The sequence below is a fragment of the Micromonospora sp. L5 genome, from assembly GCF_000177655.2.
GTDB classification, from domain to species: Bacteria; Actinomycetota; Actinomycetes; order Mycobacteriales; family Micromonosporaceae; genus Micromonospora; species Micromonospora aurantiaca.
In genome coordinates this window covers 167,157-223,515 of record NC_014815.1, presented here as the reverse complement: position 1 = coordinate 223,515, position 56,359 = coordinate 167,157, and the positions used below count along the sequence as shown (strand labels likewise).

Genomic DNA, 56,359 nt, shown 5'->3' with positions numbered 1-56,359 from the left:
TATTTGGGTCACAGCGCTACGGCTGCCGGGAGGAACCATGCCGTCCGAGTCACCCCGCGAGGACAATGCCCAGGAACTGCTCGCCTCGATGACCACCCTCCGCCGGCAGGCGCGGGCGGCCCGTCAGGCGTACTGGCTTCCGCTCCTGCTCTTCGGGGTGCTCATCGCGGCGGCCGCGCCGCTGTACGTGGAGTCGGCGGAGCCACCCGCGCTGCGCGCCGGGTCCGACGGTCCTGTCCTGACCGGTCTCGGCGGCGGCTTCCTGGAGAAGTCGACCGCTCTGGGCTGGTACTGGCTGGCCGCGCTCGTCGGCGGCTACCTGGCCGGCCTGGCCTGGTACCGCTGGCACGGCCGGCGAGCGGGCGTTCAGACCCCGACCCGTGCGTACGTCATCGCCGGCATCGCGGGCACACTCGTCGGCCTCGCCCTTCCGGTCGTCCTGGAGTTCCTGCTGTTCAACACCAGCGCACCCGTGTCGGGCGGCACCAGTTGGCTGACCGGTCCGCTGCTCGGCCTCGCCAACCGGGGCATGCTGCCGCACCTCGTGATCGCCGTGGGCCTGGCGGTCCTCGCCCACCTCGAACGCAGCCGTAGCCTGTGGGTCGTGGTCGGGCTCTACACCGTCGTGCTCGTCGCCGTGAACGCCTGGTTCCAGGTCTCCGACCTGCAACCGGGTGATCTGACCCGGTTCAGCTTCATGCTTGCGGCAATGCTCCCGGCACCGGTCCTGCTGATCGGCGGGGGTCTGACGCTCGCCGCCGCGAAGAAGCAGCACAATGGGTACGCGTGAGCACCGTGGACGACCCTCGCGCGGGCGGGCCATTCCCGACGAACGGTCTCGACGACACGGTCCACCAGCGGCACCGGCTCGGCATCCTGACCATCGCCGCCGAAGGCGAGCGGGTGGAGGTGGCCTATCTCCGGGAGGCCCTCGAACTCACCGCGGGCAACCTGTCCCGGCACCTCACCGTGCTGGAGGAGGCACGCCTGATCCAGGTGGAGAAGGGTTACCACGGCCGTCGTCCGCGGACGTGGATCCGGATCACCAGGGAGGGACGTCAGGCCCTGCAGTCCGAGATCGCCGCCCTCCAGGAACTCCTCCGCCGCCACCAGCAGGCCGCACAGCCCTCCACCTCGGCCGGTCCGGACGACTTCCCACCCGCGTGACGCCCTCCCCGGTCACCCGATCCCGGACGGACGGGCGGCGGGGCCGGCGGCGGGCGGTCAGGTCTTTGGGGGGCGGCGGTTCTGGGTGGGGCTGCCCTGGATCGCCTCCCAGACGCTCCGGCCGGCCTGCCGGAGTGCCTGTCCGGCCTGTCCCGCCAACTGAGCCGCCTCGGCGGCGGCGCTCGCCGGCTGGCCGGCCCCGCCCGGGCGCTCCGAACCGCGCTTCTTCTCGGTGGGACGTTCCGCCGACGGGCCCGCACCGGCGCCCTGCCCCGATCCGGCGGCACGCTCGGACTCCGTCCGCGCCGGGCGCCGGGGCGGCTCGGGTGCCTCGATCGGGCCGGACACCGCCGGAGCGGTGCGCTCGACCACCTCGCCGGCCGCGGCCACCGTACGACCGGTCTGGTCCACCACCGGCGCGGCGAGCCGGTGCACGTCGTCCAGGGTGACACCGGCCGAGCGGGCCAGCGCGTCGATCAGCTGCGGGTTCCGGTCGATCGTGGTCAGCGCCCGGTCCAGGATCTGCACCAGCTTCTCCAGCCGTACCTTGAGCAGCGCCTCGGCGCTCACCCCGGTGATGTCCAGCTCGACGCCCTCCAGGTGCACCCGGACTCCGGCGTCGAGCTGGAGCAGGTTGGCCAGCCGGGCGCGCAGCGACAGGTCGGCGTCGAGCCCGTCCACCGCGAGCCGGATCTCGTCGACTGTCAGCTCAGGCACGTCGAGCAGGACGTCCGGCTCCGACTCGGGACCGGCCGGCGAGCCGGTCAGTTCGTCACCGGGGTCCGGCACTGGTTCGGTGGCTCGGCTGTCGGTCATGCTCCCCGCTCTCCCATCGGTCCGATCGGCCGCGGTTACCCGCTTTCCGGTACGGCATCCGTCGCCCACCCCCACCTCGCGGACGCCCGCCCTGACCTCCCGGAAGCCCCGCCGGGGCACCTCCCGGAAGCGCCGTCGCGCCTTGCGCAGAGCGCCTGTCCCACCACTCAGCGCTGTCGGGAACCGGTGTTCCCGGTGTCCGGAAGCGGGCGGAACGGAAGCTGCACACCGAGACATGAGCCGGTATGGTCCGGACCTATGGGACAGGAGATGGCCGATCCGGATGAGGTCCGGCAGGAATCCGACCGCTTCTCCCTCCGCAGCAGCCTGCTCGTCCCGGCGTCCGCCGAGCGGGCGTACGCCGTCTTCACCGGCGCGCTCGCCGACTGGTGGGTGCGCGAATACACCTGGTCCGGCCCGGAGGCGCTCGCCGCGATCGGCATCGAGCCGCGGGCCGGCGGCATGCTCTACGAGATCGGCCCGTACGGCTTCCGCAACGACTGGGGCCGCGTGCTGACCTGGGATCCGCCCCGGCGCCTGGTGTTCACCTGGCAGATCGGCCCGGACCGGGTGCCGGTGCCGGATCCGGCGCGGGCCAGCGAGGTGGAGGTCCTGTTCCACGCCGGCGGTCCGGAGCGGACCCGGGTGGACGTCGAGCACCGCTACTTCGACAGGCACGGCACGGCGGCCGAGGGCTACCGCGAGGCGCTCACCGCGGGCTGGCACGAACTGCTCTGCCGCTACCTGGCGACCGTCGCCCGCACCAGCGCCTGACCCGCACCGACCGGACAGCAGCCCGTCAGCCGGCGATACCGGGCGCCGCGCCGGTCCCGGCCACGCCGGTGCCACCGAGGTCGGCCCGGCGGCCGGCGTCCGCGCCGGAACCGAAGCCACCGCCCGCCAGCCGCCGTCGCGGGGCCGTGCGCAACCGGGGGTACGCCTCGGCGACCCGGCGCTGGACCCGATCGGAGCGGTCGGCGAGCACCAGAGCCGTGGAGGTTCCACCCGACTCCGCCACCGCCTTGCTCTCGGCCGCGCGCAGTCGTTCCGCGACGACGTACGCGAACCCGGCCAGCCAGGTACGCCGGAACGCAGCCGGGTGCTCCCCGGCCGGTACGGCAGCACCGGCGAGCCCGTGCGCGGCCTGCACCAGCAGCGAGGTGAACAGCAGCTCGACCCGTTCCAGGTCGCTGGCGAAGCCGAACAGGTGCATGACGAAGCCGTTGCCCTGCCGGCGGCGTACGCATCGGCACCGCAGCGGTTCGGCGACCGCCGCGAGCAGGCCGGCCTTGTCCCGGGCGTACGGCGCGATCACGTCGACGGTCCGGTCACCGACCGGGTCGGCGGCCGGGTCACGGGCGGCGAGCAGCGCCCGGTCGACGCCGTAGCGGGCGATCAGCTCGGTGGCCTTGGCCATGAAGGCGGCCGACTCGGCGGGCGTGCAGGCCGGGTCCTCGGCCTGGGCGAGCAGCTTGCGCACCTTGCTGAGCATCGCCTCGGACATGCACCCAGAGCTACCACAGCCGGGGCGCCGGGCCGCGCGCCGGGCTCAGTCCGACCGGCTGCGCAGCGTGGCGATGGTCGACCCGGCGAGCGTGAGCAGGCAGTCGGGCAGCAGCCCGTCGGCGGCCGCCGCCCCGAACAGCGCCTCGCCGGTGTCCGCGTCGTCGTTGGCGCACGCGCTGACGAAGCGGGCCACCCAGCGGGTGTCGTAGTCGGCCTGGTCGATGCCGGGGAAGTCGAGGGCGGCGCCGCCGCCCGGGGTGTCGTCGCCGAGCATGGTGGCGGCGAGGCACCACGCCACTCCGTACGCCCCGGCGAGGCCGGAGCGGTCCACCACCGCGTCGAACGTGCCCACCACGCCGGCGCCGTCACCGGCGAGGGCGGAACGGAGCACGGCGGTCGCGTCGTCGAGCGTCTGCTGTGCTTCGTCGTTCACCCGCGGAACAGTATCGCCGGGGGTCAAGCCGTGACCCGGAAACGGCCCGTCGACCACGCAGAGTGATACCCGCAGTCGGGGTGCCGACGGAGCCGACTCCACAGTCCCGCATGCCGCGCGAGCACGCTAAGGTGCGCAGCGGACCTTCGCCGGAGGAAGGACGACCATGCTGAGAACACGCACGTCGCGCGCGGCCCTGTCCATGGCCTGCGCGGCGCTTCTGCTCGCCACGAGCGCCTGCGGGAGCGACGAGCCGGAGGAAACGCCTGCCACCCAGGTACGCCTCTACGGCACCGACGGCAACATGCTCAATTCGTACGCCGCGGAACTCAAGGACCGCGCGGACCTGGTGAACGGGATGAAGGGCACCACGCCCCTCACTCCGCTTGCCGAGAGCTTCAAGGAGCGACTACTCGCCGTAGACCCGAAGCTGGGTGACTTCCTCTACTCCGCCGAGTCGTACGACGCGGTGGTGATCAGCGCGCTGGCCGCCCAGCTCGCCGGCACCACCGCTCCGGCCGAGATCGCCAAGCAGATCGTCGGGGTGACCACCGGCGGTGAACGCTGCGACGACGTGACGGCCTGCCTCCAGCTCGCCCGCGCGGGCCGGGACATCGAGTACCGGGGCGTGTCGCTGACCCGCGCCGGGTTCACCGACACCGGCGAGCCGGCCACCGCGAGCTACGGCACCATGCACTTCGACAACCAGAAGATCGACGACAGCAAGACCGAGTTCGTCGGCGCCGGTGAGGAGTCGGGGGCGAGCACGAAGGCCCCGCCGCGCGGGCGCAAGCCGCGCGACGGCAAGGCGAAGGACGCCCCGCTGGTCCTCGGCGGGCTGCTGCCGAAGACCGGTGACCTGGCGCTGGCGAACCCGCCGCTGGCGGCCGGCGCGGCGCTCGCGATCCGTGAGGTCAACGCCGCAGGTGGTGTGCTCGGCGAGCCGGTGAAGTGGATCGAGGGCGACGACGGCACCAACCCGGAGGTCGCCAAGGCCACCGTCGCCTCGCACGTCAGCAAGGGCGTCCAGGTCATCATCGGCGCGGGCGGCTCCGGCATCTCCCGGGCCGTACTGCCGGACGTGGTGGCCGCCGGCCGGATCCTGTTCTCCCCGTCGAACACCGACGCGGGGCTGAGCGCTGTGGACGACAAGGGCCTCTACTTCCGTACCGCGCCGCCGGACAGCCTCCAGGGCCGCGCGCTGGCCGACGTGATGCTCCGGGACGGGCCGCGCAAGATCGCGATCCTGGCCCGTAAGGACTCGTACGGCGAGGGCCTCCAGGAGAACGTCCGCTCGGAGCTGGAGAAGGCCGGGATCGGCGCGGACCGGATCAAGCTGCTGACCTACGAGCCGCCGGCCGACCCGAAGACGCCTGTCGACTTCAGCGGCACCGCCAAGGAGATCAAGGCGTTCGGCCCGGAGGCGCTGCTGCTCATCGGCTTCGCCGAGTCAGCGCCGGCGATCACCGCGCTGGACGACGCGGGAGTCGACATCAAGCACTGACGCGTACCGACGCGAAGGGCCGCACCGGGGACACCGGTGCGGCCCTCGTCGTCTCTCCCGGGCTCAGCGGGGCCGGCGCCGGTCCAGGAACTCCGTCATCCGCCGGTGCTTCTCCTCGTCCTCGAAGAGCACCGCCTGGCTCAGCAGGTCCAGCTGCGGGTGCGCGGCCGCCGGGGCGTCCACCGCCATCTTGGTCAGCCGCAGCGCCAGCGCGGAGCCCTTCGCCATCTCGTCGAGCAGGCCGTGCGCGGTGGGCAGCAGCTCCGCCGGGTCGGCCACCACCCGGTTCACCAGCCCGATCCGCAGCGCCTCCTCGGCGTCCACCCGCCTGCCGGTGAACAGCAGTTCCTTGGCCCGGGCCTCACCGATCAACGCCGGCAGCCGGTAGGTCGCGCCCGCGCCGGCCAGGATGCCCAGCCGCACCTCGGGCTGGCCGAACACCGCTCGGTCCGTGCACACCCGGAGATCGCAGGCGTACGCCAGCTCGGCGCCGCCGCCCAGCGCCGGCCCGTCGACTGCGGCCACGGTGGGCATCGGCAGCGCCCGGATGCGGGCGAAGACGCCCTGGTTGATGGCGGCCAGCGCGTCCAGCCGGCCGCGCTCGCGGAGCTGGGCGATGTCGGCGCCCCCGGCGAAGATGCCCGCCGTCCCGCCGGTGAGCAGCAGCAGCCGGGGACGCGCCTCCAGGTCGGCGCAGACCGCGTGCAGCTCACCCACCAGGTCGGCGTCGATGGCGTTGCGCTTCTCCGGCCGGTCCAGCGTGACCACGAGCCGGTCCGGCAGCTCCTCGATCCGCAGCCCGCTCATTGCTTCACGCCGTCCTTCCACGTGTAGAAGCCCTGCCCCGACTTCTTGCCCAGCTTCCCGGCGGCCACCATCTCGACGAGCAGCGGCGGCGGCGCGAAGCGGTCCCCGTACGCGGCCTGGAGCGTGCGCGCGATGTCGAGCCGCACGTCCAGGCCGACCAGGTCGGTCAGCTCCAGCGGGCCGATCGGGTGCCGGTAGCCGAGCACCATCGCCTTGTCGATGTCGGCCGGGCTCGCCACCTCGTCGGCCACCATCCGGATCGCCTCCAGGCCGAGCGTGACGCCCAGCCGGGAGGTGGCGAAGCCGGGCATGTCGCGTACGACGACGGGGTCCTTGCCCAGCCGGGCGGCGAGCGCGACGGCCGCCTCGGTCGTCTCCGGCGCGGTGGCCGGGCCGACCACGACCTCGAGCAGCGCCATCGCCCACACCGGGTTGAAGAAGTGCAACCCGACGAAGTCGGCGGGGCGGTCCAGCCCGGCGGCCAGTTCGGCGATCGGGATGCTGGAGGTGTTGCTGCCCAGCAGCGCCGGCCGGCGGCTCTCCGCCTCGCGCAGGACGGCACGCTTGAGGTCGAGCCGCTCGGGCACCGCCTCCACGATCACGTCGGCGCCCTCGGCCACCTCGGCGAGCCCGGCCCGGAGCGTGACGCGCTCACGGTTGGCGGTGGCGGCCTCCTCTGTCAGCTTGCCGCGCTGCACGCCCCGGTCCCACAGTTCGCCGAGCCGGCGCAGGGCCTCGGCGCCCCGGGCGGGGTCGACCTCGACCAGCTCGACCGCGTACCCGGCGCCGGCCGCCACGTACGCGATGCCGAGGCCCATGGTGCCGGCCCCGACGACCACAAAACGACCACTCATCGACGTCCCCTCGCCGCGGCGGGGGCGCGCGGGGTCTCCGCCGCCGGGCCCGTCCGCTCGCTCGTTCCTGCATGCGACCCTATGCATGGCCGGGCCGCCGGGATGCGTGGGGGCGGAGCGGACGGGGTAAGGACGGCCCTCAACGCCGAAGGAAGGAACGAGATGAGCCAGGCACCGGAGAGCGCGGAGAGCACCGAGACGGTCGAGACCCGCGGCGACGAGCGGGTGGACCTGCTCCGTGCGGACACCAACAACGACGGCAAGACCGACGTGTGGGTGGTGGACACCGACGGCGACGGCAAGGCCGACCTGTTCCAGTTCGACACCGACGGTGACGGCAAGGTGGACATCACCATGGTGGACATCGACGAGGACGGCACGCCGGACGAGGTGGTCGACGGCGACGGCGGGCTGCCCCCGGAGCAGACCACCCCCACCGTCCAGGTCTGAGCACGTAAGGAAGGGCCCCTTCTTAACGCCTAGGCGCTTGAAAGGGGCCCTTCCTAACGCCGCAGCTCCAAGGTGGCGAGGTAGTAGGGGTGGTCGGTGTCGTCCACGTCGGTCAGTCGCCACTGTGAGCCGTGGACCAGCTCGGCGAACTCCTCGGGCGAGCAGACCAGGTAGTCGAACCAGTCGGTGCCGAGCAGCCGGTAGCGCAGCCGCAGCCGTAGTTGCCCGCCGATCCGGCCCCGCCGGCGGTTGCGCTCGTGGTAGGCGGTGTGCACCGGGTCGGTGGTCCCGTACGGGTCGGTGCCGTGGGCGATCACCCGGGCGCCGGGACGGGCCAGCGCGGCGAGCGCCGCCAGCATCGCCGGGGCGCGTTCCCGCCCCTCGAACAGTCCCAGGTTGTTGCCGAGCAGCAGGAACGTGTCGTACCGGCGGCCGTCGGCGGCGTGCTCGTCGACTGTGCCGTGCACCAGGTCGCGTACGCCCCGGTGCCGGCTGACCCGCAGCGCCCCGAGCGAGGTGTCCAGTCCGGTGACCGGTACGCCCCGGTCCTGGAGGTGCAGCGCGATCCGGCCGGCGCCGACGCCGACGTCGAGCACGTGCCCGCGTACCCGGTCCACGGCCCGGTGGTCGTGCGGCTGCCACCGCTGCGGCGGGTCCAGGTAGTGCTCGGCGGGCGCGCCGTTGACCAGCCCGTCGTCGCGCTCGATGATCTCGATGACCGGGCGGGGCAGGCGACCGCCGGCCATCGGGCGCGGTCCGATCCCGGTGGCGACCGCGTACGCGTCGCGGATCATCTCGCCGAACACGTCGCCGATCTCGGGTTCCCCGGTCATGCCCGCAACGCTATCCGGGGGTCGGCGGCGCCGTCGCCGCCGTATCCTTGGCGGCGTGACCGACCTGGACCGCCTGGCGGCGGAGAAGTACGTCCTGCTCACCACGTTCCGCAAGGACGGCCGGGCGGTGCCGACTCCGGTGTGGGCGGTACGCGACGGCGACGGGCTGGCGGTGTGGACGGTGGCCGACTCCGGCAAGGTGAAGCGCATCCGGCGCGACGGCCGGGTGACGGTGGCCCCGTGCGACGTGCGCGGCCGGCCGCACGGCGAGGCGGTGCCGGGTCACGCGACGATCGCCGACCCGGAGAGCACGAACCGGGTCCGAGGGCTGCTCAAGCGGAAGTACCGGCTGATCGGGCGGCTGAGCCTGCTGGGCAGCCGGCTGCGCCGGGGTGAGCGCGGCACTGTGGGGCTGCGGATCGTGCTGGACGGTCCGGGGCGCGACTGAGCCCGGACACGATAAAGGGCGGCGCCGCGACGGCACCGCCCTTGATCGGAACGCCGGAGAACGCCGGTTCGTCAGTCTCCCTGGCGCTGCTGGGGGATCTGCCCCTGCAGCAGGGCCCGAACCTCCGACTCGCGGTAGCGGCGATGGCCGCCCAGGGTCCGGATGGCACTGAGCTTGCCAGCCTTGGCCCACCGGGTCACCGTCTTCGGGTCGACACGGAACATCGACGCCACCTCGGCCGGTGTGAGTAGCGGCTCAGGTTCGTGCGTTCGCGATGCCATCGGGGTCACTCCTCCACATGTATAGACATCGGCCGGGGTCCCGCCGGCCGACGCGTCTCCCATGGTCCGGCTAGTCCCCGATGTCCGACATGGGCCGAACGGCTGAAGGTCCCTAGACGGACGGATGAAGCATGCCCGATTTTTACGACTTTTATGCCGCAGAAACTACCTTATTCGGACTCATGATCACGGTTCGTGACGCATCAACTACGAGACACTCTCGTGTCCAAGGCCACTTAGCAGGGCAAACCGGGCGTCAGTTGCACCGTTCGAGCAGCTGCACCGCGCGCCAGCGGGCGACCAGCTTGTCGTACGCAGCGGACGCCTCCTCGGCCTCGCCCCGGCCCAGTCCGGACAGTCCGGTGGCCACCAGCTCGGTCGAGTCGTCGGCTTCGAGCGTCTCGTCCGGCAGCAGTTGCACCAGGCCGCCGTAGTCCAGCTCGACCACCGAGCGCGGGTGGAACTCCTCCAGCCACCGGGCCGCCTCCTCGACCGCCTCGGTGATGGGCGCCTCGCCGATCGACTTGCGCAGCACCGACAGCGCCCGGGACGCCCGGCGGCGCGCCTTGGAGATCTCGGTGCGGTAGCGCAGCGCCCGCCGCTCCGGCTCGGTGACCAGGTGCCGCTCGCCGGCCTCGAACAGCACGAACCAGCGCAGGGGCACGCCCCAGGTGGCGATCTGCTCGTGCACCCGGGGCACCCCGTGCTCCAGCACCCGGGCGCCGCTGCGCCAGTCCTCCACCACGGCCTTGGCCTGCCCGGCGAGCACCGGCGGCACGAACGCGTCGGCCAGCACCGAAGGCACGCCGTCGCGGGCGCTCAGCGCCGCCTCGGCGACCCGGATACGCAGGTTCCAGGGGCAGACCAGCAGCGCGTCGTCGGACTCCAGGACGTACGCCTCGTCGGGCAGGTCGGGCAGCCGGGTCCAGCCGGCGCCGAGCGCCTCGATCACCGCCGTCCGCTGCCGTACCGGCCCCTCCAGCGGGGCGATCGCGCGGCCCTCGCTGACGTACCGGCGCCAGTACGACTGCCGGTCCCGGTCGAAGGCGGTCAGCGGCTCGTACACGCGCAGGTATGAAGCGAAGAGCGACGGCACGGCGCGATCCTCCCACGAGACGGGACCGCCCGTCGCCGCCCTCGGGCCCGTGGCGTGACATGCGCGACAGTACGGTTCGGGCCGATATTAGGCTCAACGACACCGGCAGCATCCCGCCGGCGTGCCACCCGGGTTCCGCGCCCCACAAGGGCGCACACCGACACAGGAGTCAGCCATGGGCGTATTCGCCAGTACCGACGACCCCGTCTCCACGGGGCATGAGCAGGTCGTGTTCTGCCAGGACAAGCAGTCCGGCCTGAAGGCGATCATCGGGATCTACTCGACCGCGCTGGGCCCCGCGCTCGGCGGCACCCGGTTCTACCCGTACGCCAGCGAGGCCGAGGCCCTCGCCGACGTGCTCGACCTCTCCCGCGGCATGGCCTACAAGAACGCCCTGGCGAACCTCGACCTCGGTGGCGGCAAGGCGGTCATCTGGGGTGACCCCGAGCAGATCAAGAGCGAGGCGCTGCTGCGGGCGTACGGCCGCTTCGTCGAGTCGCTGAACGGCCGCTACTACACCGCCTGCGACGTGGGCACCTACGTGGCGGACATGGACGTGATCGCCCGGGAGACCCGCTACGTGACCGGCCGCAGCGTGGAGCACGGCGGCGCGGGCGACTCCTCGATCCTCACCGCCTGGGGCGTGTTCCAGGGCATGCGGGCCGCCGCCGAGCACGTCTGGGGCAGCCCGACGCTGGCCGGCCGCCGGGTCGGCGTGGCCGGGCTGGGCAAGGTCGGCAAGTACCTGACCGCCCACCTGCTCGACGACGGCGCCGAGGTCGTGGCGACCGACGTCAGCCCGCGCGCCCGGGAGTGGGCGCGCACCACCCACCCGCAGGTCACCCTGGTCGACGACACCGAGGCGCTGGTCACCTCCGACATCGACGTGTACGCCCCGTGCGCGCTCGGCGGCGCGCTGAACGACGACACCGTGCCGGTGCTGCGGGCGAAGGTGGTCACCGGGGCGGCGAACAACCAGCTCGCCCACCCGGGCATCGAGAAGGTGCTCGCGGACCGGGGCATCCTCTACACGCCGGACTACGTGGTGAACGCCGGTGGCGTGATCCAGGTGGCAGACGAGATCGAGGGCTTCAACTTCGACCGGGCCAAGCTGCGGGCGACCCGGATCTTCGACACCACCCGGCAGATCCTCCAGCTCGCCGACGACGAGGGCGTGCCGCCGGCGGTCGCCGCGGACCGGCTCGCCGAGCGGCGGATGGCCGAGGTCGGCCGGCTGCGCACGATCCATCTGCGGTGAAGCTCACCTCCGGGGGCGGGGCTGCGCTCCACCCCCGGAGGCGGTGCGCGTTAAGTTGATTCTCGGGCTCGTTAGTACCGGTATGTCCGGTGTCACGGCCAGCCCCGGGGCTTACCCCTTACCCGGTACACTTTGTGACGGCTGGACCACTGCGACGCGCAGGTCCGGTCGACGGTGACCCGAGGTGCCGAACGATGGCATCCCCATGTACCGTAAGAGCCACGAGAGATGCCTGACGTCATCGGGGCCCGCCTTCGGGCTGCCCCGCATTCTGTGCGAGGGGGTCGAGCCATGGGGCGCGGCCGTGCTAAGGCCAAGCAGACGAAGGTGGCCCGGGAGTTGAAGTACCACTCCCCGAACACCGACCTAACCGCCTTGCAGCGCGAACTGGCGGGTAGTGGAAAGTCTGAGCACAACTTCGACGACGACTACAAAGAGTATGTCGACGACGATGACGAGGACCACGCGGACGACGACCCGGACACCTGGGCTCGTCCGACCCGCTGACCTCCGGTCACATCTGAGCACGCGGTAACCCCCGCGTGCTCACGCATGTGCTCTGCTGAGCCGGCGTACGACCGACGATCAGGGACCTGCCGGCGCTCCGAGGCGCCCGCTCCGACGCGCCGGCAGGTCCTTGATCGCGGAACCGTTCCCTCAGCGTGGCCGGTTGTTCCAGTTGTAGAACGTCGGGATGTTCTCGAAGTGGTTCCACGCGCACACCGCGTCGGCGCCGTCGCCGCCCGACACCTCCGCCCGCAGCAGCCGCGCCGCCTCCGCCTCCCGAAGCAGAGCGGTAAGCCCCGCAGCGGCGTCCCGCACCCGGTCGGCGACCGCCTCCCGGTCGGTGTCACTGATGGTCTCGGGCATGCTCCAACACTCCCTCCAGTAGGCGGATCTTGCTGTTACGGCAGTGCTCGGTCTCCGTACCGTCGAAACGCCCCAGCTCGAAGTAGCGGTTGGCGGCGTGCCCGCCGCCACAGAACCCGAAGTACGCGCAGGACGCCCGGCACGCCTCCACGCCGGTGAGGAACTCGCCCACCCACGGCGTACCGGCCGCGCCCGCGAGGATGTCGCCCAGCGGCGTGGTCAGCACGTTCCCGCTGGCGAAGTCGCCGTACCGGGGGTCGGTGAAGCCGGCCAGCTCCGGCGAGAGCACCACCACCGAGCCGTCGTGCCCGACCGTCGGGATCGGGTCGAGGCTCCGGGGCAGCAGGTCGTCGGCGGTGCCGGCCAGGACCGCGCCCGCGTACCGCAGCGACCACTCCACCTCACGCAGGTGGATCCGGGGATCCCGGCGCCAGGCCGCCACCAGTTCCGCCCAGAACCCGGTGACCGCGCCCGCGTCGCGCGCGTTCGTCCGGGTGTTGACGCCCTCGGTCTCCTCGATGTTGACGCCGAGCACGTCGCAGCCCAGGTCGAGGAAGTAGTCGTACAGCTCGGTCGCCAGGCCCGGTTCCGGCCGCGAGACCACCGCGAGCGCCGAGAACGGCAGGCCGTGGCGGCGCAGCGCCGCCACACCCGCCACGATCCGGTCGTACGCGGGCCGCCCGCCCCGGGTGACCCGCTCGCCGTTGCGCGCCCGCGGCCCGTCCACGCTGATGCTGACCCGCACCCGGTGCTCGGCGAAGAACGCGCACCAGGCGTCGTCGATCAGGGTGGCGTTCGTCTGCACGTGGTGCTCGACGTCGGGCCCGAACGGCGCCAGCAGCGCGGCCAGGTGCTCCCGGCCCGCAGCGAGCGGCTCCCCACCGTGCCAGACCACGGAGAATCGACCGCCCGCCGCCCACGGGTTCACCGACGCCGCCACCGCCTCGGCGACGGCCACCGGCATCCGCCTGTCGACCGCCCGGAAGGGGAGGTAGCAGTAGGCGCAGTCGAGGTTGCACAGCGTCGTCGGCTGCATCACCACGTACGACGGGACGGCAGAGATGCCCCGCATCCCTCCGGGCGTGCGCGCAGCCATCAGCACCTCCCCCGCCTGCCTGAAAACCGAACCTCCAGGCTAGGCCGCGGCGACCGCTCGGGTGAACCCCCGATAAAGTGCCCGGCCGATCGGCGCAGGGTGATCAGCCTCGGGTGTGCTGTCCGACCATCTGCACGTTGCCGGACCCCTCGATGATCTCGCCGGCCTGCCAGGCGTCCACACCCCGGCCGGTCAGGGTGGCCAGCGCGCGGTCGGCGTCCTCGGCGGAGACGATCGCGAACATGCCGACGCCCATGTTGAAGGTCGCCTCCATCTCCGGGTCCTCGATCCGGCCCTTGGACTGGATCAGGTCGAAGATCGGCTGCGGCTTCCAGGTGGAGCGGTTCACCACGGCGTCGACGTGCTCGGGCAGCACCCGGACCAGATTGCCGGGGATGCCGCCGCCGGTGACGTGGGCCAGCGCCCGCACCTCGGCCTCGGCGATCAGCTTGAGGCAGTCCTGTGCGTAGATCTTGGTCGGGGTGAGCAGCTCCTCGCCGAGCGTCCGCTGACGGCCGAAGTCGTCGATCACCACGTCCAGCCGCATCCGGCCGGCGCCGAGCAGCACGTGCCGGACCAGGGAGTAGCCGTTGGAGTGCAGGCCGGACGAGCGCATGGCGATCACCACGTCGCCCACCTCGACGCGCTCGGGGCTGAGGATCTCGCTCTCCTCCACCACGCCGACGCCGGTGGCCGAGATGTCGTACTCGTCGGGGCGCAGCACGCCCGGGTGCTCGGCGGTCTCGCCACCCAGCAGCGCGCAGCCGGCGTACCGGCAGCCGTCCGCGATGCCCGCGCCGATCTCGGCGACCTTGTCCGGCACGACCTCGCCGGTGGCGATGTAGTCGAGCAGGAACAGCGGCTCGGCGCCGCAGGCCACCAGGTCGTCGACGACCATGGCGACCAGGTCGATGCCGACCGTGTCGTGGATGTCGAGCTGCTGGGCGATCACCAGCTTGGTGCCCACGCCGTCGGTCGAGGAGGCCAGGATCGGGTTCTTGTACTTCTTCGTGTCCAGCCGGAACAGGCCGGCGAAGCCGCCCAGGTCACCCATGACCTCGGGGCGCCGGGTCTCCTTGACCTTCGACTTGAGCAGCTCGACCGCGCGGTCGCCCGCCTCGATCGACACCCCGGCGTCGGCGTACGAGACCGAGCGTTTGCGCTGCGTCCGGCCGGAACCCGCCGACCAGGGCTGGCGGTCGCCGCCGGCGCCCGTCGGGCTGGATCCTGCGCCGCTGCGCTCGGACACGTGCGTCACGGTTCTCCCCTTTGTGGTTCCCGCGGGCCCGGAGCGGCCGGACCCGCGTCGGTGGTGCTACGGGTGGTGGGTCGGTGTGGCGACGAGCGGACCGGTCGGCCCGGCCGCCTCGGCGGCGACCCGGCGTCCCACTCCTTCGAGCACGTGCTTGCCGATCAGGTTCCCGGCCGGCAGTTCGATCGGGTACTCCCCATCGAAGCACGCCCGGCAGAGCCGGCTCTTCGGCTGCTCGGTCGCGGCGATGAGACCGGGCAGCGATACGTAACCGAGCGAGTCGGCGCCGATGGACCGCCGGATGCCGTCGTTGTCGAGCCCGTTCGCGAGCAGCTCGGCGCGGGTGGCGAAGTCGATGCCGTAGAAGCAGGGCCAGCTCACCGGCGGCGAGGAGATCCGGACGTGGACCTCCAGCGCGCCCGCCTCGCGCAGCAGCCGGACGATCGCCCGCTGGGTGGTGCCCCGCACGATCGAGTCGTCCACCACCACCAGGCGCTTGCCGCGTACGTTCTGCCGCAGCGGGTTCAGCTTCAGCCGGACGCCGAGCGCGCGCAGCGTCTGCGAGGGCTGGATGAACGTGCGACCGACGTACGGGTTCTTCATCAGGCCCTGGCCGTACGTGATGCCTGATTCCTCGGCGTAGCCGATCGCGGCCGGCGTGCCGGACTCCGGCACCGGGATCACCAGGTCGGCCTCGACCGGATGCTCCTTGGCGAGCTGGCGGCCGATCTGCACCCGCGCGGCGTGCACGTTGCGGCCGGCGATGGTGGCGTCCGGCCGGGCGATGTACACGTACTCGAAGAGACAGCCCTTGGGCTCGGGCGAGGCGAACCGGCTGGAACGCAGCCCGTTCTCGTCGATGGCGATCAGCTCGCCCGGCTCGACCTCGCGCACCACGCTCGCGCCGACGATGTCCAGCGCGGCGGTCTCGCTCGCCACCACCCAGCCGCGTTCGAGCCGGCCGAGCACCAGCGGGCGTACGCCGTGCGCGTCGCGCGCCGCGTAGAGCGTCGACTCGTCCATGAAGACGAAGCTGAACGCGCCGCGCAGCTGCGGCAGCACCTCCAGCGCGGCCGCCTCGACCGACAGGTCGGGCCGGCTCGCCAGCAGCATGGTGACCAGCGAGGTGTCGTTCGTCGAGCCGTCCGAGTCGAGCCCTCGCACGGCGGCCTCGCGCTGCAACTCGGCGGTGTTGACCAGGTTGCCGTTGTGCGCCAGCGCGATCGTGGTGCCGGCGGTCGTGGCACGGATGGTCGGCTGGGCGTTCTCCCAGGTCGAGCCGCCGGTGGTGGAGTAGCGCGCGTGCCCGATCGCGACGTGCCCGCGCAGGCTCGCCAGCGTCGGCTCGTCGAACACCTGGGCGACCAGGCCGAGATCCTTGTAGACCACGACACCGGAGCCGTCACTCACCGCGATGCCCGCGGCCTCCTGACCGCGGTGCTGGAGGGCGTAGAGCCCGAAGTAGGTGAGGTTGGCGACCTCTTCACCCGGCGCCCAGACGCCGAAGACGCCGCACGCGTCCTGTGGGCCGGGTCGCTGGGGGTCAAGGTCGTGGCTCAGCCGGCCATCGCCTCGGGGCACCTGCCGCTCCCTCGCAGTGGGGTCTGGACTGGCCTGGCGGAGTCAGGGGGGCAGCTCCGCACGCATGGGCCGGGACCGTCGTCGGCTCTCAGTGTACGCGACCAGCAGTCGACACCGACAGTCACAAAGCGTCCGCTCAGCGTGAGCAGAGTTTGCCCTGCTCGACGCCTAAATCGGGAGGTACGGGGAGAGGTCAGCCCGGTTCCCGGAAACCCGGATGCGACCCTCAGTGACCGTTTCCGCCCATCCCTGGCGCCCGGTGGCGACCGCCAGCCAAGTCGGCGGGTCCATCTCCACCACGTTCGGCGGCGTACCACGGGTGTGTCGTGGACCACTCACGCACTGGACCGCACCGTAGGGTGGGACGCGCACCTCCACCGATCGGCCGGGGGCGCGATCCGCGAGGGCAGCCAAGAGCGTCCGGACCGCCTCCCGGAGCACCGGCCGTTCGGGCGTACGCCCCTCGTCCAGCGCCACCAGTGCGGCGCGTACCGCTTCGGAATAAGCGTGCGGAGAGGACACGACGGGACGATACGACCCGGCAGAAGGCCGCCCGACGGCGGCCCTGGGTAGAGATGATCCGGTCAGACAAGGCATAGTTGCCGACGGCGTTATTCGTACCGTGAGTGATCAACCTCGGCCGAGCGGCCGACGGGGGGATCAGACCCGGAAGGCGGTGGACGTGTCAACACACCGACGTGCCTGGAAGCAGCGGGCCGGTGTGGTCGTAGCGCTGGTCTTCGGCGCCCTGCTCACCGTCCCCGCAGCTCCCGCCCTCGCCGCCAATGTCAGCGTCTCCCCGGGATCGGTCACGGTCAACGCTGGCAGCGACGCCACCGTCACCGTTACCGTCAACCCCGAGGGCGGCGACACCAACGGTGACATCAGCCTGAGCGGCCTGCCGTCCGGCGTCAGTTGCACTAGTGGTTGCGGCGGCATCGAGTTCAACCCGCCGGGCACTGCCAAGGTCCAGATCCTTACCCTGCGCGCGAACGACAACGCCGGTGACGCCAACTCCTCAGTGACGGTCCGGATCCAGGGTGTCGGGCGACCGGACACCGCGAACTTCAACCTCACGGTCAAGGGCAAGGCGGCCCCTCCGTCGCCGCAGCAGCCGCAGACCGTCAAGACGGTCTCGGGCAAGGTGGTCAACGCCGACGGCGATCCGATCGAGGGCGCCCTCGTCATGCTCCGCGACAGCGCGGGCAAGGAACGCCGCACCAACACCAGCGGTAACGGCAACTTCAGCTTCAGCGGCTCCGAGTCCAACCCGATCGCACCCGGCCGGATCGACCTCGGCGCCTCCACCGACGGCGCCTCGCCGGTCGCCCGGTCGATCAACGCGAACGCCGGCCAGTCGGTGACCGGCGTCCGGCTCAGCATCCAGGTGAAGGCGTCGGCGAGCCCGAGCGCCACCCCGTCGGCGAGTGAGTCCGCCCCGCCGTCCGAGGAGCCGCTCGACGAGGAGGCGACCGACACCCCGTCGGCCGAGGCGCCCGCCGCGCAGCAGCCGGCCGCGAACGAGGACTCCGGCGGCTTCGGCTCCTGGCTGCTCATCCTGCTCGGCGGCCTGTTCGTCGCCGTCGGCGTGGGCACCATCGTGCTGCTCTACATGCGCCGCAAGAACGAGGGCGACGACGGTGACGGCGACGGTCCGGGTGGGCCGGCCGGTCCGGGTGGTCCCGGCGCGGCCGGTGCGATCCCGGCGGCCCGGGGCGCGTACCACGGCACCGACGACCAGACCCGCGTGGTGAACGGCATGGGCGCCCCGGCCGCGACGATGGTCGGCGGCCCCTCGATCAGCGACGCCCCCACCATGCTCCAGCGGCCGGTCGTGGACGACGTCCCGCCGGACCCGTACGGCGCGCCGCCCGGCCCGGCGTACGGCGCGGGCGGCGGCCAGGGCGGCTACGGCTACGGCGACGACGCAGCGGGCCAGGGCGGTTACGGCGGCGCGGGCGGCTACGGCAACGCGCCCTCCTCGGGCGGCGGCTACGGCAACGGACCCTCCTCCGGTGCCGGCTACGGCAACCCGGACTACGCCGCAGGTGCCGCGGCTGGGGCGGCCGGCTACGCGGCCCAGGGCGGCGGCTACGGCAACGAGCGCTTCGACGAGCCCACCGGCCGCTACACCGGTGACAGCACGCAGTACGCACCGGCGGCCGACCCGTACCCCACCAGCACCTACCAGCCGGAGCAGGACCGCGGCTACGACCAGTCCGGCTCGGCCCCGTACGGCCGTGGCCCGGAGCAGGGCGACGCTTACGGCGCGGCCGGTGGCTACGGCGCCGCGTCGGGCGGCTACGACAACGGCGCGACCGGCGGCTACGACAGCACCCGCCAGCAGGGCGGATACGGCGAGCCCACCGGCGCCTACGGCAACGCCGCGGGCGGTGGCTACGGCGACAACCCGACCGGCGGATACGGCGACGCCCCGGCCTACGGCGGCGGTCGCGCGGCGGGCGGCGGCTACGGCGACGCACCGGCCGGCGGGTACGACAACGCCCCCGCCGGCGGCTACGGCGACGCCCCGGCCGGCGGCTACGACAGCACCCGCCAGCAGGGCGGATACGGCGACGCGCCCGCGGGCGGCTACGACAACCCCGCCGGCGGCTACGACAGCCGGTCCCAGGCCGGCTACGACAAGGGCGCCGGGGGTTACGACAGCGGCGCGACAGGTGGCTACGACAGCACTCGTCAGCAGGGCGGATACGGCGACGCGCCGGCCGGCGGCTACGGCAACGCCGGTGGCGGCTACGACGGCGGTCACCAGGCGGGCGGCTACGGCCAGCAGGGCGGCGGATACGGCGAGGGCTACGGTCAGAACCCGCAGGGCGGTTACGGCCAGCAGGGCGGTTACGGCCAGGAGCCGCCGCAGCAGCGCGGGGGCGGCTACGACAACGGCTACTCCAACGACCCGGCGCAGGCGGGTCGCGCCCGCCCGGACGGGCAGGCGGACCGGAGCGGACGACGCCTCGACTGGCTGGACGACTGACAGACACCAGACGTGAGAACTGTGGCCGCCCGCGAACAGCGGGCGGCCACAGTCGTCAGCGGGCCCCGCAGGACGGGAGCGGAAGCGGTGCTCAGGCGGGGGCGAAGTAGCCCTGGCGGAGCACCGGCACCACGTCGGAGACGCCCACCTCGGTCGCGACCGTGACGTCCTCGGCGAAGCCGCCCTCGGCGAGTTCCCGCCCGGAGACGCATCCCCGGACCGCTGCCGGCACGTCCGGCGTGCTCGCCAGCGCGGCGAGCGCCATCGCGGCCTCCACCGAGAGCCCGCCGGGCACATCGGCGAGCGCGTCGAGCACGCAGGCCGCACCGAGCTGGTCCTCCACGCACGGCCGGAGCGACCCGTCGGGCCAGCGCTCCCCGGCCGCCACCACGCCCACGGGTGCGTCCTTCGAGCCGTACCCCTCGGCGCGCAGCCAGCGTCCGACGGCGGGTGCGTTACGCAGGCACGCCGCGACCACCGGCACTCCGGTGGCGCTCGCAGCGGCGCTGATCGCCGAACCGTTGGGTGACGGCAGCACCAGGTCGGCGACGAGCGGCGCGGCCCGCAGCGCCGCCGGGGACAGCGACCACGGGTGTTCGGTCGTCGTCTTCCGGCGGCCCACAGCGGCCACGGCCCCCACCCGGCGGGCGTAGTCGGCGGCCTGCTCGCCCCACGGGAACGGGTGCACCCGCATGCCGCGGCTCACCGCCACCTCCACGGCGGTGGTGAACGACAGCACGTCCACCACCACCAGGGCGGCACAGACCCGGCCGAGTTCCGCCGCCCCGGTCAGTCCCCAGTCGAACCGGACACCGGCGCCGGGTTGGGCGAAGACGGCCAAGGCCAGCGCCTCAGCGCTGACCCGGCGCCGGCTCACCGGGAGCCGGACCGTCGGACCCGTCGGCGGGCGCCGACTCGTCCTGGGCCGGGGTTCCGTCGACTGCCGGCGTCGCCGTACCCTCGGCCGGCTCGGCCTCGTCGGACGCCGCAGCGGACGCCTCGGGCTCCGCCTCGGCGGCGGGTGCGGACGCCTCGGCGTCGGCCGCCGGGGTGTCCCGGCCGGCCTTGGCGATCGGCTCGGCGTCGACAGCGGCCGGGTCCACGCCGACCGGCTGCTCCGCGGTGGCCGGAAGCACAGTGGTCGTGCCGGTACGGGTCGCCTCCACCTCCACGCGGGCCGCCTCGGCGGCACCGAACAGGCGCGGGAGCGTACCGGTGTGCGCCTCGCGCAGCTCGTCCAGGCCGATCCGGAACTGGCCGTGCACCTCAAGCCCGCCGGAGGCCGGGTCGGTGACGCCGATGAACTCCCACGGCACGCCGCGCTCGGCGCAGAGGGCGGTGAACGCCTTCTCGTGGCCGCGCGGCACCGACACCAGCACGCGGCCGGCGGACTCGCTGAACAGGAACACGAACGGCATCGAGCCACCGGCGAAGTGCTCCGGCACCACGACCCGGGCGCCCACGCCGCGGCGCAGAGCCGACTCGACCAGGCTCTGCGCCAGGCCGCCGTCGGACAGGTCGTGCGCGGAGCTGAGGTGCCCGACCCGGGCCGCCTCGGCCAGCAGTTCGGCGAGCTGCCGCTCGCGGGCCAGGTCGACCTGCGGCGGGATGCCGCCCAGGTGCTCGTGCGTCACCCAGGCCCACTCCGAGCCGGACAGCTCGACGTGCGTCTCGCCCAGCAGGAACAGCTGGTCGTGGTCGCCGGCCGGGCGCGGCACGAAGCCCATCGGCACCCGGTTTGCGACGTCGTCGAGCACGCCGAGCACGCCGACCACCGGGGTCGGGTGGATGGCGGCGGCGCCGGTCTGGTTGTAGAAGCTGACATTGCCGCCGGTCACCGGGATGCCCAGCTCCAGGCAGCCGTCCGCCAGGCCGCGCACGGCCTCGGCGAACTGCCACATCACGCCCGGGTCCTCCGGCGAGCCGAAGTTCAGGCAGTTGGTCACCGCGATCGGCTTCGCGCCGGTCACCGCCACGTTCCGGTACGCCTCGGCCAGCGCCAGCTTCGTCCCGTGGTACGGGTCGAGGCGCGCGTACCGGCCGTTGCCGTCGACGGAGAGCGCGACACCCAGGCCGCTGCGCTCGTCGATCCGGATCACGCCGGAGTCCTCCGGCTGGGCGAGCACGGTGTTGCCGAGCACGTACCTGTCGTACTGCTCGGTCACCCAGGTCTTGTCGGCCAGGTTCGGCGACGCGATCATGCGCAGCACGGTCTCCCGGAGCGCCTCCGGGGTGCTCGGCCGGGGCAGCGTCTCGGCGCGGTCGGCCTGGAGCAGGATCAGGTCGGCCGGCTCGCGCATCGGCCGGGCGTACACCGGGCCGTCGTCGACGAGCGAGCCCGGCGGCACGTCCACCACGAGCTGGTCGCGCCAGGTGACGACCAGGCGGCCCGGCTGGCCGTCCGCCGACGGCGCGGTGACCTCGCCGATGGCGGTGGCCCAGACGCCCCACTTCTCGGCGGTCTTCAGCACGGCGTCGAGCTTGTCCGGCGAGACGACGAGCAGCATCCGCTCCTGGGACTCGCTGGCCAGGATCTCGTGCGGTTCCATCGACGGCTCGCGCAGCGGCACGCGCTCCAGCCAGACCCGCATGCCGGTGCCGGCGGAGGCGGCGGTCTCGGTGAGGGCGCAGGTCAGGCCGGCGCCGCCGAGGTCCTGGATGCCGACGACCAGTTCGGCGTCGTACAGCTCCAGGCACGCCTCGATGAGCAGCTTCTCCATGAAGGGGTCGCCCACCTGCACGGACGGGCGGCGCTGCTCGCTGCCCTCGTCGAAGGTGGCGCTGGCGAGCACGGACACTCCGCCGATGCCGTCGCGGCCGGTCTTGGCGCCCATCAGCACCACGATGTTGCCGGGGCCGGTGGCGTCCTTCTTCTGCAGCCGGTCGACCGGCAGCACGCCCAGGCAGAGCGCGTTGACCAGCGGGTTGCCCTGGTAGCAGGGGTCGAAGACGACCTCGCCGCCGATGTTGGGCAGGCCCAGGCAGTTGCCGTAGCCGCCGACGCCGGCGACCACGCCGGGCAGTACCCGGGCGGTGTCCGGGTGGTCGGCCGCGCCGAAGCGCAGCGGGTCCATCACGGCGACCGGGCGGGCGCCCATGGCGAGGATGTCGCGGACGATGCCGCCGACGCCGGTCGCCGCGCCCTGGTACGGCTCGACGAAGCTCGGGTGGTTGTGCGACTCGACCTTGAAGGTCACCGCCAGCTCGTCGGAGACCCGGACCACGCCGGCGTTCTCCCCGATGCCGGCGAGCAGCCGGTCACTCGGCGGCGCCTTCTCGCCGAACTGGCGCAGGTGCACCTTGCTCGACTTGTAGGAGCAGTGCTCACTCCACATGATCGAGTACATGGCCAGCTCGGCCTGGGTGGGCCGGCGGCCGAGGATGTGCCGGATCCGGTCGTACTCGTCGTCGCGGAGGCCCAGCTCGGCGTACGGCTGAAGCTCCTCCGGCGAGTCGGCGGCCCGGGGAACGGTGTCCACGCCCAGCGCCCAGTCGTCGGTCGGGCCGGCCTGCGGCACCACGCCCTGCGGCTCGCGCAGGGCCGGGTCCGGATGGGTGGTCATGACGTCTCCTTGCTGCGCTCGCCGCCGGTGCGGCGGGTGGGCCGACCGATGTTCCCGGCCACCATCACGCCGGCGCTCCCACCAGATGCTTGAGCACCGAGGTGAAGAAGCCGAGGCCGTCCAGGGAGGGGCCGGTGAGCGCCTCCACCGCGTGCTCGGGGTGCGGCATGATGCCGACGACGTTGCCGGCCTCGTTGGTGATCGCGGCGATGTCGCGCTGCGATCCGTTGGGGTTGCCGCCGACGTAGCGGGCGACGACGCGGCCCTCGCCCTCCAGCCGATCGAGCGTCGCGGGGTCGGCGACGTAGCAGCCCTCGCCGTTCTTGACCGGGACGAGCACCTCCTGGCCCGGCTGGAACGCGTTCGTCCAGGCGGTGCCGGTGCTCTCGATCCGCAGGACCTGGTCCCGGTTGCGGAAATGCAGGTGCTGGTTGCGGGTGAGCGCCCCGGGCAGCAGATGGGCCTCGCAGAGGATCTGGAAGCCGTTGCAGATGCCGAGCACCGGCAGTCCACCGCGCGCGGCCTGGACGATCGTCTCCATCACCGGTGCGAACCGGGCGATGGCGCCGCAGCGCAGGTAGTCGCCGTAGGAGAAGCCGCCGGGCAGGACGACAGCGTCCACCCCGTGCAGGTCCGGGTCGCCGTGCCAGAGCCGGACCGCCTCGGCGCCGGCGATCCGTACGGCCCGGGCCGCGTCCCCGTCGTCGAGCGAGCCGGGGAAGGTGACCACACCGACCCGGGCGGTCACGACTGCGCGCCCGCGGTCTCGTCGGCGGTGACCACGCGGACGGTGAAGTCCTCGATGACCGGGTTGGCCAGCAGCTTGTCGGCGATCTCCCGGGCCCGGTCCAGGTCCGGTTCGCCGGTGAACTCGATCTCGATCCGCCTGCCGATCCGAACCGAGGCGACGTCACTGACGCCGAGGCGGGGCAGCGCGTTTGCGACGGCCTGGCCCTGCGGATCGAGGATCTCGGGCTTGAGCATGACGTCGACTACGACGCGAGGCACTGGGCACTCCTGACTGTGTACGCAGTTGGGTGCCGGCCCAACAATCGGGCGAGCGGAGCCAGCCTACCTGGCAGATACCGCCCGGCCCGCACCGGCCGGGGGCAGTTCCGGCACTGATCGGCCCCACCGGCGGCACCGGACGGGCACCGTTGCCCGTTCGTTGCGGCGCCGATGCGAATTCGTTGCGCTCCGTGCTTGTGTACGCCCCCTGGCACCACCTCCTACCAGGCATTCTGCCGCGAAACACCCCACCTTCGACCGGTATCCGACAGCGCGCCCGCGCGGCACGCGGCGCGCGTCACGCCATCGGCGCGATTCGATCCACACCTTGTGACAGAGGGTGTCACGGCCGTAGCATGCATCGTCAGATGTCGATGAGTTAGATCGACGTCCCTCGCCGGCCCACCCCATCCGGCGGGTGTCACCCCCTGCCCGGCAACCCCGGGCGTCCGCGCAGAAGGAGCCCCGACATGCGCCTCCGTCCCCTGCTCGCCGTGCTGACCACCGCGCTGGCCGGCGTCCTGGCCACCGCCTCCGGCGCCACCGCCGCGCCGGCCGGCCCCCAGCCGATCATCGGCGGCGGCACCGTCTCGTCGGCGCCGTGGGCCGCCGCCGTCTTCAGCAACGGCTCGTTCACCTGCTCCGGCAGCGTCATCGCGCCCCAGTGGGTGCTCACCGCCCGGCACTGCGTCAGCGGCACCATGTCCGTCCGGGTCGGCAGCGTCTACTACGCCTCGGGCGGCGTCACCCGCACCGTGAGCGCCTCCTACACCCGCTACGACCTGGCCCTGCTGCGCCTGTCCAGCACGGTCAGCACCTCCGCCGTCTCGCTGGCCAGCAGCAACCCGCCGGTCGGCTCGACCAATACCATCTACGGCTGGGGCATGACCTGCTACAGCGGCTGCGGCGCGTCGCCCCAGCTCAAGACCGCCAGCGTCCGGGTGACCAGCACCAGCGTCACCGACGCGTACGGCGGCCAGGCGATCCGGAGCACCCGGGTCAACGGCAACGCGTGGCGGGGCGACTCGGGCGGCCCGCAGTTCTACAACGGCCGGCAGGTCGGCGTCGCCTCCACCGCCGACGGCCAGAGCATCCAGAACTACGGCAGTGTTGCGTACAACCGGGCCTGGATCACCTCGACGGCCGGTGTCTGACGGTTGATGCCGATGCGGCGCGGATCGGTCGGGTGCGGCCCGGCCGTCCGCGCCGCGCCGTTTTTCAGCATCCGATCAGCTGAACACGGCTCGCGAACCACCCGGCCGGGGACTGACAGCATCGGAAGCGTGCTGGTCGTGACGACGGATCAACTGCCCGGCTACGAGATCCGCCAGATCCTCGGCGAAGTGGTCTCCTCGATGGCGAGGACCCGCAACCCGTACCGCGAGGGGGTCAAGAACCTGCGCGGTGGCGCCTACGACCCGATGGCGCCGGACAACCTGACCCGGTGGCGTACCGACTCGGTGGCCCGCCTCGGCGAGGAGGCACGCCGCCTGGGCGCGAACGCGGTGATCGGCATGCGCTTCGACAGCCGCGACTGCGGCGAGATGTGGATGGAGATCTGCGCGTACGGCACGGCGGTGATCGTCGCGCCGAAGATGCCGGACGTCATGCCGCCGGACCAGCCGGCGATCGCGGCCGAGACCGCTCACGAGCCGGAGATCGCCTCCGCGCCCGGCGGCATCGCCGAGCCTGCGAGCGCCCCCAACCTGAGTTCCGCGGCCGAAACCCCCACCGGTCCCTGACCGGCGCTGTCTGCCGCTTCTGCCGCCTCTGCCGCGTCGATCATGAAGTTGACGGCAGGAATGATCTCCCTGAGTGCCGCCAACTTCATGATCGACCAGAAGGACAGGGCGGTCAGAGGATGGGGGGCGGGGAGTAGGCCGCCGCCTCGGGGTGGGACTCCACGACCTTGGTGATTCTTGCCGTTACGCGGGACACCTGGTCGGTGGCGGCGCCTACGAAGGCGTTGCGGTCGGCCACCAGCGTGTCGACCTCGGCCCGGGTCAGGCCCAGCCGGCCGTCCGCGGCCAGGCGGTCGAACAGGTCGTTCTCGGCCGCGCCCTTCTCCCGCATCGCCAGCGCCACGGCGACCGCGTGCTCCTTGATCACCTCGTGCGCGACCTCCCGGCCCACACCCCGGCGTACCGCTGCCACCAGGATCTTCGTGGTGGCGAGGAACGGCAGGAAGCGCTCCAGCTCCCGGTTGATCACCGCCGGGTACGGGCCGAACTCGTCCAGCACGGTGAGGAACGTCTGGAACAGCCCGTCGGCGGCGAAGAACGCGTCGGGCAGCGCGACCCGGCGCACCACCGAGCAGGAGACGTCACCCTCGTTCCACTGGTCGCCGGCCAGCTCACCGACCATCGACAGGTAACCCCGGATGATCACCGCGAAGCCGTTCACCCGCTCCGACGAGCGCGTGTTCATCTTGTGCGGCATCGCGCTGGAGCCGACCTGGCCCGGCTTGAAGCCCTCGGTGACCAGCTCCTGGCCCACCATCAGCCGGATCGTGGTCGCCAGCGACGACGGCGCGGCGGCCACCTGGGCCAGCGCCGCGACGACCGCCATGTCGATCGAACGCGGGTAGACCTGGCCGACGCTGTCCAGCACCCGGCTGAAGCCCAGGTGCTCGGCGACCCGGCGCTCCAGCTCCGCCACCTTGGCGGCGTCGCCGTCGAACAGGTCGAGCTGGTCGGCGGCGGTGCCCACCGGACCCTTGATCCCGCGCAGCGGGAACCAGGCGATCAGATCCTCCAGCCGCTCGTACGCGATCAGCAGCTCCTCCGCCGCGGACGCGAAGCGCTTACCCAGCGTGGTGGCCTGCGCGGCGACGTTGTGCGAGCGGCCGGTCATCACCAGCGCCGAGTACTCGCCCGCGTGCCGGCCCAGCCGGGCCAGCGTGGCGACCACCCGGTCCCGGATCAGCTCCAGCGAGGCGCGGATCTGGAGCTGCTCGACGTTCTCGGTGAGGTCACGGGAGGTCATCCCCTTGTGCACGTGCTCGTGCCCGGCGAGCGCGCTGAACTCCTCGATCCGGGCCTTCACGTCGTGCCGGGTGACCCGCTCCCGGGCCGCGATCGAGGCCAGATCGACCTGGTCGACCACCCGCTCGTACGCCTCGACCACCCCGTCCGGCACCGGCACGCCGAGATCACGCTGGGCCTTGAGCACCGCCAGCCAGAGCCGGCGCTCCATCCGGACCTTCTCCTCCGGCGACCAGAGGGCGACCAGTTCGGGCGAGGCGTACCGGTTGGCGAGCACGTTCGGGATCGTCGTCACGTACCTCAGTCTTTCACGACGCCCGGGCCGGCCCCGGCGACGCCGGTACCCGGTCCGGTCCGGCCCGTGGGCGGGCCGGACCGAGAACGTCGTCAGCCCAGCCGATGCCGCCGGCTCCAGCGCGACGGTGGCCATCTCGTCGGTGGTGGGCGTCCCCCGGACGTCGGCGTCCAGGGGGCGGAGTGCAGGACCGATCGGTTGCCCGACGACCGCGTCCGATACGTCCCCAAGGGCTACGCGGACCCGACAAGTCGCGGATCATGTTCCCCGGTCCCACTCAGGGCCTTCACTCCTCGACCGAGGGTTCACATGCACAGACCCCTTCTCGCCGGGCTCACCACCACCGTGCTGACCGGCGGTTCCCTGCTGGTCCTCGCCGCGCCTTCCCAGGCGGCCGACACGACCACCATCTACGTCCGTCAGACGGCGGCGGCCTGCTCAGACACCGGCCCCGGCACTCTGGGCGCGCCGTTCTGCTCCATCAATCCGGCGGTGGCACGGGTCGAACCGGGCCAGACCGTCGACATCGGCCAGGGCACCTACCCGGAGCGGGTCACCGTCGGCCGCTCCGGCACCCCCGAGCAGCCGATCACCATCGTCGCCGACGGTTCCGCCACGATCAACGGCCCCACCGCCGGTGTCGTCGTGCACGGCCAGCACGACATCGTGCTCCAGAACATCCGGGTGGCCAAGACGGCCGACGGCCCCGCCCTCGACCTCGCCAACGCCTCCGGGCTGACGGTGCAGGGCGGTAGCTTCCTTCCGGCGGACACGGCCACCGCACCGATCGTCCGGCTCACCGCCGTGAGCCGGACCACGCTGGCCCAGATCATCGTCAAGGGCGTGATGCCGGCCAGCGGCATCAGTATGGACACGGCGACCACCGGTGTGGTCGTCCGCTCCGCCACCGTGGGCGGAACCTACAAGGTCGCCGAGCCGAACGTCGGCATCCGGATCGACGGTCCGGGAAACACGATCCTGAACAGCACCGTCGGCGCGTTCACCGGCGCCGGGGTCGCCATCGGCCCGGCGGCGGCGGACACCGTCGTGGCCAACACCCAGGTCCAGAGCGGGGCAGGGCTGGGGATCCACGTCCGCGGGGCCGCCCGGACAGCGATCACCAACAATTACGTACGCGACCACTGCAGCGACGGCATCCGGGTGGACGGCGACGCCACCGGTGTCTCGGTGCAGAACAACATCATGAACTCGAACGGGATCACCACGCGAAGCTACTGCGACCCGGCAGACCCGCCCGGCGTGGAGATCGGCCTCTTCGACGCCGCCGCCGGCAGCACCGTGGTGGACTACAACAACACCTACCACTACAGTTCGCCGTCCGACACGGCCTACTCGTGGAACGGCACCCGGATGGGCGTGCAGGCGTTCCGGCTCGCGTCCGGGCAGGCCGCGCACGACCTGGACACGTCCTACACCACCGAGGCGGAGGACTCGGCGAACTCCGCGGCCCCGGGCTTCCAGGCCACCGACCGCGCCGGCAACGCCCGTGCCGACAACCCGAACCGGCCCAACACCGGCGCCGGCCCGGTGCCGTGGGCAGATCGCGGGGTGACCGAATACCTGGGTGCCCCGCGCGCCTGGGTCGAGACGAAACTGGATCTCGGCACCCGCACCGTCACCGCCGACGCGTCCCTCTCGCTCCCCGGGTACCGGCCGATCTCCAGGTACGTCTTCGACTTCGGTGACGGCACGGTGGTCACCTCGGACAAGCCGGTCGCCTCGCACGCCTACACAACCACCGGCGACTACACCGTCTCGGTGACGGTCTCCGGGTCCGACAACCGGACCGGCACCGCCACGCAGGGCATCAGCGTTCTGCGCCGTACCGGCACAGTCGGTCTGCTCGCCCTCGTCAACCTGCGCTACGCGTCCGCCACGGCAGGGCGGGTCCTGACCGCCGACAAGGCCACGTTGGCCGGCGACGGGCAGTTCGACCTGGCCGATGCGGGCAACGGGCGCGTCGCCGTGCTGTCCCGCTCGGTCGGACGGTATCTGGTCAACAGCGGCGCCATCCTGCCGAACAGCCCGGCGGTCACGGACGAGCAGACCTTCGACCTGGTCACCAACGCTGACGGCACGATCAGCCTGCGCTGGAGCGGCCGGGCGTACGTGGGCGTCGACGGGAACGCTCAGCTCGTCGCCACCGCCACCGCGATCGGCACCCGGGAAAAGTTCTACCGGGTCAACCTGGCCGACGCGAACCGCACCCTGAAGGCCGGCGTGAACGGCCGGTTCGTCAGCGCGGAGAGCGCCGGCACGAAGCCGCTGATCGCCAACCGCACCAGCGCCGGCCCTTGGGAACGGTTCGACCTGCTCGACCTCGGCAGCGGCAAAGTGGCGCTCCTGGCCCAGGCCAACGGCAAGGTCGTCTGCGCGGACGGCACCGGCACCAAGCCACTGATCGCCAACCGCACCAGCGCCGGCGCCTGGGAGACGTTCGTCCTGGTCCGCAACGCGGACGGCACGGTCAGCCTCAAAGCGACGATCAACAACCGCTACGTCAGCGCCGAGAGTGCGGGCGCCAAGCCGCTGATCGCCAACCGCACCACTGTCGGCCCGTGGGAGAAGTTCACAGTCGGGGGCTGACGCTCGCACCGACGACGCCCGCCCGGCGCACAACCGGGCGGGCGTCGTCGTCAGCGCTCCAGGATCGCTGTCACGCCCTGCCCGCCGGCCGCGCAGATGGAGATCAGGCCGCGCCCGCTCCCCTTCTCATCCAGCAGCTTGGCCAGCGTGGCGACGATCCGGCCACCGGTGGCGGCGAACGGGTGTCCGGCCGCCAGCGACGAGCCGTTGACGTTGAGCTTGTCCCGATCGATCGAGCCGAGCGGGGCGTCCAGGCCGAGGCGCTCCTTGCAGAACTCCGGCGACTCCCAGGCCGCCAGCGTCGCCAGTACCTGCGAGGCGAACGCCTCGTGGATCTCGTAGAAGTCGAAGTCCTGGAGGCTCAGCCCGGCCCGGGCCAGCATCCGGGGCACCGCGTACGCGGGGGCCATCAGCAGGCCCTCGTCGCCGTGCACGAAGTCGACGGCGGCGGCCTCCGACCAGGAGAACCAGGCGAGCACCGGCAGGTTGTGCGCCTTGGCCCACTCCTCGGAGGCGAGCAGCACAGTCGACGCGCCGTCGGTGAGCGGCGAGGAGTTGCCGGCGGTCATGGTGGCCCGCTCGGCGTCCGCGCCGGAGGCGCCGAAGACCGGCTTGAGCGAGCCGAGCTTCTCCAGGCTGGTGTCCGGGCGCAGGTTCTGGTCGCGGGTCAGCCCCAGGTAGGGGGTCATCAGGTCGTCGAAGAACCCCTTGTCGTACGCGGCCGCGAGCCGCTGGTGCGAGCGCAGCGCGAGTTCGTCCTGCGCGGTCCGGTCGACGTTCCAGCGCAGCGCGGTCCGGGCCGCGTGCTCACCCATTGACAGCCCGGTACGCGGCTCGGCGTTGCGCGGGATCTCCGGCTTGAACGGCTGGTGCGGGCGCAGCTTCGCCGCGATCTTGAGCCGTTCGCCGAGCGTACGGGCCGAGTTGAGCTGGATCAGGGTGCGCCGCATGTCCTCGTTGACGGCGAGCGGCGCGTCCGAGGTGGTGTCGACGCCGCCGGCGATGCCGACCTCGATCTGCCCGAGGGCGATCTTGTTGGCGACCAGGATGGCCGCTTCCAGCCCGGTGCCGCAGGCCTGCTGGATGTCGTACGCGGGGGTGTGCGGGTCGAGCCGGGAGCCGAGCACCACCTCACGGGTGAGGTTGAAGTCGCGGGAGTGCTTGAGCACCGCGCCGGCCACCATCTCGCCGACCCGCTCGCCGGCCAGCCCGAACCGGGCGATCAGCCCGTCGAGCGCCGCACCGAGCATGTCCGCGTTCGACGCGTGCGCGTAGCGCGAGTTGGACCGGGCGAAGGGGATGCGGTTGCCCCCGATGACCGCGACCCGCCGGACACTCTGCACGATCGGCCTCCCTCGAAACTGTTGCCCGAACCCTACTCGCCAGTAGGCTACGCCTATGACCGACAGGTACGCGAGCTTCGTCCAGACGGGGGCCGGTCGCGCGCTGGTCAAGCGCCTCGGGCTGCCCGACCCGCCCCGACTGCGCCGGCACACGCCGGGCGACCCGCTCGTTCCCGGGCCGGTCCTGCTCGGCTCCTCGGCCGGCGGCCGGATCGCCGAGCCGGCCGGCAAGATCCTGACCGCCGCCGGGGTCGAGCTGGCCGACCCGGTCGCCGCCCACGACGCCGACCGCCGCTTCGCGGCCCTGGTGTACGACGCCAGCGGCATCACCGACTCCGCCGGGCTGCGCCAGCTCTACGACTTCTTCCACCCGCAGGCCCGCTCGCTGCTGCCCAGCGGCCGGGTGATCGTGCTGGGCACCCCGCCGGCCGAGTGCGGCTCCCCCCGGGAGGCTACCGCCCAGCGTGCGCTGGAGGGCCTGACCCGCAGCATCGGCAAGGAGTTCGGCCGGGGCGTGACCGCCCAGCTCGTCTACGTGACACGCGAGGGTGACGCCGGCACCCCGGTGAGCCTGGAGTCCACGCTCCGGTTCCTGCTCTCCGGCCGGTCCGCGTACGTCTCGGGCCAGGTCGTCCGCGTCGGCACCGGCACCGCCGTCGCGCCGGCCGACTGGGACCGGCCGCTTTCCGGGCAGGTGGTGCTGGTGACCGGCGCGGCCCGGGGCATCGGCGCGGCGCTGGCGAAGGTGCTGGCCCGCGACGGCGCCCAGGTGGTGGCGCTCGACATCCCGGCGGCCGGGGACGAGCTGGCCGCTGTCGCGAACGACATCGGCGGCAGCGCGGTGCAGCTCGACCTGACCGCGCCTGATGCGCCGACGCGGCTGGCGGAGCATCTGGCGTCCCGGCACGGCCGGGTCGACGTGGTGGTGCACAACGCGGGCATCACCCGGGACAAGACGCTGGGCCGGATGGACGCCGACCGGTGGGACTCGGTGATCGACGTGAACCTGTCCAGCCAGGAGCGGATCAACGACGTACTGCTGGAACGCGACCTGATGCCGGCCGGCGGCCGGATCGTGTCGGTCTCGTCGATCGCCGGGATCGCCGGCAACCGGGGGCAGACCAACTACGCGACGAGCAAGGCCGGCGTGATCGGCCTGGTCGACTCGCTGTCGCCGGTGCTGCGCGGGCGCGGGATCAGCCTGAACGCCGTGGCGCCGGGCTTCATCGAGACCCGGCTGACCGCGCGCATCCCGCTGACGATCCGCGAGGCGGGACGGCGGATGAACAGCATGGCCCAGGGCGGCCTGCCGGTGGACGTGGCCGAGACGATCGGCTGGCTCTCCTGGCCGGCGACCGGCGCGGTGAGCGGCAACGTGGTCCGGGTCTGCGGCCAGAGCCTGCTGGGGGCGTGATGGCGAAGGACCACGAGGACGACCTGAGCCTGCACGACCTGATCGAGGGCCCCACCCGGGACCTGACCGCAGCCCGAGCCGCCGCCCAGGCCCAGTCCCACCCCCAGTCCCACCCCACCCAGGCCCGCCCCTCCTCCGACGATCATGAAGTTGACGGCACTTCTGGAGATCCACAAGGCAGCCAACTTCATGATCGACGGGGTGAAGGGGAGGGGGAAGAGGCGGGGCCGGAAGGGCGGCGGCGCGTGGCACTGTCGCGGCTGCCTGCCAGTGGGGCGCTCTATCGGCGGGCGCTGCTGGGAGTGGTGCCGGGGGTCGGGGGGCGTCGCGGGGCGGACGTACCGGGGCTCGAACTGGGCGTCTCGGGGGTCGCTGTGGATCAGCGGCACCTGGCGGACTACGACCGGGTGTGCGGGTTCCGGCTGACCGACCGGCTGCCGGCGACGTACCTGCACGTGCTCGGATTCCCGCTGTCGCTGCGGCTGATGACGGGTCCGGGCTTCCCGATCCCGCTCACCGGCGTGGTGCACGTGGCCAACCGGATCACCGTGCACCGCCCGGTCGAGGTCGGCGAGAGCGTCGACTTCCACACGTACGCGGAGAACCTGCGCCCGCACGAGCGGGGCCGCCAGCTCGACGTGGTGCTGGTCGGCTCGATCGGCGGCGAGGAGGTGTGGCGCGGCGTGTCCACGTACCTCGGGAAGGAGCGCGCCGCAGGCGGCGGCCCGCGGCGCGACCGGGGTGACCGCCCGGCGCCGCCGGCCGCCTCGGCGCGGTGGCGGGTGACGCCCCGGGTGGGTACGGACTACGCGCGCGTCTCCGGCGACCACAACCCGATCCACACCTCGAAGCTGGGCGCGCGGCTGTTCGGCTTCCCGCGCCCGATCGCGCACGGCATGTGGAGCAAGGCCCGCTGCCTGGCCGCGCTGGAACCCCGGCTGCCCGAGGCGTACACGGTGGACGTGTCGTTCAAGCTGCCGGTGCCGTTGCCGTCCACTGTCGCGTTCAGTGCCTCGGCGACCGGCGAGGGCTGGGACTTCGCGCTGCACAGCGCCCGGGACGGAAGGCCGCATCTGGTCGGTTCGGTGCGCTGAGCGAAAGAGGGGACTTGCCGTCCCCTCTTTTCGGCGCTAAGTTGTTCTCAGATTGAGTTGTTCTCAACCTGAGAGAGTGAGTGGCCGTGAACGAGCAGGAGTTCCTCGCCGGGTACGACCCCCGGGACTACCCGGCGGTCGCGGTCACCGTCGACGTGGTCGCCCTGACCATCCGCGAGGGCGCGCTGCACCTGCTGCTGATCCGCCGCGGCGCGCCGCCCTACGAGGGGCACTGGGCGCTGCCCGGCGGCTTCGTCCAGCCGGACGAGGACCTCGCCGCAGGCGCCCGGCGCGAGCTGGCCGAGGAGACCGGCCTGGGCGGTGAGCGGCTGCGCCGGGTGCACCTGGAACAGCTCGGCAGCTACGGCGCCCCGGACCGCGACCCCCGCATGCGCGTGGTCTCGGTCGCGCACCTGGCGTTCGCCCCCGACCTGCCCGACCCGGTCGCCGACACCGACGCCGACGAGGCGATCTGGCTGCCGGTCACCGCGCTGACCAGCCGGCAGCTCGCCTTCGACCACGGCCGGATCATCGACGACGGTCTGGAGCGCGCCCGCTCCAAGCTGGAGTACACGCCGCTCGCCACCCGGTTCCTCGCCCCCGAGTTCACAGTCACCGAGCTGCGGGAGGTCTACGAGACGGTCTGGGGCCACCCGCTGCACGCCGGCAACTTCCACCGCAAGGTGCTCTCGGTGCCCGGCTTCGTGGAGAGCACCGGCGCCAGCACCGAACGCGGCGGCGCGCGCGGCGGCCCCCGGGCCAAGCTCTACCGCGCCGGAGACGCCCGGCTGCTGCACCCGGCGCTGCTGCGCCCCGCCCGGGAGGAGACGGTTCGGTGAGGACCGAGGAGGCGATCCGGCTGGTCACGGCCGCGCGCACCGACGCCGACCTGTTCGGCACGCAGGAGCCGGCCCGCCGCTACCGCGAGCTGGTCGGCGCGCTGCACCCCGACCGGCTGGGCGCGGCCGACCCGGGGGTACGCGCCGCCGCCGCCGACGCGCTCGTCACAGTCACCACCCGGTGGCGCACTCCCGCCCCCACGTACACAGGCGACGTCGCCACCCTGCACGAACGGAAGGAAGGGCCCCCTGTTAACGCCTCCGGTAGAGGAGGGGCCCCTTCTTATCACCTGGCCAAGGTGTGCCGGCACCCCGGCGACAACGACCTGATGGCCCGCGAGGCACGCGCGTTGCGGCGGATCGCCGAGCGCGGCGACGCCAAGCACCTCGCGTACGTGCCCCGGCTCGTCGACTCCTACCCGGCGCGCGACCCGTCGACCGGCGTGCAACGGCAGGTCAACGAGCTAATGACCGTACCCGGACTGCGAAGCCTGGACGACGTGCGCCGCGCGTACCCGGACGGGCTGGACCCGCGCGACGCGGCCTGGATGTGGCGGCGGCTGCTCGTGGCGCTCGGCCTGGCCCACCGGGCCGGCGTCGTGCACGGCGCGGTGCTGCCCCGGCACGTGCTGATCGAGCCGGACGCACACGGCCTGGTGCTCGTCGACTGGTGCTTCTCGGCCGAGCCGGGCGGGCTCGTGCCGGCGCTCGTGCCCGGCCACGAGGACTGGTATCCGCCGGAGGTCGCCGCGAAGCGGCAGTGCGGGCCGGGCACCGACATCGCGCTCGCCGCCCGCTGCATGACCTGGCTGATGGGCGACCGCGCGCCGCGCGAGCTGCGCGCCTTCGCCGACGGCTGCCAGGGCACCGCGCTCGCCACCCGGCCGGACGACGCCTGGCGGCTGCTGCGCGAACTGGACGAGGTGCTGCACCGGCTGTACGGGCCGCGCACCTTCCGACCCTTCACCCTCAACCCGTAGGGAGGCTGCCATGGGCAGTGGAATCTGGTCCACCGACGTGTACGACGCCGCCGACCGTTACCGGCGCCGCACCGGCAAGAGCGCGTTCTCCTACAGCGACAGCGGCGCCCGCAAGGTGCACCCCGCGCTCGACCCGCGCGACGCGCTGCGGGAGAGCCGCGACTCCGCCGAGCACCCCCAGTCGACGCCGATCGCCGTGCTGTTCGACGTCACCGGCTCGATGGGCCACGTGCCCCGGGTGCTGCAGAGCAAGCTGCCGCAGCTGCTCGGCCTGCTGCTGCGCCAGGGGTACGCGAAGGACCCACAGGTCATGTTCGGCGCGATCGGCGACGCCACCTGCGACCGGGTGCCGTTGCAGGTCGGGCAGTTCGAGTCCGACAACCGGATGGACGACGACCTCGGCCGGATCGTGCTGGAGGGCGGCGGAGGCGGCCAGATGATGGAGTCGTACGAGCTGGCGCTCTACTTCATGGCCCGGCACACGGCCACCGACAGCTGGGACAAGCGTGGCCGGCGCGGCTACCTGTTCATCATCGGCGACGAGCTGGCGTACCCGGCGGTGAAGACCGCTGAGGTGAGCCGGCTGATCGGGGACGGGCTGGGCGAGGACATGCCGGTCCGGCAGATGGTGGACGAGGTGACCGCGCGCTGGGACACCTACTACCTGCTGCCCGCCGGCAGCCACTACGCGGGCAACCGCAAGGTGCTGGACTTCTGGCGCGGCCTGCTCGGGCAGAACGCGGTCGAGCTGGACGACCTGGACGCGGTCTGCGAGACGATCGCGCTCACCGTCGGCCTCGGCGAGCAGGCCATCGACCTCGACGCCGGGCTGCGCGACCTGGACCGGGCCGGCTCGACGGCCACCCGGACCGTCTCGAAGGCCCTCGCCCAGGTCGGCTCGGGCCGGCGCGCGGTGGCGACGCTGCCGTTCAGCCCGGCCGACGGCGGAAGCGGGGTCACCCGGCTGTGAACCACGTGATGGTGGTCGACCTCGGCTACGGCGACGCCGGCAAGGGCACAGTGGTGGACCTGCTCTGCGCCACCCGGCAGGTCCACACGGTGGTCCGGTTCAACGGGGGCGCGCAGGCGGCGCACAACGTCGTCCTGCGCGACGGGAGGCATCACACGTTCGCGCAGTTCGGCGCCGGGACGCTCCGTCCCGGGGTGCGCACGCACCTGGCGCGGCACGTGGTGGTGGACCCGCTGGCGCTGGCCGCCGAGGCCGACCACCTCGCGTCGGTGGGCGTGCCCGACGCGCTCGACCGTCTGACTGTGGACGGGGAGGCGCTGCTCGCCACCCCGTACCACCGGGCCGCGAACCGCGCCCGGGAGATCGCCCGGGGAGCCGACCGGCACGGCTCCTGCGGGCTCGGGGTGGGCGAGGCGGTCGCGTACGGCCTCGCCCACCCCGACGAGGCACCCCGGGTGGCTGACTGCCGCCGCCCGGCGGTGCTGCGCCGGCGGCTGACCGCGCTGCGGGACCGGCTCACCGCCGAGCTGGGCCCGCTCGACGCGCCACCGGTGGACGACTGCCTGCCCGCGTACGCGGCCTTCGCGCACCGGGTGGCGATCGTCGACCGGACCTGGCTGGCAGGTGCCCTGCGCGAGGGCACCTGCGTGTTCGAGGGCGCGCAGGGGGTGCTGCTGGACGAGTGGCACGGCTTCCACCCGTACACGACGTGGAGCACCACGACGTTCGCCAACGCCGAGACGCTGCTCGCCGAGGCGGGCATGGCCGGGACCGCGCAGCGGCTCGGCGTGCTGCGCACGACCACCACCCGGCACGGTCCCGGACCGCTGGTCACCGAGGACGCGGCGCTGCCGTTCACCGACCGGCACAACGGGACGAACCCCTGGCAGGGGCGGTTCCGGTTCGGGCACTTCGACGCGGTCGCCCACAGGTACGCGCTGGAGGTGGCAGGTGGCGTCGACGGGCTGGCGCTCACCCACCTCGACCTGGCCCGGCCCGAGCTGCGGATCTGCCGCCGGTACGAGGGCCTGGACCGGCTCGTCCCCGGCCCGGCCGGTGACCTGGACCGGCAGGCGGCGCTCACCGAGCGGCTGATGCGGGCTCGGCCGGTGCTGGACGAGTCGCCTGCCGACTGGCCGGCTGCGGTCTCGGAGGCGCTGGGCGCGCCGGTGGTGCTCACGTCGCGCGGGCCGACGGCCGAGGAGAAGGAAGGGCCCCTTGTTAACGCCTTTTGTATGGGAAGGGCCCCTGCTTAACACCGCACCCCCGAGCATGGGTGCATGGGGGACGTGCTCGACCTGCTGCACCACACGGTGACGTCGCCGTGGGTGTACCTGGTGATCATCGCGGTCACCGCCGTCGACGCGTTCTTCCCGGCGGTGCCGGGCGAGACAGTGGTGATCACCGCCGGGGTCTTCGCGGCCGGCGGCGAGCCGAACCTGGTGCTGGTGATCGTGACCGCCGCGTTCGGCGCGCTCGCCGGCGACCACATCTCGTACGCGATCGGGCGCGGCGGCGGCGCGCACCGGCTGGCCCGCTTCCCGGCGGACAGCAGGCGGCGGGCCAGCTCGGAGTGGGCCCGCCGGGCGGTCGACAGACGCGGCGGGATGATCCTGACCACCGCCCGGTACGTCCCCGGCGGCCGGACCGCCGTCACGCTGACCATGGGCGCGGTCCGCTATCCCGCGCGCACGTTCCTGCTGTACGACGGCCTGGCGTGCACCACCTGGGGGGTCTACTGCGGGCTGCTCGGCTACTTCGGCGGCCTGGCGTTCGAGCACAACCCGCTGTCCGGGCTGCTCGCCGGCGTGGCCATCTCGCTGGCCGTCACCGGCCTGTTCGAGGCCGTCCGCTGGGGCCGGCGGCGGGCGCACCGGCGGGCTGCCGCCCGGCGCGACTGTTAACAAGGGGCCCTTCCACTACCGGAGGCGTTAAGAAGGGGCCCTTCCTTACCCCGCGGCGGGCGGGTGCCAGGTGACGCCGCGCAGGAGCTGGTCGGCGCCGAGCCAGGCCACGTTCATCATCCGGGTCGCTGTCTTCCCGGCGTCGGCCTCGGGGTGGTCGGCCAGCCAGTCGGCGAGCGACTCGCTGGCGCCGACCAGCCCGTACGCGACCACCTCCAGGTCGGTGGCGCCGACCTCGCGGCCGGAGGCGCGCAACGCGTGGTCGAGCATGCCGGCGACCACCTCGACCAGCCGGCCGCGCATGGCGGCGAGTTCGGCGGCGAACGGCTGGGAGCCGCGGGCCTGCCGGTAGAGGACCGCCCAGCCGTCCCGGTGCGCGCCGACGAAGCCGAAGAACGCGCGCAGTCCGCGCCAGAGCCGCTCGTCGGCGGGCAGGTCGGGGGCGGCCGCGCCGGCGATCGCCTCCATCATCCGGGTGCTCTCCCGGTGCAGGCAGGCGATGAAGAGTTCCTCCTTGGTGCCGAGGTAGGCGTACACCATCGGCTTGGAGATGCCGGCGTCGTCGGCGATCTCGTCCATGCTGGCGGCGTGGAAGCCGCGGCGGGAGAACACCTTCACCGCCGCGTCGAGCATCTGCTGCTCGCGTACGGCGCGGGGGAGGCGCTTGAAGGTCGGCGTGCTGGACACCCTTGCGAGCATACCTACCCGTGCGTAAGGTTACGCCAGAGTAACCAAAGTGGCCCCGCCCGAGAGGTGCAATCCCCCATGACTGACTTCGACCCGGCCAACTTCGCGAACGTCGGCCCGAAGGAGTTCGCGCAGCTGGTCAAGTCCACGCCGGACGCCAAGATCAACGAGATCATGTCCGGCGAGGCGCGCGGCAAGATCCTCAGCGAGGTCTTCAACCGGATGCCCACGCTGTTCCGCGCGGACCGCGCCGGTGCCACCAACGCGGTCATCCACTGGAACATCACCGGCCGTCCGGACGGTGGCACCGACACCTACGAGATCGTCATCGAGAACGGCACCTGCACCGTCTCGGAGACCGCGACCCGCGACCCGAAGCTGAGCCTCACCATGGGCCCGGTCGAGTTCCTGAAGATCGTCTCCGGTGGCGCCAACCCGGTGATGATGTTCATGACCGGCAAGCTGAAGGCCAAGGGCGACCTGGGCCTGGCCGCCAACATCGCCAACCTGTTCGACATCCCCAAGGCCTGACATGGCCGAGTTCTCGCTCGACCTGAACGAGGAACAGCGGGACCTTCGCGACTGGGTGCACGGCTTCGCCGCCGAGGTCGTGCGCCCGGCCGCGGCCGAGTGGGACGCCCGGGAGGAGACTCCCTGGCCGATCATCCAGGAGGCCGCGAAGGTCGGCCTGTACGGGTTCGAGTTCCTCGCCACCTGCTGGGCCGACCCCACCGGCCTCTCCCTGCCGATCGCCAGCGAGGAACTCTTCTGGGGTGACGCCGGCATCGGCCTGAGCATCTTCGGCACCTCCCTCGCGGTCGCTGCGATCTACGGCGCCGGCACCCCCGAGCAGCTCGTCGAATGGGTGCCGCAGTGCTTCGGCGACGTCGACTCCCCGGCCGTGGCCGCGTTCTGCACGAGCGAGCCGGAGGCCGGATCCGACGTGGGCTCGATGCGTACCCGCGCCGTCTACGACGAGGCCACCGACGAGTGGGTGCTCAACGGGCAGAAGGCGTACGCCACCAACGGCGGCATCGCCGGGGTGCACGTGGTCACCGCCTCGATCGAGCCCGAGCTGGGCTCGCGCGGCCAGGCCGCGTTCGTCGTACCCCCCGGCACTCCCGGTCTGACCGCCACCCGCAAGCTGCGCAAGCTGGGGCTGCGCGCCTCGCACACCGCGGACGTCTTCCTCGACGACGTCCGGGTGCCAGGCCGCTGCCTGCTCGGCGGCAAGGACGCGCTCGACGAGCGTCTGGCCCGCGCCCGGTCCGGGCAGCGCGCCTCCGGCCAGGCGGCGATGCGGACGTTCGAGCTGTCCCGCCCGACAGTCGGCGCGCAGGCGCTCGGCGTGGCCCGCGCCGCCTACGAGTACGCCCTGGACTACGCCAAGGAGCGGGTCCAGTTCGGACGGCCGATCATCTCCAACCAGGCGGTCGCGTTCGCGCTCGCCGACATGAAGATGGAGATCGACGCGGCCCGGCTGCTGGTCTGGCGCGCCTCCTGGATGGGCCGCAACAACCGGCCGTTCACCGCGGGCGAGGGCTCGATGTCCAAGCTCAAGGCCGGTGAGGTGGCCGTCTCGGTGACCGACAAGGCGGTCCAGCTCCTCGGCGGCGCCGGCTTCCTGCGCGACCACCCGGTCGAGCGGTGGTACCGCGACGCCAAGATCTACACCATCTTCGAGGGCACCTCCGAGATCCAGCGGCTGGTCATCTCCCGGGCCATCTCCGGGATGCAGATCCGCTGACCGCCGGCGGGCCGCGGCCCGGCCCGTGACGACGTCGCACGCCGTCGCGGGCCGGGTCGCCGCTCCCGGGCCGACCCGAACCGCGATCGGGCGCAAGATCATGCCGAACCGGACGGCCGACCGTCCGGAGCCTGGTCGACGAACCACGAACGCGAAGGAGTTGCGCCGTGGACCTGCCGTTCATCGCCGCCACGCTGACCCGACGTGGACTGCTCGCCCCGGGCGGACCGATCCGCGTGGTCTCCCAGCTCAACGCGCTGCGCCGGTGGGGCTGGAGCCTCGCCGGGGAGCTGCGCCAGGCCGCCGCCCGCGACCCCGGCCGTGTCGCCGTGGTCGACGAGCAGGGCGCCACCATGACGTACCAGGAACTGCTCGACCGCTCCGAGCGGCTGGCCCGGTCGCTGCGCTCCCACCTCGGCGTGCAGACCGGCGACCGGGTCGGTGTGCTCTGCCGCAACCACCACGGCCTGATCGAGGCGATAGTGGCAGCGATGCTGCTCGGCGCGGACGCCGTCCTGGTCAACACCGGGCTGTCCGCCGCTCAACTGGTGACTGTGGCCGAGGAACAGGGCCTGCGCGTCCTGGTGCACGACGGCGAGTTCACCGAGCGCGTCCTCGGCCTCCCGGCCGAGCTGCACCGGGTCGACGAGCGGCGGCAGGAGGAGCTGATCGCCGCCGCCGTGCCCGGCGAGAAGCTCCAGCCGCCGGAGCGGGACGGCCGCACCATCGTGCTGACCTCCGGCACCACCGGCGCGCCCAAGGGCGCCCGCCGGCCCACCCCGCACGGCTTCGGCCCGCTGGTGTCCATCATCGACCGCATACCGCTGCACGCGCGGGACACCGTGATGATCGCCGCGCCGATCTTCCACACCTGGGGGTACGCCGCACTTCAGGTGTCGTTCGCGCTGCGCGCCACAGTCGTACTGCACCGGCGCTTCGACCCGGCCGCCACGCTCGCCGCGCTCGCCGCTCAACCGTGCGATGCGATGTTCGCCGTACCGGTGATGCTGCAACGGCTGATGGAGGTGGCGCCGCCGCAGCCCCGGCCGCCACTCAAGGTGGTCGCGGTCAGCGGATCCGCGCTGCCCGGAAACCTGGCCACGGCGTTCATGGACCGGTACGGCGACGTGCTCTACAACCTCTACGGCTCGACCGAGGTCTCCTGGGCCTCCATCGCCGGCCCGGCCGAGCTGCGCGCCGCGCCCACCACCGCGGGCCGGCCGCCGCACGGCACCCGGCTGGCCATCCTGGACGAGACCGGCCGGCCGGTCCGCGACGGCGAGGTCGGGCGGATCTTCGTCGGCAACGAGATGCTGTTCGAGGGCTACACCTCGGGCGCCGGCCGGGAGAGCCGCGACGGCCTGCTCGACACCGGCGACCTGGGCCGGCTGAACGCCGACGGTCTGCTCTTCGTCGACGGCCGGGCCGACGACATGATCGTCTCGGGCGGCGAGAACGTCTTCCCGTCCGAGGTGGAGGATCTGATCGCCCGGTTGCCGCAGGTCCGCGAGGTCGCCGTGATCGGCGTACCGGACCCCGACTACGGCCAGCGGCTGGCCGCGTTCCTCGCGCTGCGCACCGGCGAGACGCTCGACCCGGAGGCGGTCCGCGAGTACGTCCGGCGCTACCTGGCCCGCTTCTCCGTGCCCCGCGACGTGGTGTTCGTCAAGTACCTGCCGCGCAACGCCACCGGCAAGGTGCTCACCCGGGAGCTGCGCCGCTACTTCGACTGATCCACATCGGTCACACGGCTGCCGTCCTCCGGTGCTACGGTCTCCCCCGATCGAACGGGGAAACGGGGAGCACCACAATGGACAGGCTTCGGCGGCGTACCGCACTCGGCCTCCTCGTCGGCGGCGCGTCCGCCGCCGCGCTCGGCCCGTTCGACCCGGTCCTCGGCGGCCGGCCCGACGACTCACCCACCCGGTGGCCGGTCCCGCCCGTCGAGCGGGAGAACCGCGCCGCCGGTGAGCCGTGGTGGCCCGAGCACGGCGGCCGGGCCGCCGACGACCGGCGGCGCCAGATCCAGGGGTACGCCTCGACGACGAGCGTCGCCCCCGGCGAGGAGATCGACTTCCACGTCGCGGTCAACCCGGGCGGCCGGTTCCGGATCAGCGTGCACCGCCTCGGCTGGTACGACGGCGCGGGCGCCCGCACGATGCTGACCAGCCCCGAACTGCGCGGCGTACCGCAGCCGGTGCCGGTGGCCGACCCGGACACCGGTGTGCTCGACTGCCGGTGGCCGGTGTCCTGGCGCCTGTCCGTCCCGCACGGCTGGACCTCCGGCCTCTACCAGGCGGTCTTCACCTCGGCCGACGGCTGGCGGGCCTGCACGCCGTTCGTGGTACGCGACGACCGGCGCCCGGCCGCGCTCTGCGCGGTGCTGCCGGTGACCACCTGGCAGGCGTACAACCAGTGGCCGCGCGACCGGCGGACCGGCAAGAGCCTCTACAACGGCTACCGGGCCGACGGGCGGCGCGACCCGGCGCTGCGGGCACGCGCAGTCACGTTCGACCGCCCGTACTCCGGCGCCGGCCTGCCCACCCACTTCGACCGCGACGAGGCCGCGATCCGGTGGCTGGAACGCAACCTCTACGACGTCAGCTACGCCACCAGCTTCGACCTGCACTCCGGGCGCCTCGACCCGGCCCGGTACCGGGGTCTGGTGTTCTGCGGGCACGACGAGTACTGGTCGGCCGAGATGCGCCGCGCCACCGAGGTCGGCCTGGACGGGGGCACCAGCCTCGCGTTCCTCGGCGCGAACAGCGTCTACTGGCACGCCCGCGTACGCGCCGCCGCCGACGGCCGCCCCGAACGGCTCGTCGAGTGCGCCAAGACGCTTCCCGACCCGGGCGCGGGCACCGGCGACCCGACGGTGACCTGGCGCAACCTCGACCGGCCGGAACAGGCGCTGCTCGGCGTGCAGTACAACGGCATCGTGCTGACCCCGCAGCCGCTCGTGGTGCGCGCCGCAGACAACTGGGTGTGGGCCGGCACCGGCGTGGCCGACGGCGACCGCATCCCGGGCGTGGTCGCAGGCGAGGCGGACGGGCTGCACGCGGCCCTCCCGCGGCCCGCCGGGACCACGCTCAGCTCCTCGCCGTACCCGGCCCAGCAGGGCGGCCGACGGCTCCAGAGCAGCTACGTCCACGAGACGGCACGCGGAGCTGTCGTCTTCGCCAGCGGCACGCTCGGCTGGACCCTGGCACTGGACCGGCAGGGGCACCGCGACCCGCGCATCGAGCGGGCCACGGCGAACGTGCTCAACCGGATGGCCGGCCGGCGCCCCGGGCCGGTCAGCCCGGAATCGTGAACCGGCCGTCCACGGCTGCCGCCGCGATGTCGGTGCGGTGGTGGGAGCCGGCCAGCTCGACGTCGCGTACCAGGGCGTAGGCGGCGTCGCGCGCGGCGGCCAGATCCGGCCCGGTCGCCGTACCGCAGAGGACCCGGCCCCCCGCGGAGCGCAACGTGCCGTCGGCGTCCCGGCGGGTGCCGGCGTGGATGATCCCGGCGCGGTCCGCGCCGGTGATCACGTCACCGGTACGCGGGCCCGCCGGATAGCCGTCGGCCGCCACCACGACCGTCACGGCCGCGCCGTCGCGCCAGCGCAGCGGCGGGTGCGCGCCCAGCGTGCCGGTGGCGGCGGCGTGCAGCAGCCCGGCCAGCGGCGTCTCCAGCAGGGCGAGTACGACCTGCGTCTCCGGGTCGCCGAAGCGCGCGTTGAACTCGATCACCCGCGGGCCGGACGGGGTGATCGCCAGGCCCACGTAGAGCAGGCCGGCGAACGGCGTGCCCCGGCGGCGCAACTCCGCCAGCGTCGGGCGCACCACGTCGCGCATCACGTCGTCGACCAGATTCGGCGGCGCCCACGGCAGCGGCGCGTACGCGCCCATGCCGCCCGTGTTCGGCCCGGTGTCGCCGTCGCCGACCCGCTTGAAGTCCTGCGCCGGCAGCAGCGGCACCGCCGCCTCGCCGTCGGTGACCACGAACAGGGAGACCTCGGGACCGGACAGGTACTCCTCGATCACCACCCGGCCGCACTCCGCGGCGTGACGCTCGGCGACCGCCCGGTCGTCGGTGACCACCACACCCTTGCCGGCGGCGAGCCCGTCGTCCTTCACCACGTACGGCGCGCCGAACTCGTCCAGCGCGCGCCCCACCGCCGCCGCGTCCTCGCAGGTGTACGCGCGAGCGGTCGGCACCGCCGCGGCGGTCATCACGTCCTTCGCGAACGTCTTCGAGCCCTCCAGCCGGGCCGCCTCCGCGCTCGGGCCGAACACCGCGATGCCCTTGGCGCGTACCGCGTCGGCGACGCCCGCCACCAGCGGCGCCTCCGGCCCGATGACCACCAGGTCGGCAGCGACCTCGACGGCGAGGGCCGCCACTGCTGCCGGGTCGGTGGGTGTCACCTCCCGAAGTTCGGCCACCGCAGCGATCCCCGGATTCCCCGGAGCCGCGACGAGCGCCTCGACAGCCGGGTCACCGGCGAGTCCGAGCGCGAGAGCGTGCTCCCGCCCACCACCACCCACAAGAAGTACGCGCACGACCGGCATCCTACTGACCACCCCACCCCGCCCCGTCGATCAAGGAGTTTGCGTCTCAGATTGAGCGGTGCGGGTCCGCAAACTCCTTGATCACCGGCGCTTCAGGGCGCGCTTGACCGTCTGGGGGATGTAGTCGGGGCGCAGGGTGTCGGACCAGGTGAAGCGGAGGATCCGCCAGCCGGCGTTGACCAGGCGGTTCTGTCGGAACCGGTCCGCGTAGACGGCCTGCGGCGTCAGGTGCGGGCCTCGGCCGTCCGCCTCCGCGATCAGACGCGCCCCGCGCCATGCCAGGTCCCCGACGCCGAGCAGGTAACCGTCCTCGTCCCGCACCGGCAGTTGCAGGACGTCCGGCGGCACGCCACCGTCGACGCACCGGAGCCTGGCGCGGGTCTCCAGCGGTGACTGTGCCCGGCCGTCCGCCTCGGCCAGGTATCCCCGAGCGGCGACCGCGCCACGGCGTCCGGTGAGGTGCGTGAGCACCAGGGACAGGTCGTTCTCGGCCAGGATCCGCTGATTGAGCGCGGAGTCGAGGATGCACACCGCCGGATAGCGCCGCGCCCGCAGCAACACGTCGGCGACGGTGCGCGCCGGTGTGGTGACCGGTACGCCGCCGGCCCGGCACACGTCCGCTTCGGCGAGCGTCAACTGGTGCACCGTCAGGCCCGGCTCCGCCCGGCGCTGCACGTGCGGCCGATCCGGCGGCACCGAGACGTGGATCGCCGCCGTCGGCGGGAGACCGGCGATGCCGTGCAGCTCGGCGGCGGTACCCAACACGGCGACCGCGCCCCGCCCGAGGCTGGCGACCGTGGCGCGAATCATGGCACGTCGTAGTGCCACAGGCGTCAGCACGGCGGGAGACGGCAGGTAGCAGCCGCGCGAGACCCGGGTCCATCGCCCGGACCGGACGAGGTACCGGATCTGCTCCCGGCCGAGGCCCAGGCGCAACGCCTGCCCCGCCGTCACGAACCCGCCCTGCGTCGCGGCCAGCCGCGTCAGTTCGCCGAATTCACCCACACGCGCAGGCTCCCCCGCGCCACCCCACAGCCGACACCCCTGTGGACAACCCTGTGGAAAACCGCCCTCCACTCCGCGCCCCACCCTGCCCCGTTGATCAAGGAGTTTGTGTCCGGATCCGACGCCGAAATGGACACAAACTCCTTGATCAACGGAGTGGGGGCCCGGAGGGCCCGGGGAGGGTGAGGGCGGGGTGGGGGGTGGGGTGGGGGGTGGGGTGGGGTTAGGGGAGGAGGGGGTGGCGGAGGACGTTTTCCTCTCGGCCTGGGCCCACGCCCACCACGCTCACCCGGGTGCCGGTCAGCTCCTCGATACGGGCGATGTAGCGGCGGGCGTTCTCCGGGAGCTCGTCCTCGGTCCGCGCCTTCGTGATGTCCTCCCACCAGCCGTCGAGCTCTTCGTAGATCGGCGTGGCGTGGTGGAAGTCGGTCTGCGTCATCGGCATGTCGTCGAAGCGCTCGCCGTTGATCTCGTACCCGACGCAGATCGGCACCTTGGCCAGGCCGGTCAGCACGTCCAGCTTGGTGACCACCAGGTCGGTGACGCCGTTGAGGCGGCACGCGTACCGGGCCACCACGGCGTCGAACCAGCCGCAGCGGCGCTCCCGGCCGGTGGTGGTGCCGTACTCGTGGCCGACCTTGCGCAGGTGCTGCCCGTTGTCGTCGAACAGCTCGGTCGGGAACGGGCCCGAGCCCACCCGCGTCGTGTACGCCTTGCTCACCGCGATGACCTTGGTGATCGCGGTCGGCGGGATGCCCGCGCCCACGCACGCCCCGCCGGCCGTCGGGTTCGACGAGGTGACGAACGGGTAGGTGCCGTGGTCCATGTCGAGCATGGTGGCCTGGGCGCCCTCCAGCAGCACGGTCTCGCCGCGGTCGAGCGCGTCCCAGAGCATGACCCGGGTCTCGGCGATGTACGGGCGCAGCCGCTCGGCGTACTGGAGGTACTCCTCGACGGTCTCCTCGACGTCGATCGCCTTGCGGTTGTAGACCTTGAACAGCAGCTGGTTCTTCTCGCGGAGCGCCAGCTCCAGCTTCTTGCGCAGGATGCCCGGGTCGAGCAGGTCCTGGAGCCGGATGCCCATCCGGGCGACCTTGTCGCCGTACGCGGGCCCGATGCCCCGGCCGGTGGTGCCGATACGGGAGCTGCCCAGGTAGCGCTCGACCACCCGGTCCAGCGCGCGGTGGTGCGGCATGATCAGGTGCGCGTCGCCGGAGATACGCAGGCGGGACACGTCCACGCCGCGCTCGGCGAGCCCGTCGATCTCCTGGAGCAGCACCTTCGGGTCGACCACCACGCCGTTGCCGATCACGATCATCGCGCTCGGTGACAGCGCCCCGGACGGCATGAGGTGCAGCGCATACTTCTGGCCGTCCGGCGTGATCACCGTGTGGCCTGCGTTGTTGCCGCCGGAGTAGCGCACGACGTAGTCGACCCGCTCACCCAGCAGGTCGGTAACCTTGCCCTTGCCCTCGTCGCCCCACTGGGCGCCGAGCAGCACGATCGCTGGCATCTTCTCGCCTCCAGAAGGCTCGGGTGCCAGGTGGCGACCGGTCAGCGAGCCCGGGGTGTCAGGCTAACAAGTAGTGACGGCGGGACCAGCAGGGGTTGGTCGAGAAGCAGGAGGCTCCTTCGTGTACGACGTGGTGCTGCTCACCCTCGGCTCGGAGCGGGACGCTCCCGGTGGTGGCTGCGGCAGCGGCGGCGCCTGCTGCGGCGGCGCGGACGACACCGCCGCCGAGACCGGCGAGGAGCGCTGCGAGACGCCGCGCGTACCGGTGCTGGCCTGTGCGGACGAGCTGACCGCCCGGGGTGCCCGGGTGACCACCGTGACCGCCCGGTCGGACTCCGAGATCGACGAGGTGCTGGCCCGCCTCGACGGCCCGCCGCGCGCCGACGGCCTCACCTGGCCGGACTCCGACGGCAAGACCCGGCTCATCGTCGCCACGGCCAGTGACGGTCAGTTGCGCGCCGTCCTGCGCCGGCTGGTCCGGCGGTACGCTCCGCCGCCGAGTCGCCGCCCCGCGGACCTGGCCGCCAACCGTACGGTGCCCGACCTCCCGCCTGTGGGCGTACTCCCGCTCGATCCGGCCCGGTCCGGGACGGCGCGGGACCTGGCCGCGCAGCTCGGGCTGCCCCGGGATCCGGCGGGTGTGGCCGCCGCGGTGCTGGACGGCACCGCCCGGCGGCTTGACCTGCTGCGCAACGACGGCGGCTCGGTGACGCTGGACGGGGCGCTGCTCGGCGCCGCCGACGACGCGGGCCGTCCGCTGCACTGGCGGGCCCGGGTCGAGGTCGACGGCACGGTGCTGAGCGACGGTTCGGAGCCGATCACCGCGTGCGCGATCGGCAACGCGGGCGGGTACGCGCGCCTGGGCGAGGTCGACCTGCTGGGCGGCCCGGATCCGGCCGACGGGCGGGTGACGGTGGGCGTCGCCGTACCAGTGGTGACCCGGTCGGCGTTGGGCCGGAAGAAGGTCCGGCTGGAGGTACGCCGGGCGCGGGGACGTGCGGTGGCGGTGGTGCCCCGCGACGAGAAGGTGCCCTTCCTCGACGACGGCGTCGAGGGCGAGCTGAGCCGCAAGCGCTCCTGGTGGACCGAGCCGGGCGCCTGGGCGGTCTGGACGGGCTGACCTCGGTCGATCCCCACCCGGCTCGCGGCGCTGGCCGGACCGCCTATCCTCGGCGGAAGGAATGGGGAGGAACCGTGGTGCACGAGAACGACGACCGGGCCCACGTACCGGGCCGACCGCAGGTGCCGCAGCGGGACGTCGAGCCGCTGTGGCCGCCGGAGGAGACCGACGCGGCGGCGGCCACGATTCCGCCGTGGGCGTCGGTGCCCTGGCCGCTCCCGCCCGCCGACGCTCCCACGCCGGTGGCCGCGGACGTTCCGGCGCCCCAGGCACCGGTGGCGGCGGACGTTCCGGCGCCCCAGGCACCCGCTGTCGACCTGGACCTGCCGTTCACGCTCGACCGGGCGACCTCCGCCCCGTCACCGGCCCAGCCGGAACCGGCGGCATCCGGCTCACCGGCGGCATCCGGCTCACCGGCGGCGCCCGGTACGCCGGCGGCACCCGTCCCGGCGACCACGCCCGCCACCGGGACGACCGGCCCGGGTACCACCGGCGAGGGCGCCGGGAACGGACGGCCCGGCTCGCCGTGGGCACAGCCGCCACAGCGGGCCGGGTCGGACTCCGCCACCACGCCGGACCCCGCCGACGCCACGGCGCCGCCGTCCGAGGCGGCGGAGGCCGACGGCATCGCGTCCGGCCGCGCCACCGTGGCACCGCCCCCGCCCGAGGCACTTTCCACCGACGGCACCGCCTCCGGCCGCGCCACCGTGGCACCGCCCCCGCCGCCTGACGCCCTCCCCGGGGACGGCACGGTGTCCGGCCGCGCCACCGTCGCCGGGACGCAGCCGTCGCCGGAATCCGGTACGGGACCGGCAGGGACGGGCGCACCCGAGCAGGCGCCCCGACTCGGGCCGTTCCCGCCGTCGCCGGGCGTACCGGCACAGCCGTCCCCGTACGGCAACGGCTACCCGTCGCCCGGCTATCAGCCACAACCGGGTCAGCCCGGCTGGTACCCGCCGCCCGGCTGGACGCCCCAGACCGGCGTGCCGCAGCCGGGCGGCCCGCTGCCTCCGCAGGCGCCGGTGTCCGGCCCGGTGGTGCCGCCACCACCTCAGCCCGGAGCGCCCCACCCGGAGCAGGGCTGGACGCCGCAGCAGGCGGTGCCCCCGACCGCCGAGGACTTCGCCCGCCGCCGCCAGGCCCGGCCGGTCGACCCGGTGGCCACCATGGGCGTACGCGCGGTGGTCAACAAGATCGGGCTGGTCCGGCTCGCGCCCGGGCGGCACGAGCAGGAGATGAAGCGCGACATCGAGATGGTCCGCCGCAACTTCGGCGGCCTGCGCCAGGTGACAGTGGTCAACCCGAAGGGCGGCGCCGGCAAGACGGTGGCGATCCTGCTGCTCGCCATGACGTTCGGCCAGAAGCGCGGCGGATACGTGCTGGCCTGGGACAACAACGAGACCCAGGGCACCCTCGGCATGCGGGCGCAGCAGGACTTCCACGCCCGTACGGTGCGGGACATGCTGCGGGACCTGGCCCAGTTCCAGGGACCGCACGGCCGGGTGGGCGACCTGTCGCAGTACGTCCGCTCGCAGGGCGAGGGCATGTTCGACGTGCTGGCCTCGGACGAGTCCGCGACCGGCGGCGAGATGCTCACCGCCGCCGCGTTCGCGGAGATCCGTGAGGTGGTCAGCCGGTTCTACAAGCTGATCTTCGTGGACACCGGGAACAACGTCCGGGCGCAGAACTGGCAGGCCGCGATGGACGCCACCGATCAGCTCGTGGTGACCATGTCGGCCCGTAACGACTCGGCCGAGACCGCCGCGCGGATGCTCGACCACCTGGAGCAGAGCGGCCGGCAGCGGCTGGTCCGGCAGGCGGTCACAGTGGTCTCGATGCCGCCGTCCCGCAAGGAGATCGACCTGCCCGCGATCCAGGCCCACTTCGCGGCACGAACCCGGGCGGTGCTGCTGGCGCCGTACGAGCGGCTCATCGACACCGGCGAGCCGCTGCGGTACGGGCAGCTCTCCTCCGCCACCCGGGACGCCTGGCTGAAGATCGCCGCGTCGGTGGCGGAAGGGCTGTAGGACGGGCGCGACGGCCGGCGCCCGGGTCGGGACCGGCCGTCGCGGCAGTGGTCAGTCGCCGGAGAGCGCGTCTCCGGCGGCCGGGTCGCAGTCGCGGAGGAACTGGGCGCACCGGGCCGCCTCGTCCGCCTCGCCGATCTCCCCCGCCGCGCGGGACAGCACGTAGAGGCAGCGGAGGAAGCCGCGGTTGGGCTTGTGCGACCAGGGCACCGGACCGTGGCCCTTCCAGCCGCTGCGGCGCAGCTGGTCCAGGCCCCGGTGGTAGCCGGTGCGGGCGTACGCGTACGCCGTGACGACCTGACCCGCGGTGAGCGCGCGGCCGGCCAGCGCGGCCCAGGCCGCACTGTAGGTCGGGAATCGGGCCGCGACCTCGGCGTACGCCTCGTCGGTGCCCTGCTCGGCCGCCGCCGCCAGCGCGGCGTCGGCCTCCTCGTGGACCGGGAGCAGGGTGGCCGGTGGCTCAGGCAACAGGTTCTGCATCGCCCCATTCAACCCGCTTCGCCCTCGGGTACGCGAGGGGCCTCGCCCGTACGGTTGGCTGAACGGCTGAGGGTTTCGTCACGCCTGCGGCGGGAGCACACGTACCCGCGGCCCATGCCGCCGCCGTGGTTCTTGCACTACAAATACAGATCCGGAGCCTCCCCAGGACCCGGTTACGCAGGAGCCCGGCGGCGTGCCCGCCGGGCTCCTGTCGTTCCCGCCCCCGGTTTCGGCACTTGCCGCGCGGGGGCAGGATGGCCTGGTGCCGACCCCACCGCCCGCGGACGTCATCGAGCCGCACGCGCCCCACGTCAACGAGATCGAGACCCGCACCGCGTTCGAGCAGCGGCTGGCCGGGGGAACCCTGGCCGGTCTGACCGTGCAGGGCCTGCGCCTCGACCTCGACCCGGTTCCCGACCTGCGCGACGTCGACGTCACCGGCACGCTCTTCGTGGGCTGCCGCTTCGCCGGCCGCGAGGTGGGCGCGGACCTGGTCCGCCGGGGCGCCAACGTGGTCCCTCCGTTCTCCGGGCTGCCCTACCCGACCCAGCCGTCGCACCTCTACACCGCCGACGAGCTGGCCGCCGGGTTCGCCGAGGGCGGGTTCGCCGGGATGTACGACACCCGGGTGTACGCGCACTTCCGGGCGCACGGCGGCGCGCTGCCGGACGTACGCGAGGCGCTCGGTCAGCGACTGCACGACCACGGCGTGGACAACGCGCTGGCCGACGCCACCCGGTCGTGGCTGGCCGCGCACGGGCCGCAGTCGGTGGTGGGTGTGATGGGCGGGCACGCGGTGCCGCGCGGCAGCGTCGCGTACCGGATGGCCGCCGTGCTGGGCTGGGAGCTGGCACGGGCCGACCGCCTGGTGGTCACAGGCGGCGGTCCGGGTGTGATGGAGGCGGCGAACCTCGGCGCGTTCCTCGCGGCCTGGCCGGCCGAGGAGCTGTCCGCCGCGATCGACGTGCTCGCCGTCGCGCCGGACTTCACCGACCACGACCGGTACACGGCGGCGGCGCTGGCGGTGCGCAAGCGGTACGCGGACGGCCCGTCGCTGCCCTCGCCCCGACCGTCGGCGCCAGGAACCGGGTGGGCCCGTTCCGGCGGGCTGGCCATCCCCACCTGGCTGTACGGCCACGAGCCGGCGAACCTGTTCGCGGGCCGGATCGCCAAGTACTTCTCCAACGCCATCCGGGAGGACACGATCCTGCGGCTGGCCCGGGGCGGGATCGTGTTCGCGCCCGGCAAGGCCGGCACCGTGCAGGAGGTGTTCCAGGCGGCCACCAAGACGTTCTACGGCACCGACGGGGCGAGCGGGGCGTACGTCTTCCTGGACCGCACGTACTGGACCACCGAGCTGCCGGTGGAGTCGCTGCTGCGGCCGCTGTTCGCCGCGTCCCCGTTCGGCGACCTGTCGCACACGATCCATCTGACCGACGACGTGCGCGACGCCGTCCGGGTGCTGGTGCAGTGAAAGGAAGGGCCCCCTTTTAACGCCTCCGGTAGAGGAAGGGCCCCTTGTTAACGCCGAGCGTTAACAAGGGGCCCTTCCTTACACGCGGGGTGTCACTTCATGGTGGTGCCGGTGGAGCGCAGGTGCTCGCAGGCCTCGACCACGCGGGCGGCCATGCCGGCCTCGGCGGCCTTGCCCCAGACACGCGGGTCGTACATCTTCTTGTTGCCGACCTCGCCGTCGACCTTGAGCACGCCGTCGTAGTTGCGGAACATGTGGTCCGCGACCGGGCGGGTGAAGGTGTACTGGGTGTCGGTGTCGATGTTCATCTTCACCACGCCGTAGTCCAGCGCCTCCCGGATCTCCGACAGCAGCGAGCCGGAGCCGCCGTGGAAGACCAGGCTGAGCGGCTTGTCCTTGCCGTACTTGGCGCCGACCGCGTCCTGGATCTGCTTGAGCACCTCGGGACGGAGCTTGACGTTGCCCGGCTTGTAGACGCCGTGCACGTTGCCGAAGGTCAGCGCCGCCATGTAGCGGCCCTTCTCGCCCAGGCCGAGCGCGTCGACCATGGCCAGGCCGTCGTCGACGGTGGTGTAGAGCTTGTCGTTGATGGCGTTCTCGACGCCGTCCTCCTCGCCGCCGACGACGCCCACCTCGATCTCCAGGACGATCTTGCCCTTGGCGGCCTCGGCGAGGAGCTGCTCGGCGATCTCCAGGTTCTCCGCCACCGGCACGGCCGAGCCGTCCCACATGTGCGACTGGAACAGCGGCTCCTGGCCGCCCTTGACGCGCTCCTGCGAGATGGCCATCAGCGGCCGGACGAACTTGTCCAGCTTGTCCTTCGGGCAGTGGTCGGTGTGCAGCGCGATGTTCACCGGGTACTTCTTGGCGACCTCGTGCGCGTACGCGGCGAACGCCACAGCGCCGGTCACCATGTCCTTCACGGACGGGCCGGACAGGTATTCCGCGCCGCCGGTGGAGACCTGGATGATGCCGTCGCTCTCCGCATCGGCGAAGCCCTTGAGCGCCGCGTTCAGCGTCTGCGAGGAGGTCACGTTGATCGCGGGGTACGCGTACCGGCCGGCCTTGGCCCGGTCCAGCATCTCCGCGTAAGCCTCGGGGGAAGCGATGGGCATGTCGAACGCTCCTTACTTACCGCTCTCGGCCGTGCAGGCCGCTGTCTTCCATGGAGGGCGGCCGTTCCGGCCCCGGGTCTTCCCCGGAGCCGACCGTTCCGGTCGCTGACGTCCACGGCTGCGCCGGACCGCGCTGTCCACCGCGGGCAGTATCCCGTAGGAGCGCGAGCGGGGCACAACCGGCCCGGACGCCGCTCACCGATTCTCCAGCCGGTCCGGCACGATGACGCTGATCAGCCAGCTCACCACCGCGACCACGATGGCGCCCCAGAAGGCGGCCCAGAAGCCGTCCACGTGGAACGGGAGCTTCAGCACCCCGGCGATCCAGTCGGTGAGCAGGAACAGCAGCGCGTTCACCACGAGCGCGAACAGGCCGAGCGTGAGCAGGTAGAACACGCAGCCGAACACCTTGATGAGCGGCTTGAGCACCGCGTTGACCACACCGAAGACCAGTGCCACCACGATCAGGGTGAGCACGTTGCTGCCGGTGTTACGGCCGCTCACCTCCACTCCGGGCACGATCAGCGTCGCGATCCACAACGCGACCGCGGTGATCGCCAGTCGGATCAGGAAGCCCATGCCTCCCATCCTGGCACCGGCCGCGCGCCGGGAGCGGGACAATCGCCGACTCCGCCGTTCCGCCCGCCACCCAGCGGCGGCCCGGAGCAGCCCGTACGGTGGTGGGGACGATGCCCGCACGGAGAACAGGGAGGGACGATGGGTCAGCCCGACGAGGACTTCGCCCCCAGTGACCACCTCGCCCCGGAGGAGCGGGATCTGGAGGCCGAGCCGGCCGACGCGGTGGAGCAGGCCACCACTGTGACCGACGAGACAGACGGCGAGCCGCACCGGGGCATGGAGGTCGACGACTGGGACGCCATGGAGCAGGCCCGCGTCGTCGCCGCCGACGAGGACGACTACCGCTGACCCGGCGCCCGGTCACCGCAGGGCGGTGACCTGACCCGGGTGTTCTGCGGCCCACTGCGCCAGCCGGTCCGCGCGCAACGCCTCCAGGAACCCGGGGGCGAGTTCCGGGTCCGGCTCGTACCCGCGACCGTTCCACTCGTCGCGTACCGGGAAGGCGAGCGCGACCGGCTCGGCCGCGGAGGTTCGGCCGGCCGCGGCCACCAGCGCCGGAAGCGACAGGTCGCCGGTGTCGGCCGTGACGGCCGGTCCGATCCGCAGGAGCAGCCGGCCGAGTTGCGCCGGATCGGTCGCCGTGCCCTGCTCCCGGAGCTGGCGGAGCAGACCGGCGGCGTAGCGGGCCGCGTTGCGGTCCCGGTCCAGCCCGCCGTCGCGCAGGCCGTACCGCTGCCGCAGCAGGTCCACCGCCGCCGCGCCGTCGAGCCGCTGGCAACCGGCCGGGAAACGCCGTTCGGTGTGCACCGAACGCACCGGCGCCGGCAGGCAGACCGGCACGCCGCCGACCGCGTCGGTCAGCTCACGCGCCCCCGGGTACGTGAGCACCGCGCCGGCGTCGACGCGTACCCCGGTCAGCCGGGCGACCGCCTGGCGGGTCGCCCGGTAGCCGGCGGCCAGGTCGGTGCCCGAACCGGCGGCGCGGGAGAACGTCGCATTGAGCTTCTCCGTCCCGCCCTGCGGCGGTACCGGCACCAGCAGGTCACGCGGGAACGACACGAGGTGGAGCCGGCTCCGGTCGGCCGGCAGGTGCACCAGCAGCACCGAGTCGGCGCGCCGGCTGCCGACCGACTGGTCGACGCCGAGCAGCAGCAGGTTCAGCGCTCCGCCGGGCTCCGGCACCGGCGTGGGGGGCGCGGGCGCCGCCGTCGGCGCCGGCGGCCGGGGCGCCATAGCTGTGAAACCGACAAGCGCGACGGCGGCGACCGCCAGCGCGGTCCCGGCCAGGCGTACGCGCCGACGGCGCCGACGGCGACTGATCACCGCCCGGTCGACGGCGGCCCGGACCGGGCCGACGGGCGGGGTCGACTCCTCGAGGCGGGCGAACGCGGCCCGCAGCTCGTCCTCGATCATCAGCAGACCTCCACGAGTTCGGCTCGGAGGGTGGCCAGCGCGCGCGAGATGCTGGACCGGACCGTGCCGACGGCGCAGCCGAGGATCTCGGCGATCTCCCCGTCCGGCAGGTCCTCGTAGTAGCGCAGCACCAGCGCGGCCCGCTGCCGCCGGGGCAACCGGGACAGCCAGGACCGGACCTGGTCCCGGTCCACGGCGGACTGGGCGTGGTCGGTCGGCGCGGGCACCGACTCGTCCGCCTCGCCGCGCAGCAGCACCCGCCGCGCCCACGATCCGCGCCGCCAGTCGATGAACTGGTTGGTGAGCATCCGGCGCACGTACCGCTCCGGGGCGTCGGTGCGGGCCACCCGCCGCCAGTTGAGCTGGACCCGGACCATGGTCTCCTGCACGAGGTCCTG

55 protein-coding genes (1 of these 55 running past the window's edge) are annotated in these 56,359 nt (G+C 72.9%); 27 read left to right on the top strand and 28 right to left on the bottom strand.

Annotation, left to right across the window (positions count from 1 at the left end):
- Nucleotides 1–37 precede the first annotated feature (37 nt).
- Entirely contained in the window at nt 38–790 is a 753-nt protein-coding gene (locus tag ML5_RS01115) for a hypothetical protein (protein ID WP_013473451.1), read from the top strand.
- Nucleotides 787–1,167, top strand: coding sequence for a transcriptional regulator (locus tag ML5_RS01110; protein ID WP_013283442.1), 381 nt, complete (start codon nt 787–789; stop codon nt 1,165–1,167). The genes ML5_RS01115 and ML5_RS01110 overlap by 4 nt, the downstream gene beginning before the upstream one ends.
- Before the next feature lie 57 nt (nt 1,168–1,224).
- Here the strand turns inward: ML5_RS01110 and ML5_RS01105 are convergent, their stop codons facing one another.
- Entirely contained in the window at nt 1,225–1,983 is a 759-nt protein-coding gene (locus tag ML5_RS01105) for a hypothetical protein (RefSeq protein WP_013473450.1), read from the bottom strand.
- A gap of 258 nt (nt 1,984–2,241) precedes the next feature.
- On the opposite strand from ML5_RS01105, the gene ML5_RS01100 reads away from it, so the two are divergent.
- Nucleotides 2,242–2,757 carry an SRPBCC family protein gene (locus ML5_RS01100; protein ID WP_041784039.1) on the top strand — a complete coding sequence of 172 codons (516 nt, stop codon included), beginning with the start codon at nt 2,242–2,244 and terminating at the stop codon, nt 2,755–2,757.
- 25 nt (nt 2,758–2,782) lie between these two features.
- Here the strand turns inward: ML5_RS01100 and ML5_RS01095 are convergent, their stop codons facing one another.
- Nucleotides 2,783–3,487 carry a DUF2786 domain-containing protein gene (locus ML5_RS01095; protein ID WP_013473449.1) on the bottom strand — a complete coding sequence of 235 codons (705 nt, stop codon included), beginning with the start codon at nt 3,485–3,487 and terminating at the stop codon, nt 2,783–2,785.
- 45 nt (nt 3,488–3,532) lie between these two features.
- The gene (locus ML5_RS01090) at nt 3,533–3,922 is read right to left on the bottom strand and encodes a hypothetical protein (RefSeq protein ID WP_013283438.1); all 390 of its coding nucleotides are present in this window, start codon (nt 3,920–3,922) and stop codon (nt 3,533–3,535) included.
- 166 nt (nt 3,923–4,088) lie between these two features.
- Here ML5_RS01090 and ML5_RS01085 point away from each other — a divergent pair, with 166 nt between their 5' ends.
- Nucleotides 4,089–5,426, top strand: coding sequence for an ABC transporter substrate-binding protein (locus tag ML5_RS01085; RefSeq protein WP_013283437.1), 1,338 nt, complete (start codon nt 4,089–4,091; stop codon nt 5,424–5,426).
- 63 nt (nt 5,427–5,489) lie between these two features.
- On the opposite strand, the gene ML5_RS01080 is transcribed toward ML5_RS01085, so the two are convergent.
- Together ML5_RS01080 and ML5_RS01075 are read right to left on the bottom strand one after the other, a co-directional pair.
- Entirely contained in the window at nt 5,490–6,233 is a 744-nt protein-coding gene (locus ML5_RS01080; protein ID WP_013473448.1) for an enoyl-CoA hydratase/isomerase family protein, read from the bottom strand.
- Nucleotides 6,230–7,087, bottom strand: coding sequence for a 3-hydroxyacyl-CoA dehydrogenase family protein (locus tag ML5_RS01075; RefSeq protein ID WP_013473447.1), 858 nt, complete (start codon nt 7,085–7,087; stop codon nt 6,230–6,232). Before ML5_RS01075 ends, ML5_RS01080 begins: the two co-directional genes overlap by 4 nt.
- A gap of 162 nt (nt 7,088–7,249) precedes the next feature.
- Between ML5_RS01075 and ML5_RS01070 the strand changes: the two genes are divergently transcribed.
- A complete protein-coding gene (locus ML5_RS01070) occupies nt 7,250–7,537 on the top strand; it encodes a hypothetical protein (RefSeq protein WP_013283434.1) in 288 nt (95 codons plus the stop codon).
- A gap of 53 nt (nt 7,538–7,590) precedes the next feature.
- Here ML5_RS01070 and ML5_RS01065 read toward each other — a convergent pair whose 3' ends face one another.
- Nucleotides 7,591–8,370, bottom strand: coding sequence for a bifunctional 2-polyprenyl-6-hydroxyphenol methylase/3-demethylubiquinol 3-O-methyltransferase UbiG (locus ML5_RS01065; RefSeq protein WP_013283433.1), 780 nt, complete (start codon nt 8,368–8,370; stop codon nt 7,591–7,593).
- A gap of 55 nt (nt 8,371–8,425) precedes the next feature.
- On the opposite strand from ML5_RS01065, the gene ML5_RS01060 reads away from it, so the two are divergent.
- Nucleotides 8,426–8,818, top strand: coding sequence for a PPOX class F420-dependent oxidoreductase (locus tag ML5_RS01060; protein WP_013283432.1), 393 nt, complete (start codon nt 8,426–8,428; stop codon nt 8,816–8,818).
- Nucleotides 8,819–8,889: 71 nt separating this feature from the next.
- Here ML5_RS01060 and ML5_RS01055 read toward each other — a convergent pair whose 3' ends face one another.
- Both ML5_RS01055 and ML5_RS01050 read right to left on the bottom strand, forming a co-directional pair.
- Entirely contained in the window at nt 8,890–9,099 is a 210-nt protein-coding gene (locus tag ML5_RS01055; RefSeq protein WP_007073996.1) for a BldC family transcriptional regulator, read from the bottom strand.
- Nucleotides 9,100–9,355: 256 nt separating this feature from the next.
- Entirely contained in the window at nt 9,356–10,195 is an 840-nt protein-coding gene (locus ML5_RS01050) for a hypothetical protein (protein ID WP_013283431.1), read from the bottom strand.
- 175 nt (nt 10,196–10,370) lie between these two features.
- Between ML5_RS01050 and ML5_RS01045 the strand changes: the two genes are divergently transcribed.
- Together ML5_RS01045 and ML5_RS01040 are read left to right on the top strand one after the other, a co-directional pair.
- The gene (locus ML5_RS01045; protein ID WP_013473446.1) at nt 10,371–11,453 is read left to right on the top strand and encodes a Glu/Leu/Phe/Val dehydrogenase; all 1,083 of its coding nucleotides are present in this window, start codon (nt 10,371–10,373) and stop codon (nt 11,451–11,453) included.
- Between the two features lie 291 nt (nt 11,454–11,744).
- A complete protein-coding gene (locus ML5_RS01040) occupies nt 11,745–11,960 on the top strand; it encodes a DUF3073 domain-containing protein (RefSeq protein ID WP_013283429.1) in 216 nt (71 codons plus the stop codon).
- 150 nt (nt 11,961–12,110) lie between these two features.
- Here the strand turns inward: ML5_RS01040 and amcA are convergent, their stop codons facing one another.
- The 5 genes from amcA to ML5_RS31330 form a co-directional block, all read right to left on the bottom strand.
- Nucleotides 12,111–12,323: a multiple cyclophane-containing RiPP AmcA gene (amcA, locus tag ML5_RS01035; protein ID WP_013283428.1), complete on the bottom strand. Its 213-nt coding sequence runs from the start codon at nt 12,321–12,323 to the stop codon at nt 12,111–12,113.
- The gene (amcB, locus tag ML5_RS01030) at nt 12,304–13,395 is read right to left on the bottom strand and encodes a cyclophane-forming radical SAM peptide maturase AmcB (protein ID WP_201766729.1); all 1,092 of its coding nucleotides are present in this window, start codon (nt 13,393–13,395) and stop codon (nt 12,304–12,306) included. The genes amcA and amcB overlap by 20 nt, the downstream gene beginning before the upstream one ends.
- Before the next feature lie 127 nt (nt 13,396–13,522).
- On the bottom strand, nt 13,523–14,677 hold the full coding sequence (purM, locus tag ML5_RS01025) for a phosphoribosylformylglycinamidine cyclo-ligase (RefSeq protein WP_013283426.1): 1,155 nt from the start codon (nt 14,675–14,677) through the stop codon (nt 13,523–13,525).
- Nucleotides 14,678–14,734: 57 nt separating this feature from the next.
- The gene (purF, locus tag ML5_RS01020) at nt 14,735–16,252 is read right to left on the bottom strand and encodes an amidophosphoribosyltransferase (RefSeq protein WP_013283425.1); all 1,518 of its coding nucleotides are present in this window, start codon (nt 16,250–16,252) and stop codon (nt 14,735–14,737) included.
- Nucleotides 16,253–16,420: 168 nt separating this feature from the next.
- Complete coding sequence (locus tag ML5_RS31330; protein WP_041798746.1) at nt 16,421–16,774, bottom strand: sterol carrier family protein; 354 nt, start codon at nt 16,772–16,774, stop codon at nt 16,421–16,423.
- Between the two features lie 160 nt (nt 16,775–16,934).
- Between ML5_RS31330 and ML5_RS01015 the strand changes: the two genes are divergently transcribed.
- Entirely contained in the window at nt 16,935–19,247 is a 2,313-nt protein-coding gene (locus ML5_RS01015; protein ID WP_013473443.1) for a carboxypeptidase regulatory-like domain-containing protein, read from the top strand.
- A gap of 91 nt (nt 19,248–19,338) precedes the next feature.
- On the opposite strand, the gene ML5_RS01010 is transcribed toward ML5_RS01015, so the two are convergent.
- The 4 genes from ML5_RS01010 to purS form a co-directional block, all read right to left on the bottom strand.
- Nucleotides 19,339–20,088 carry a 2-phosphosulfolactate phosphatase gene (locus ML5_RS01010; protein WP_013473442.1) on the bottom strand — a complete coding sequence of 250 codons (750 nt, stop codon included), beginning with the start codon at nt 20,086–20,088 and terminating at the stop codon, nt 19,339–19,341.
- Between the two features lie 10 nt (nt 20,089–20,098).
- On the bottom strand, nt 20,099–22,810 hold the full coding sequence (purL, locus tag ML5_RS01005) for a phosphoribosylformylglycinamidine synthase subunit PurL (protein WP_013473441.1): 2,712 nt from the start codon (nt 22,808–22,810) through the stop codon (nt 20,099–20,101).
- A gap of 64 nt (nt 22,811–22,874) precedes the next feature.
- Complete coding sequence (gene purQ / locus ML5_RS01000; protein WP_013473440.1) at nt 22,875–23,558, bottom strand: phosphoribosylformylglycinamidine synthase subunit PurQ; 684 nt, start codon at nt 23,556–23,558, stop codon at nt 22,875–22,877.
- Nucleotides 23,555–23,818: a phosphoribosylformylglycinamidine synthase subunit PurS gene (gene purS, locus ML5_RS00995; RefSeq protein ID WP_013473439.1), complete on the bottom strand. Its 264-nt coding sequence runs from the start codon at nt 23,816–23,818 to the stop codon at nt 23,555–23,557. Before purS ends, purQ begins: the two co-directional genes overlap by 4 nt.
- 470 nt (nt 23,819–24,288) lie before the next feature.
- Here purS and ML5_RS00990 point away from each other — a divergent pair, with 470 nt between their 5' ends.
- Together ML5_RS00990 and ML5_RS00985 are read left to right on the top strand one after the other, a co-directional pair.
- Nucleotides 24,289–24,972 (top strand): trypsin-like serine protease, encoded by a 684-nt coding sequence (locus ML5_RS00990; protein ID WP_013473438.1) that lies wholly within the window; start codon nt 24,289–24,291, stop codon nt 24,970–24,972.
- Nucleotides 24,973–24,984: 12 nt separating this feature from the next.
- Entirely contained in the window at nt 24,985–25,560 is a 576-nt protein-coding gene (locus ML5_RS00985) for a YbjQ family protein (protein ID WP_174361687.1), read from the top strand.
- 112 nt (nt 25,561–25,672) lie between these two features.
- Here ML5_RS00985 and purB read toward each other — a convergent pair whose 3' ends face one another.
- On the bottom strand, nt 25,673–27,097 hold the full coding sequence (gene purB, locus ML5_RS00980) for an adenylosuccinate lyase (RefSeq protein WP_041784036.1): 1,425 nt from the start codon (nt 27,095–27,097) through the stop codon (nt 25,673–25,675).
- A gap of 309 nt (nt 27,098–27,406) precedes the next feature.
- Here purB and ML5_RS00975 point away from each other — a divergent pair, with 309 nt between their 5' ends.
- Entirely contained in the window at nt 27,407–29,704 is a 2,298-nt protein-coding gene (locus tag ML5_RS00975; RefSeq protein WP_013473436.1) for a PKD domain-containing protein, read from the top strand.
- A 50-nt stretch (nt 29,705–29,754) separates the two neighbouring features.
- On the opposite strand, the gene ML5_RS00970 is transcribed toward ML5_RS00975, so the two are convergent.
- Nucleotides 29,755–31,047 carry an acetyl-CoA C-acetyltransferase gene (locus ML5_RS00970; protein WP_013473435.1) on the bottom strand — a complete coding sequence of 431 codons (1,293 nt, stop codon included), beginning with the start codon at nt 31,045–31,047 and terminating at the stop codon, nt 29,755–29,757.
- Between the two features lie 55 nt (nt 31,048–31,102).
- On the opposite strand from ML5_RS00970, the gene ML5_RS00965 reads away from it, so the two are divergent.
- The 7 genes from ML5_RS00965 (at nt 31,103) to ML5_RS00935 (ending at nt 38,248) form a co-directional block, all read left to right on the top strand.
- Entirely contained in the window at nt 31,103–32,461 is a 1,359-nt protein-coding gene (locus ML5_RS00965; RefSeq protein WP_013473434.1) for a 3-oxoacyl-ACP reductase, read from the top strand.
- Nucleotides 32,461–33,555, top strand: coding sequence for a MaoC/PaaZ C-terminal domain-containing protein (locus ML5_RS00960; RefSeq protein ID WP_013473433.1), 1,095 nt, complete (start codon nt 32,461–32,463; stop codon nt 33,553–33,555). Before ML5_RS00965 ends, ML5_RS00960 begins: the two co-directional genes overlap by 1 nt.
- Nucleotides 33,556–33,635: 80 nt before the next feature.
- Nucleotides 33,636–34,394, top strand: a complete 759-nt coding sequence (locus ML5_RS00955) for an NUDIX domain-containing protein (RefSeq protein WP_013283411.1) — start codon at nt 33,636–33,638, stop codon at nt 34,392–34,394.
- Nucleotides 34,391–35,374, top strand: coding sequence for a serine/threonine protein kinase (locus ML5_RS00950; RefSeq protein WP_013473432.1), 984 nt, complete (start codon nt 34,391–34,393; stop codon nt 35,372–35,374). Before ML5_RS00955 ends, ML5_RS00950 begins: the two co-directional genes overlap by 4 nt.
- 10 nt (nt 35,375–35,384) lie before the next feature.
- Nucleotides 35,385–36,344 (top strand): hypothetical protein, encoded by a 960-nt coding sequence (locus ML5_RS00945; RefSeq protein WP_013283409.1) that lies wholly within the window; start codon nt 35,385–35,387, stop codon nt 36,342–36,344.
- Nucleotides 36,341–37,600 carry an adenylosuccinate synthetase gene (locus ML5_RS00940; RefSeq protein ID WP_041784035.1) on the top strand — a complete coding sequence of 420 codons (1,260 nt, stop codon included), beginning with the start codon at nt 36,341–36,343 and terminating at the stop codon, nt 37,598–37,600. The genes ML5_RS00945 and ML5_RS00940 overlap by 4 nt, the downstream gene beginning before the upstream one ends.
- Nucleotides 37,601–37,624: 24 nt before the next feature.
- Nucleotides 37,625–38,248 (top strand): DedA family protein, encoded by a 624-nt coding sequence (locus tag ML5_RS00935; RefSeq protein WP_013473430.1) that lies wholly within the window; start codon nt 37,625–37,627, stop codon nt 38,246–38,248.
- A gap of 45 nt (nt 38,249–38,293) precedes the next feature.
- Here ML5_RS00935 and ML5_RS00930 read toward each other — a convergent pair whose 3' ends face one another.
- The gene (locus ML5_RS00930; RefSeq protein WP_030273380.1) at nt 38,294–38,935 is read right to left on the bottom strand and encodes a TetR/AcrR family transcriptional regulator; all 642 of its coding nucleotides are present in this window, start codon (nt 38,933–38,935) and stop codon (nt 38,294–38,296) included.
- A 78-nt stretch (nt 38,936–39,013) separates the two neighbouring features.
- Here ML5_RS00930 and ML5_RS00925 point away from each other — a divergent pair, with 78 nt between their 5' ends.
- From ML5_RS00925 to ML5_RS00910, 4 genes are all read left to right on the top strand, one after another.
- Nucleotides 39,014–39,466, top strand: a complete 453-nt coding sequence (locus ML5_RS00925) for an SCP2 sterol-binding domain-containing protein (RefSeq protein WP_013283405.1) — start codon at nt 39,014–39,016, stop codon at nt 39,464–39,466.
- Between the two features lies 1 nt (nt 39,467).
- Complete coding sequence (locus ML5_RS00920; protein ID WP_013283404.1) at nt 39,468–40,682, top strand: acyl-CoA dehydrogenase family protein; 1,215 nt, start codon at nt 39,468–39,470, stop codon at nt 40,680–40,682.
- Between the two features lie 167 nt (nt 40,683–40,849).
- A complete protein-coding gene (locus ML5_RS00915; RefSeq protein WP_013283403.1) occupies nt 40,850–42,415 on the top strand; it encodes an AMP-binding protein in 1,566 nt (521 codons plus the stop codon).
- 77 nt (nt 42,416–42,492) lie between these two features.
- Nucleotides 42,493–43,995: a N,N-dimethylformamidase beta subunit family domain-containing protein gene (locus ML5_RS00910; protein WP_013473429.1), complete on the top strand. Its 1,503-nt coding sequence runs from the start codon at nt 42,493–42,495 to the stop codon at nt 43,993–43,995.
- Here ML5_RS00910 and purD read toward each other — a convergent pair.
- The 3 genes from purD to ML5_RS00895 all read right to left on the bottom strand — a co-directional run bounded on the left by purD (nt 43,979) and on the right by ML5_RS00895 (nt 47,753).
- Nucleotides 43,979–45,226 carry a phosphoribosylamine--glycine ligase gene (gene purD / locus ML5_RS00905; RefSeq protein ID WP_013473428.1) on the bottom strand — a complete coding sequence of 416 codons (1,248 nt, stop codon included), beginning with the start codon at nt 45,224–45,226 and terminating at the stop codon, nt 43,979–43,981. The two genes, ML5_RS00910 and purD, sit on opposite strands and share 17 nt — an antisense overlap.
- A 90-nt stretch (nt 45,227–45,316) precedes the next feature.
- Nucleotides 45,317–46,240, bottom strand: coding sequence for a type IV toxin-antitoxin system AbiEi family antitoxin domain-containing protein (locus ML5_RS00900; RefSeq protein ID WP_013473427.1), 924 nt, complete (start codon nt 46,238–46,240; stop codon nt 45,317–45,319).
- A gap of 223 nt (nt 46,241–46,463) precedes the next feature.
- Nucleotides 46,464–47,753, bottom strand: coding sequence for an adenylosuccinate synthase (locus tag ML5_RS00895; protein WP_013473426.1), 1,290 nt, complete (start codon nt 47,751–47,753; stop codon nt 46,464–46,466).
- 121 nt (nt 47,754–47,874) lie between these two features.
- On the opposite strand from ML5_RS00895, the gene ML5_RS00890 reads away from it, so the two are divergent.
- Nucleotides 47,875–48,873: a diacylglycerol kinase family protein gene (locus tag ML5_RS00890; RefSeq protein ID WP_013473425.1), complete on the top strand. Its 999-nt coding sequence runs from the start codon at nt 47,875–47,877 to the stop codon at nt 48,871–48,873.
- A 74-nt stretch (nt 48,874–48,947) separates the two neighbouring features.
- Nucleotides 48,948–50,900 carry a chromosome partitioning protein gene (locus ML5_RS00885; protein WP_013473424.1) on the top strand — a complete coding sequence of 651 codons (1,953 nt, stop codon included), beginning with the start codon at nt 48,948–48,950 and terminating at the stop codon, nt 50,898–50,900.
- Between the two features lie 51 nt (nt 50,901–50,951).
- Here ML5_RS00885 and ML5_RS00880 read toward each other — a convergent pair whose 3' ends face one another.
- The gene (locus tag ML5_RS00880) at nt 50,952–51,380 is read right to left on the bottom strand and encodes a DUF3151 domain-containing protein (protein WP_013283396.1); all 429 of its coding nucleotides are present in this window, start codon (nt 51,378–51,380) and stop codon (nt 50,952–50,954) included.
- Between the two features lie 262 nt (nt 51,381–51,642).
- On the opposite strand from ML5_RS00880, the gene ML5_RS00875 reads away from it, so the two are divergent.
- Entirely contained in the window at nt 51,643–52,854 is a 1,212-nt protein-coding gene (locus tag ML5_RS00875) for an LOG family protein (protein WP_176739750.1), read from the top strand.
- A 92-nt stretch (nt 52,855–52,946) separates the two neighbouring features.
- Here ML5_RS00875 and fbaA read toward each other — a convergent pair whose 3' ends face one another.
- Nucleotides 52,947–53,969, bottom strand: coding sequence for a class II fructose-bisphosphate aldolase (fbaA, locus tag ML5_RS00870; RefSeq protein ID WP_013283394.1), 1,023 nt, complete (start codon nt 53,967–53,969; stop codon nt 52,947–52,949).
- Nucleotides 53,970–54,164: 195 nt separating this feature from the next.
- The gene (locus ML5_RS00865) at nt 54,165–54,548 is read right to left on the bottom strand and encodes a phage holin family protein (RefSeq protein WP_013283393.1); all 384 of its coding nucleotides are present in this window, start codon (nt 54,546–54,548) and stop codon (nt 54,165–54,167) included.
- 138 nt (nt 54,549–54,686) lie between these two features.
- Between ML5_RS00865 and ML5_RS00860 the strand changes: the two genes are divergently transcribed.
- The gene (locus ML5_RS00860) at nt 54,687–54,896 is read left to right on the top strand and encodes a hypothetical protein (RefSeq protein ID WP_013283392.1); all 210 of its coding nucleotides are present in this window, start codon (nt 54,687–54,689) and stop codon (nt 54,894–54,896) included.
- Between the two features lie 12 nt (nt 54,897–54,908).
- Here the strand turns inward: ML5_RS00860 and ML5_RS00855 are convergent, their stop codons facing one another.
- Together ML5_RS00855 and ML5_RS00850 are read right to left on the bottom strand one after the other, a co-directional pair.
- Nucleotides 54,909–55,961: an LCP family protein gene (locus ML5_RS00855; protein WP_013473422.1), complete on the bottom strand. Its 1,053-nt coding sequence runs from the start codon at nt 55,959–55,961 to the stop codon at nt 54,909–54,911.
- A protein-coding gene (locus tag ML5_RS00850; RefSeq protein ID WP_013473421.1) for a SigE family RNA polymerase sigma factor crosses the window boundary here: on the bottom strand, nt 55,961–56,359 show its 3' portion. The gene runs 84 nt beyond the window's last position; 399 of the gene's 483 nt are visible here — the last part of the coding sequence; its start codon lies beyond the right edge, outside the window; its stop codon occupies nt 55,961–55,963. Before ML5_RS00850 ends, ML5_RS00855 begins: the two co-directional genes overlap by 1 nt.

Bases quoted from the DNA above. Each gene is read 5' to 3' on its own strand.
- ML5_RS01115 (WP_013473451.1), top strand. From the start codon at position 38: ATGCCGTCCGAGTCACCCCGCGAGGACAATGCCCAGGAACTGCTCGCC.
- ML5_RS01105 (WP_013473450.1), bottom strand. From the start codon at position 1,983: ATGACCGACAGCCGAGCCACCGAACCAGTGCCGGACCCCGGTGACGAA.
- ML5_RS01100 (WP_041784039.1), top strand. From the start codon at position 2,242: ATGGGACAGGAGATGGCCGATCCGGATGAGGTCCGGCAGGAATCCGAC.
- ML5_RS01095 (WP_013473449.1), bottom strand. From the start codon at position 3,487: ATGTCCGAGGCGATGCTCAGCAAGGTGCGCAAGCTGCTCGCCCAGGCC.
- ML5_RS01085 (WP_013283437.1), top strand. From the start codon at position 4,089: ATGCTGAGAACACGCACGTCGCGCGCGGCCCTGTCCATGGCCTGCGCG.
- ML5_RS01080 (WP_013473448.1), bottom strand. From the start codon at position 6,233: ATGAGCGGGCTGCGGATCGAGGAGCTGCCGGACCGGCTCGTGGTCACG.
- ML5_RS01075 (WP_013473447.1), bottom strand. From the start codon at position 7,087: ATGAGTGGTCGTTTTGTGGTCGTCGGGGCCGGCACCATGGGCCTCGGC.
- ML5_RS01070 (WP_013283434.1), top strand. From the start codon at position 7,250: ATGAGCCAGGCACCGGAGAGCGCGGAGAGCACCGAGACGGTCGAGACC.
- ML5_RS01065 (WP_013283433.1), bottom strand. From the start codon at position 8,370: ATGACCGGGGAACCCGAGATCGGCGACGTGTTCGGCGAGATGATCCGC.
- ML5_RS01055 (WP_007073996.1), bottom strand. From the start codon at position 9,099: ATGGCATCGCGAACGCACGAACCTGAGCCGCTACTCACACCGGCCGAG.
- ML5_RS01045 (WP_013473446.1), top strand. From the start codon at position 10,371: ATGGGCGTATTCGCCAGTACCGACGACCCCGTCTCCACGGGGCATGAG.
- ML5_RS01040 (WP_013283429.1), top strand. From the start codon at position 11,745: ATGGGGCGCGGCCGTGCTAAGGCCAAGCAGACGAAGGTGGCCCGGGAG.
- amcA (WP_013283428.1), bottom strand. From the start codon at position 12,323: ATGCCCGAGACCATCAGTGACACCGACCGGGAGGCGGTCGCCGACCGG.
- amcB (WP_201766729.1), bottom strand. From the start codon at position 13,395: ATGCGGGGCATCTCTGCCGTCCCGTCGTACGTGGTGATGCAGCCGACG.
- purL (WP_013473441.1), bottom strand. From the start codon at position 22,810: ATGACCACCCATCCGGACCCGGCCCTGCGCGAGCCGCAGGGCGTGGTG.
- ML5_RS00990 (WP_013473438.1), top strand. From the start codon at position 24,289: ATGCGCCTCCGTCCCCTGCTCGCCGTGCTGACCACCGCGCTGGCCGGC.
- ML5_RS00985 (WP_174361687.1), top strand. From the start codon at position 24,985: ATGCGGCGCGGATCGGTCGGGTGCGGCCCGGCCGTCCGCGCCGCGCCG.
- ML5_RS00975 (WP_013473436.1), top strand. From the start codon at position 27,407: ATGCACAGACCCCTTCTCGCCGGGCTCACCACCACCGTGCTGACCGGC.
- ML5_RS00965 (WP_013473434.1), top strand. From the start codon at position 31,103: ATGACCGACAGGTACGCGAGCTTCGTCCAGACGGGGGCCGGTCGCGCG.
- ML5_RS00960 (WP_013473433.1), top strand. From the start codon at position 32,461: ATGGCGAAGGACCACGAGGACGACCTGAGCCTGCACGACCTGATCGAG.
- ML5_RS00945 (WP_013283409.1), top strand. From the start codon at position 35,385: ATGGGCAGTGGAATCTGGTCCACCGACGTGTACGACGCCGCCGACCGT.
- ML5_RS00935 (WP_013473430.1), top strand. From the start codon at position 37,625: ATGGGGGACGTGCTCGACCTGCTGCACCACACGGTGACGTCGCCGTGG.
- ML5_RS00925 (WP_013283405.1), top strand. From the start codon at position 39,014: ATGACTGACTTCGACCCGGCCAACTTCGCGAACGTCGGCCCGAAGGAG.
- ML5_RS00920 (WP_013283404.1), top strand. From the start codon at position 39,468: ATGGCCGAGTTCTCGCTCGACCTGAACGAGGAACAGCGGGACCTTCGC.
- ML5_RS00910 (WP_013473429.1), top strand. From the start codon at position 42,493: ATGGACAGGCTTCGGCGGCGTACCGCACTCGGCCTCCTCGTCGGCGGC.
- ML5_RS00895 (WP_013473426.1), bottom strand. From the start codon at position 47,753: ATGCCAGCGATCGTGCTGCTCGGCGCCCAGTGGGGCGACGAGGGCAAG.
- ML5_RS00880 (WP_013283396.1), bottom strand. From the start codon at position 51,380: ATGCAGAACCTGTTGCCTGAGCCACCGGCCACCCTGCTCCCGGTCCAC.
- fbaA (WP_013283394.1), bottom strand. From the start codon at position 53,969: ATGCCCATCGCTTCCCCCGAGGCTTACGCGGAGATGCTGGACCGGGCC.
- ML5_RS00865 (WP_013283393.1), bottom strand. From the start codon at position 54,548: ATGGGCTTCCTGATCCGACTGGCGATCACCGCGGTCGCGTTGTGGATC.
- ML5_RS00860 (WP_013283392.1), top strand. From the start codon at position 54,687: ATGGGTCAGCCCGACGAGGACTTCGCCCCCAGTGACCACCTCGCCCCG.
- ML5_RS00855 (WP_013473422.1), bottom strand. From the start codon at position 55,961: ATGATCGAGGACGAGCTGCGGGCCGCGTTCGCCCGCCTCGAGGAGTCG.